The 57,671-nt window shown below is 67.7% G+C and carries 47 protein-coding genes, 1 tRNA gene and 3 pseudogenes (1 of these 51 running past the window's edge); 28 read left to right on the plus strand and 23 right to left on the minus strand.

Going from position 1 to position 57,671, the window contains the following annotated elements:
* The first annotated feature begins 196 nt into the window (after positions 1-196).
* Entirely contained in the window at positions 197-1,795 is a 1,599-nt protein-coding gene (locus FSZ13_RS10215; protein WP_145479403.1) for a hypothetical protein, read from the plus strand.
* Positions 1,796-1,858: 63 nt separating this feature from the next.
* Here FSZ13_RS10215 and FSZ13_RS10220 read toward each other — a convergent pair whose 3' ends face one another.
* Positions 1,859-2,569: a glutathione S-transferase gene (locus FSZ13_RS10220; RefSeq protein WP_145479404.1), complete on the minus strand. Its 711-nt coding sequence runs from the start codon at positions 2,567-2,569 to the stop codon at positions 1,859-1,861.
* A gap of 187 nt (positions 2,570-2,756) precedes the next feature.
* Between FSZ13_RS10220 and clpB the strand changes: the two genes are divergently transcribed.
* Positions 2,757-5,342 carry an ATP-dependent chaperone ClpB gene (clpB, locus tag FSZ13_RS10225; RefSeq protein WP_145479405.1) on the plus strand — a complete coding sequence of 862 codons (2,586 nt, stop codon included), beginning with the start codon at positions 2,757-2,759 and terminating at the stop codon, positions 5,340-5,342.
* 67 nt (positions 5,343-5,409) lie between these two features.
* Here clpB and FSZ13_RS10230 read toward each other — a convergent pair whose 3' ends face one another.
* The 4 genes from FSZ13_RS10230 to FSZ13_RS10245 form a co-directional block, all read right to left on the minus strand.
* Positions 5,410-7,893, minus strand: a complete 2,484-nt coding sequence (locus FSZ13_RS10230) for a M13 family metallopeptidase (protein WP_145479406.1) — start codon at positions 7,891-7,893, stop codon at positions 5,410-5,412.
* Positions 7,894-8,006: 113 nt separating this feature from the next.
* The gene (locus tag FSZ13_RS10235; protein ID WP_186308889.1) at positions 8,007-9,785 is read right to left on the minus strand and encodes a M28 family peptidase; all 1,779 of its coding nucleotides are present in this window, start codon (positions 9,783-9,785) and stop codon (positions 8,007-8,009) included.
* A 295-nt stretch (positions 9,786-10,080) separates the two neighbouring features.
* Complete coding sequence (ybaL, locus tag FSZ13_RS10240; protein WP_145479408.1) at positions 10,081-11,781, minus strand: YbaL family putative K(+) efflux transporter; 1,701 nt, start codon at positions 11,779-11,781, stop codon at positions 10,081-10,083.
* A gap of 109 nt (positions 11,782-11,890) precedes the next feature.
* The gene (locus FSZ13_RS10245; RefSeq protein ID WP_145479409.1) at positions 11,891-14,284 is read right to left on the minus strand and encodes a TonB-dependent receptor plug domain-containing protein; all 2,394 of its coding nucleotides are present in this window, start codon (positions 14,282-14,284) and stop codon (positions 11,891-11,893) included.
* 342 nt (positions 14,285-14,626) lie between these two features.
* Here FSZ13_RS10245 and FSZ13_RS10250 point away from each other — a divergent pair, with 342 nt between their 5' ends.
* Positions 14,627-16,480, plus strand: coding sequence for an ABC-F family ATP-binding cassette domain-containing protein (locus tag FSZ13_RS10250; protein ID WP_145479410.1), 1,854 nt, complete (start codon positions 14,627-14,629; stop codon positions 16,478-16,480).
* Positions 16,481-16,570: 90 nt separating this feature from the next.
* Here FSZ13_RS10250 and FSZ13_RS10255 read toward each other — a convergent pair whose 3' ends face one another.
* A complete protein-coding gene (locus FSZ13_RS10255; protein WP_145479411.1) occupies positions 16,571-17,440 on the minus strand; it encodes a LysR family transcriptional regulator in 870 nt (289 codons plus the stop codon).
* Between the two features lie 317 nt (positions 17,441-17,757).
* On the opposite strand from FSZ13_RS10255, the gene blaL2 reads away from it, so the two are divergent.
* Positions 17,758-18,657 carry a L2 family extended-spectrum class A beta-lactamase gene (blaL2, locus tag FSZ13_RS10260; RefSeq protein ID WP_145479412.1) on the plus strand — a complete coding sequence of 300 codons (900 nt, stop codon included), beginning with the start codon at positions 17,758-17,760 and terminating at the stop codon, positions 18,655-18,657.
* Positions 18,658-18,757: 100 nt separating this feature from the next.
* On the opposite strand, the gene ggpS is transcribed toward blaL2, so the two are convergent.
* Positions 18,758-21,004: a glucosylglycerol-phosphate synthase gene (gene ggpS / locus FSZ13_RS10265; RefSeq protein WP_145479534.1), complete on the minus strand. Its 2,247-nt coding sequence runs from the start codon at positions 21,002-21,004 to the stop codon at positions 18,758-18,760.
* Positions 21,005-21,066: 62 nt separating this feature from the next.
* Positions 21,067-22,338, minus strand: coding sequence for an MFS transporter (locus tag FSZ13_RS10270; protein ID WP_145479413.1), 1,272 nt, complete (start codon positions 22,336-22,338; stop codon positions 21,067-21,069).
* Between the two features lie 128 nt (positions 22,339-22,466).
* Here FSZ13_RS10270 and FSZ13_RS10275 point away from each other — a divergent pair, with 128 nt between their 5' ends.
* Positions 22,467-23,105, plus strand: coding sequence for a hypothetical protein (locus FSZ13_RS10275; protein ID WP_145479414.1), 639 nt, complete (start codon positions 22,467-22,469; stop codon positions 23,103-23,105).
* Positions 23,106-23,181: 76 nt separating this feature from the next.
* Here FSZ13_RS10275 and FSZ13_RS10280 read toward each other — a convergent pair whose 3' ends face one another.
* Positions 23,182-23,913 carry a DUF3011 domain-containing protein gene (locus tag FSZ13_RS10280; protein WP_145479415.1) on the minus strand — a complete coding sequence of 244 codons (732 nt, stop codon included), beginning with the start codon at positions 23,911-23,913 and terminating at the stop codon, positions 23,182-23,184.
* Between the two features lie 158 nt (positions 23,914-24,071).
* Here FSZ13_RS10280 and aspS point away from each other — a divergent pair, with 158 nt between their 5' ends.
* The 19 genes from aspS to FSZ13_RS10375 all read left to right on the plus strand — a co-directional run bounded on the left by aspS (position 24,072) and on the right by FSZ13_RS10375 (position 39,890).
* Positions 24,072-25,835, plus strand: coding sequence for an aspartate--tRNA ligase (gene aspS / locus FSZ13_RS10285; protein ID WP_145479416.1), 1,764 nt, complete (start codon positions 24,072-24,074; stop codon positions 25,833-25,835).
* An 82-nt stretch (positions 25,836-25,917) separates the two neighbouring features.
* On the plus strand, positions 25,918-26,247 hold the full coding sequence (locus FSZ13_RS10290; protein ID WP_145479417.1) for a DNA primase: 330 nt from the start codon (positions 25,918-25,920) through the stop codon (positions 26,245-26,247).
* Positions 26,248-26,267: 20 nt separating this feature from the next.
* Positions 26,268-26,789, plus strand: a complete 522-nt coding sequence (locus FSZ13_RS10295; RefSeq protein WP_145479418.1) for a GNAT family N-acetyltransferase — start codon at positions 26,268-26,270, stop codon at positions 26,787-26,789.
* A gap of 118 nt (positions 26,790-26,907) precedes the next feature.
* Positions 26,908-27,540 carry an esterase/lipase family protein gene (locus tag FSZ13_RS10300; protein WP_145479419.1) on the plus strand — a complete coding sequence of 211 codons (633 nt, stop codon included), beginning with the start codon at positions 26,908-26,910 and terminating at the stop codon, positions 27,538-27,540.
* 55 nt (positions 27,541-27,595) lie between these two features.
* A complete protein-coding gene (locus FSZ13_RS10305; protein WP_145479420.1) occupies positions 27,596-28,327 on the plus strand; it encodes a YebC/PmpR family DNA-binding transcriptional regulator in 732 nt (243 codons plus the stop codon).
* Positions 28,328-28,341: 14 nt separating this feature from the next.
* The gene (gene ruvC, locus FSZ13_RS10310) at positions 28,342-28,863 is read left to right on the plus strand and encodes a crossover junction endodeoxyribonuclease RuvC (RefSeq protein ID WP_145479421.1); all 522 of its coding nucleotides are present in this window, start codon (positions 28,342-28,344) and stop codon (positions 28,861-28,863) included.
* Between the two features lie 10 nt (positions 28,864-28,873).
* Positions 28,874-29,464, plus strand: coding sequence for a Holliday junction branch migration protein RuvA (gene ruvA, locus FSZ13_RS10315; RefSeq protein ID WP_145479422.1), 591 nt, complete (start codon positions 28,874-28,876; stop codon positions 29,462-29,464).
* Between the two features lie 47 nt (positions 29,465-29,511).
* Positions 29,512-31,434, plus strand: a complete 1,923-nt coding sequence (locus tag FSZ13_RS10320; RefSeq protein ID WP_428999981.1) for a potassium transporter Kup — start codon at positions 29,512-29,514, stop codon at positions 31,432-31,434.
* A 99-nt stretch (positions 31,435-31,533) separates the two neighbouring features.
* Positions 31,534-32,574, plus strand: coding sequence for a Holliday junction branch migration DNA helicase RuvB (gene ruvB, locus FSZ13_RS10325; RefSeq protein ID WP_145479423.1), 1,041 nt, complete (start codon positions 31,534-31,536; stop codon positions 32,572-32,574).
* A complete protein-coding gene (ybgC, locus tag FSZ13_RS10330) occupies positions 32,564-32,995 on the plus strand; it encodes a tol-pal system-associated acyl-CoA thioesterase (protein WP_145479424.1) in 432 nt (143 codons plus the stop codon). The genes ruvB and ybgC overlap by 11 nt, the downstream gene beginning before the upstream one ends.
* 10 nt (positions 32,996-33,005) lie before the next feature.
* Entirely contained in the window at positions 33,006-33,785 is a 780-nt protein-coding gene (gene tolQ, locus FSZ13_RS10335; RefSeq protein ID WP_145479425.1) for a protein TolQ, read from the plus strand.
* Between the two features lie 23 nt (positions 33,786-33,808).
* Positions 33,809-34,237 (plus strand): protein TolR, encoded by a 429-nt coding sequence (gene tolR, locus FSZ13_RS10340; protein WP_145479426.1) that lies wholly within the window; start codon positions 33,809-33,811, stop codon positions 34,235-34,237.
* A complete protein-coding gene (gene tolA / locus FSZ13_RS10345; protein ID WP_145479427.1) occupies positions 34,227-35,288 on the plus strand; it encodes a cell envelope integrity protein TolA in 1,062 nt (353 codons plus the stop codon). The genes tolR and tolA overlap by 11 nt, the downstream gene beginning before the upstream one ends.
* A 142-nt stretch (positions 35,289-35,430) precedes the next feature.
* Positions 35,431-36,753, plus strand: a complete 1,323-nt coding sequence (tolB, locus tag FSZ13_RS10350) for a Tol-Pal system beta propeller repeat protein TolB (protein ID WP_145479428.1) — start codon at positions 35,431-35,433, stop codon at positions 36,751-36,753.
* Positions 36,754-36,817: 64 nt separating this feature from the next.
* Positions 36,818-37,333, plus strand: coding sequence for a peptidoglycan-associated lipoprotein Pal (gene pal / locus FSZ13_RS10355; protein WP_145479429.1), 516 nt, complete (start codon positions 36,818-36,820; stop codon positions 37,331-37,333).
* A gap of 9 nt (positions 37,334-37,342) precedes the next feature.
* Complete coding sequence (ybgF, locus tag FSZ13_RS10360) at positions 37,343-38,155, plus strand: tol-pal system protein YbgF (RefSeq protein ID WP_428999988.1); 813 nt, start codon at positions 37,343-37,345, stop codon at positions 38,153-38,155.
* 146 nt (positions 38,156-38,301) lie between these two features.
* Positions 38,302-39,000: a 7-carboxy-7-deazaguanine synthase QueE gene (queE, locus tag FSZ13_RS10365; RefSeq protein WP_145479431.1), complete on the plus strand. Its 699-nt coding sequence runs from the start codon at positions 38,302-38,304 to the stop codon at positions 38,998-39,000.
* 75 nt (positions 39,001-39,075) lie between these two features.
* Positions 39,076-39,741: a 7-cyano-7-deazaguanine synthase QueC gene (gene queC, locus FSZ13_RS10370; RefSeq protein ID WP_145479432.1), complete on the plus strand. Its 666-nt coding sequence runs from the start codon at positions 39,076-39,078 to the stop codon at positions 39,739-39,741.
* A gap of 73 nt (positions 39,742-39,814) precedes the next feature.
* Positions 39,815-39,890 (plus strand) — tRNA-Lys (locus FSZ13_RS10375).
* A gap of 138 nt (positions 39,891-40,028) precedes the next feature.
* Here the strand turns inward: FSZ13_RS10375 and FSZ13_RS10380 are convergent.
* The 6 genes and pseudogenes from FSZ13_RS10380 to FSZ13_RS18815 all read right to left on the minus strand — a co-directional run.
* A complete protein-coding gene (locus FSZ13_RS10380) occupies positions 40,029-40,955 on the minus strand; it encodes a 2OG-Fe(II) oxygenase (RefSeq protein WP_145479433.1) in 927 nt (308 codons plus the stop codon).
* Positions 40,956-41,163: 208 nt separating this feature from the next.
* Positions 41,164-41,376, minus strand: a pseudogene (locus tag FSZ13_RS18860) (integrase); the annotation flags it as partial.
* Positions 41,377-42,174: 798 nt separating this feature from the next.
* A complete protein-coding gene (locus FSZ13_RS18385) occupies positions 42,175-42,342 on the minus strand; it encodes a hypothetical protein (protein WP_186308890.1) in 168 nt (55 codons plus the stop codon).
* Entirely contained in the window at positions 42,339-42,500 is a 162-nt protein-coding gene (locus tag FSZ13_RS18620) for a GpE family phage tail protein (protein ID WP_260844154.1), read from the minus strand. The genes FSZ13_RS18385 and FSZ13_RS18620 overlap by 4 nt, the downstream gene beginning before the upstream one ends.
* Positions 42,485-42,779, minus strand: a pseudogene (locus tag FSZ13_RS18625) (phage tail assembly protein). The gene FSZ13_RS18620 and the pseudogene FSZ13_RS18625 overlap by 16 nt, the downstream one beginning before the upstream one ends.
* 92 nt (positions 42,780-42,871) lie before the next feature.
* Positions 42,872-43,308: pseudogene (locus FSZ13_RS18815) on the minus strand (phage major tail tube protein); the annotation flags it as partial.
* A gap of 206 nt (positions 43,309-43,514) precedes the next feature.
* Between FSZ13_RS18815 and FSZ13_RS10400 the strand changes: the two are divergent.
* Positions 43,515-44,417: an NAD-dependent epimerase/dehydratase family protein gene (locus FSZ13_RS10400; protein ID WP_260844143.1), complete on the plus strand. Its 903-nt coding sequence runs from the start codon at positions 43,515-43,517 to the stop codon at positions 44,415-44,417.
* Positions 44,418-44,492: 75 nt separating this feature from the next.
* On the plus strand, positions 44,493-45,161 hold the full coding sequence (locus tag FSZ13_RS10405; protein ID WP_145479436.1) for an MliC family protein: 669 nt from the start codon (positions 44,493-44,495) through the stop codon (positions 45,159-45,161).
* Between the two features lie 38 nt (positions 45,162-45,199).
* Here the strand turns inward: FSZ13_RS10405 and FSZ13_RS10410 are convergent, their stop codons facing one another.
* Positions 45,200-45,862: a DUF3011 domain-containing protein gene (locus FSZ13_RS10410; protein ID WP_145479437.1), complete on the minus strand. Its 663-nt coding sequence runs from the start codon at positions 45,860-45,862 to the stop codon at positions 45,200-45,202.
* A 469-nt stretch (positions 45,863-46,331) separates the two neighbouring features.
* On the minus strand, positions 46,332-46,733 hold the full coding sequence (locus FSZ13_RS10420) for a response regulator (protein ID WP_145479438.1): 402 nt from the start codon (positions 46,731-46,733) through the stop codon (positions 46,332-46,334).
* A gap of 157 nt (positions 46,734-46,890) precedes the next feature.
* Here FSZ13_RS10420 and FSZ13_RS10425 point away from each other — a divergent pair, with 157 nt between their 5' ends.
* Positions 46,891-47,205: a zf-TFIIB domain-containing protein gene (locus FSZ13_RS10425; RefSeq protein ID WP_145479439.1), complete on the plus strand. Its 315-nt coding sequence runs from the start codon at positions 46,891-46,893 to the stop codon at positions 47,203-47,205.
* Between the two features lie 43 nt (positions 47,206-47,248).
* Here the strand turns inward: FSZ13_RS10425 and FSZ13_RS10430 are convergent, their stop codons facing one another.
* From FSZ13_RS10430 to FSZ13_RS10450, 5 genes are all read right to left on the minus strand, one after another.
* Positions 47,249-48,226, minus strand: a complete 978-nt coding sequence (locus FSZ13_RS10430) for a copper resistance protein B (RefSeq protein WP_145479440.1) — start codon at positions 48,224-48,226, stop codon at positions 47,249-47,251.
* Complete coding sequence (locus tag FSZ13_RS10435) at positions 48,223-49,998, minus strand: copper resistance system multicopper oxidase (RefSeq protein ID WP_145479441.1); 1,776 nt, start codon at positions 49,996-49,998, stop codon at positions 48,223-48,225. Before FSZ13_RS10435 ends, FSZ13_RS10430 begins: the two co-directional genes overlap by 4 nt.
* 115 nt (positions 49,999-50,113) lie before the next feature.
* Positions 50,114-50,506, minus strand: a complete 393-nt coding sequence (locus FSZ13_RS10440) for a CopL family metal-binding regulatory protein (RefSeq protein WP_145479442.1) — start codon at positions 50,504-50,506, stop codon at positions 50,114-50,116.
* Positions 50,507-50,598: 92 nt separating this feature from the next.
* Positions 50,599-52,401, minus strand: a complete 1,803-nt coding sequence (gene recQ / locus FSZ13_RS10445; protein WP_145479443.1) for a DNA helicase RecQ — start codon at positions 52,399-52,401, stop codon at positions 50,599-50,601.
* A gap of 79 nt (positions 52,402-52,480) precedes the next feature.
* Complete coding sequence (locus FSZ13_RS10450) at positions 52,481-53,056, minus strand: Dps family protein (protein ID WP_145479444.1); 576 nt, start codon at positions 53,054-53,056, stop codon at positions 52,481-52,483.
* 89 nt (positions 53,057-53,145) lie between these two features.
* Here FSZ13_RS10450 and hrpA point away from each other — a divergent pair, with 89 nt between their 5' ends.
* On the plus strand, positions 53,146-57,255 hold the full coding sequence (gene hrpA / locus FSZ13_RS10455; protein ID WP_145479445.1) for an ATP-dependent RNA helicase HrpA: 4,110 nt from the start codon (positions 53,146-53,148) through the stop codon (positions 57,253-57,255).
* Between the two features lie 42 nt (positions 57,256-57,297).
* Here the strand turns inward: hrpA and FSZ13_RS10460 are convergent, their stop codons facing one another.
* Positions 57,298-57,671, minus strand: the 3' portion of a protein-coding gene (locus FSZ13_RS10460; protein WP_145479446.1) for a hypothetical protein. The gene runs 151 nt beyond the window's last position; the window shows 374 of its 525 coding nt (coding positions 152-525); its start codon lies beyond the right edge, outside the window; its stop codon occupies positions 57,298-57,300.

The following is a 57,671-nucleotide window of genomic DNA, read 5'->3' on the forward strand; positions in this document are numbered from 1 at the left end:
ACGGCCACACGCCGGCCGCCCCGCCGGTAGGTACCGACCGTTGGTCGGTACGGCCACACGCCGGTCGCCCTGCCGGTAGGTACCGACCGTTGGTCGGTACGGACGCGGGGGCGCGCCCCGGTGTTCCACCCATGCGGCTGTCACCGGGACGCTTGAACGCCTACCATCGGGTACCCCCACACCCGTGCCCCGCCGCATGCCTGCCTCCCCTCCCGCTTCCCCACGCCCGCGCTGGTTCGTCGCTGGCGATCTCAACGGCTTCTTCGGCCTGGTGGTCGACAACCTGTCGATCCTCGGCTTCATCGCCATGGCGCTGGTCGGCATCTTCCAGTTCCCGGCGGAGGTGGTGTTCGGGCGCATGTTCCCGGGCACCGCGTTCGGTGTGCTGGTGGGCAACGTGCTCTACACCTGGATGGCACGGCGGCTGGCCGCGCGCACCGGCCGCGATGACGTGACCGCGATGCCGCTCGGCCTGGATGCACCGACCAGCATTGGCATGGCGCTGCTGGTGCTTGGTCCGGCGTTCGTCGCCTTCAAGGGGCAGGGCTTGGCGCCGCACGATGCGGCGATCGCCACCTGGCAGCTGGGCATGGCCTCACTGGTGATCATGGGCCTGCTCAAGACCGTGCTGTCCTTCTTCGGCGAGGCGGTGACCCGCGCGCTGCCACGCGCCTCGCTGCTGGGTTCCATCGCAGGCATCGCGATCGTGCTGATGGGCTTCCTGCCGCTGCTGGAAACGCTGCGCTCACCGGTGGTCGGCCTGGTCACGCTGGGGCTGCTGCTGTACGTACTGGTGGCCAAGCGCAAGCTGCCGATCCGCGCGCCGGGCGTGCTGGTGGCCTTCGTATTCGGCACGGTCCTCTACTACGGGCTGGGCCTGGCCGGGTTGGGCGCACCGGGGTTCAAGGTGCCCGAGTGGACCCCCCTGCAGGTGGTGCTGCCGTGGCCGACGCTGGGCTTCATTGACGGCCTGCCCACCGCGATGACCTACCTGCCGCTGCTGCTGCCGTTCGGCCTGTTGATGGTGGTGGGCGGCATCAACGTGTCCGAAAGCGCGCGCGCGGCCGGCGACGACTACCGCACCCGCGACATCCTGCTGGTGGAAGCGGTGGCCACGCTGGTGGCCGGGCTGTGCGGCGGCGTGGCCCAGACCACGCCGTACATCGGCCAGCCCGCGTACAAGCACATGGGTGCGCGCAGCGGCTACACCCTGCTGACCGGCCTGTTCGTCGGCATCGGCGGCATGCTGGGGGTGATCTCCGGGCTGGTGCAGTGGCTGCCGCTGGCGGTGCTGGCGCCGATCATCGTGTACGTGGCGATCGACATCACCACCCAGGCCTTCCAGGCCACGCCGCGCGAACATGCCGGGGCGATGGTGCTGGGCTTCCTACCCTCGGTGGCCTACCTGCTGGCGATCAAGGCACCGGGCTGGATCGCGCCGGAGCAGCTGGTGGCGATGACCACCACGCTGGATGGACACGGGCTGCCGGAGCTGGCGGTGATCTTCACCCTGGGCAATGGTTTCATCATCACCTCGATGCTGTGGATCGCGGCGGTGGTGGCGATGATCGACGGCAGGCTGCTGCGCTCCAGCGGGATCCTGCTGGTGGCCGCGGCGCTGACCCTGTTCGGGCTGATCCACTCGGTCGATCCGCGCGGTGGGATCTACCTGCCGTGGACGCTGGACGGCCTGCCGGAGCAGATCATGTGGCAGTTCGCGGGCGCGTATGTGGCGTTGGCGGTGCTGTTGGGCCTGTTGTCGCTGCAGAAAGGCAATCACGACCAACGGTCGTGATCTACCAGCGCCCTCGGCACGCCATGCCCCCGGTAGGTCACGACCGTTGGTCGTGACCCGGCATCAATCCTCGCCATCCAACTCCGGGTAATGCCGGAAAATGCCGTTGGTGTTGAACGCCAACCGGCGCTCCGACGCCAGGTATGCGGCGATGTTCGGTCGCCGCTCCACCCGGTCCTTCAGTGCATGCAGCAGCGGCAGCGACGGCCGCAATGCCTGCATCCGCTGCGGGAACATGTAGTCCAGCCCGCTCAGCAGCTGGAACAGCGACAGGTCCACGTACGAGTGTTCGCGCAGCGGATGCAGGCCACCGTTGGCCTCCAGCACGCTTTCAAACCAGCCCAGGAACTTGGGCAACCGCTCGCGCCGCATCGACGCCGCCCGCGCCTTCGCTTCCCGCTTCTGGTCCTCGTAATACTCCGAGGCCGCAATCGGGTGGTGGGTGTCGTGGACCTCCGCCACCAGGTCGGCGATGGTCAGCTGCAGCTGCAGCGCCTGCGCGCGCCGCGACGCGGCCTCGGGCACCAGTCCCAGCTCCGGCCCCAGGTGGTCCAGGATCGCGCCGACCTGCGCGATCACCTGCCGGCCGCTGACCAGGAACGGCGGGGCGAACGGCTGCAGCCCGTCGGCCTTGCCGTCCAGGAACGGCTGCATCACCGCGTCGCCGTGCACGCGCGCCATGTCGGTGTAGGCCGCGCCGGCGTCTTCCAGTGCCAGCCGGACGAACTCGCCACGGCCCTGGATGCCGGTCCAGTAATACAACTCGTAATGCATGCGCTGGCTCCATAGGAAGGATCCCCCAGCCTCCCCGGCACGGTGCCAAGCAGGCGTGACGGCGGCGTGGCCATGGCGTCGTCCGCCGCCTGAATAGGTTCCCGGCGCCCCTTGAAACACACCTGCCTAACCGCATCTGTCTGATAGTGCTGGCGGGGCCAGCGGATATCTGATCGAGGACACCTTCATGCGAATGGACAAGCTCACCTCGCGTTTCCAGCAGGCGCTGGCCGACGCACAGTCGTTGGCCGTGGGCCGCGACCACAACATCATCGAACCAGTGCACGTGCTCACGGCGCTGCTGGAACAGCAGGGCGGCAGCACGCGCCCGCTGCTGGCCCAAGCCGGGGTCAACGTGCCGGTGCTGCGCGAGCGCCTGACCGAGGCGCTGGACGCGCTGCCGAAAGTCTCCGGGCAGGAAGGCAACCTGTCGATCGGCAATGACCTGAACCGGCTGCTCAACAAGACCGACAAACTCGCCCAGGAGCACGGCGATGCGTTCATCGCCAGTGAGTGGTTCGTGCTGGCCGCGCTCGATGATGGCGGTACGCTGGGCATGGCGCTACGTGCCGCGGGTGCCGACAAGACCCGTATCGACGCGGCCATCGACAAGATTCGTGGCGGCGAAAGCGTGCAGTCGGAAAATGCCGAGGAACAGCGCCAGGCGCTGGAGAAGTACACCATCGACCTGACCGCGCGCGCCGAGAGCGGCAAGCTGGACCCGGTGATCGGACGCGACGAGGAAATCCGTCGCACCATCCAGGTCCTGCAGCGTCGCACCAAGAACAACCCGGTGCTGATCGGCGAACCCGGCGTGGGCAAGACCGCGATCGTGGAAGGGCTGGCCCAGCGCATCATCAATGACGAAGTGCCCGAAGGCCTGCGCGGCAAGCGCGTGCTGTCGCTGGACATGGGCGCGCTGATCGCCGGTGCCAAGTTCCGCGGCGAATTCGAAGAACGCCTGAAGGCCGTGCTCAACGACCTGGCCAAGAGCGAAGGCCAGATCATCCTGTTCATCGACGAGCTGCACACCATGGTCGGCGCGGGCAAGGCCGACGGTGCGATGGATGCGGGCAACATGCTCAAGCCGGCGCTCGCGCGCGGCGAACTGCACTGCGTAGGCGCCACCACCCTCGACGAGTACCGCAAGTACATCGAGAAGGACGCCGCGCTGGAGCGCCGCTTCCAGAAGGTGTTCGTGGGCGAGCCCAGCGTCGAAGACACCATCGCCATCCTGCGCGGGCTGAAGGAAAAGTACGCGGTGCACCACGGCGTGGAGATCACCGACCCGGCGATCGTCGCCGCGGCAACGCTCTCGCACCGCTATATTGCCGACCGCCAGCTGCCCGACAAGGCCATCGACCTGATGGACGAAGCGGCCTCGCGCATCCGCATGGAGATCGACTCCAAGCCGGAGGAACTGGACCGCCTGGAACGGCGCCTGATCCAGCTGAAAATCCAGCGCGAGATGCTAAAGAAAGAAAAGGACGATGCCTCGCGTCAGCGCCTGGCCGACCTGGAAACCGACATCGATGCGCTGGAGCGCGAGTTCTCCGACCTGGACGAGATCTGGAAGTCGGAGAAGGCCGCGCTGCAGGGCACGACCAAGATCAAGGAGCAGATCGAGCAGGTTAAACTGGAACTGGAAGCGGCGCAGCGGCGCCAGGATTTCGGCCGCATGAGCGAACTGCAGTACGGCCAGCTGCCACAGCTTGAAAAGCAGCTGCACGCCGCGCAGGAAGCGGAGAACACCGAGTTCAAGCTGGTCCAGGACCGGGTCACCGCCGAAGAAATCGCCGAGGTCGTGTCGCGCTGGACCGGGATTCCGGTCAACCGCATGCTCGAAGGCGAGCGCGACAAGCTGCTGCGCATGGAAGACGTGCTGCACGAACGCGTGGTGGGCCAGGAGGAGGCGATCAAGGTCGTCTCCGACGCGGTGCGCCGCTCGCGCGCGGGCCTGTCCGACCCAAACCGGCCCAGCGGCTCGTTCCTGTTCCTGGGTCCGACCGGCGTCGGCAAGACGGAGCTGTGCAAGTCGCTGGCCGAGTTCCTGTTCGACAGCAGCGACGCGATGATCCGCATCGACATGAGTGAATTCATGGAGAAGCACAGCGTGGCGCGCTTGATCGGTGCGCCTCCGGGTTACGTGGGCTACGAAGAGGGCGGCTACCTGACCGAAGCCGTCCGCCGCCGTCCGTATTCGCTGATCCTGCTCGACGAAGTCGAAAAGGCGCACACCGATGTGTTCAACATCCTGCTGCAGGTGCTGGACGACGGCCGCCTGACTGATGGCCAGGGCCGCACGGTGGACTTCCGCAATACCGTCATCGTGATGACCTCCAACCTGGGCTCGCACCAGATCCAGGACATGTCCAGCGACGACAGCCCGGAGGCCTACACGCAGATGAAGGCCGCGGTGATGGGCGTGGTGCAGGCGCACTTCCGGCCGGAGTTCATCAACCGTCTCGACGACATCGTGGTGTTCCATCCGCTGGACAAGGCGCAGATCAAGCAGATCGCGCGGATCCAGATGCAGGGACTGGAAAAGCGCCTGGCCGAACGCGGCCTGCGGATCGAGGTCAGCGATGCGGCGTTCGCGCTGCTGGGCAACGTGGGCTTCGATCCGATCTACGGCGCCCGGCCGCTCAAGCGCGCGATCCAGGCACAGCTGGAGAACCCGCTGGCGCAGAAGATCCTGTCCGGGGACTTCGTTGGCGGCGATGTGATCCAGGTGGACGCGGCCGACGGCAAGCTGGTCTTCGCCAAGGGCTGAGCCTGCGCCCGTGCGGTTGAAGAAGGCCCCGGCAATGCCGGGGCTTTCTGCTGTCTGCGGCACGCGGCTACAGGTAGACCACCCGTTCGGCATCGGTGCGGGTCATCGGGCTTCCCGGTGTGCAGTTGAACGCCTCCGCATAGGCTTGCAGGTTGGCCGGGCCCACGGTGGCGCGCGGCGCGCCGAAGGCGTGGACGTCGGTTTCCGCGTCCTGCCGCAGCCGCTGCGCGGTATGCAGGCGGCGGTGGGTAACGGCCCCGCCAAAGAAGAAGTCCCGCACGATGCCCTGCCTGTCGGGCACCGGGTCGGTCTGGTTGTCCGTGACATGCAGCAGCGCGTCCAGGGCAATGGACAGTCCACCCAGATCGGCCATGTTCTCGCTGGCCGTCAGCTGTCCGTTGAGCGCCACGCCGTCTACCTGCTGCTGGTCGAACTGCGCGGCCAGGCGCGCCGACAGCGCGGCGTAGCGCTGGTGGTCTGCGTCGCTCCACCACCCCTGCAGGCCGCCGTCGAGGCCGAACTGGCTGGATTCGGCGGAGAACGCATGCGACAGCTCATGCCCGATCACCACCCCGATCGAACCGTAGTTGAGCCCGGGACCGGCGTCGATGTCGAAGTAGGGCGGCTGCAGCAGCGCCGCCGAGAAGGCGATGGAGGGATCGTCCTCCAGCATGTCGTAGTACGCGTCGACGGTCTGCGCGGTCATCCGCCAGGTCGAAGGGTCCACCGGCGCGCCCAGTCGCGCCAGTTCCCTGCGCTGTACGAACGCGGTTGCCCGGCGCAGGTTGCGAAGGTAGCCGCAGGATTCAGTGTGCAGCCCGGACCAGTCGGGCCAGCGCTCGGGGTGGCCGATGCGGGTACGGAACCGGTCCGCCTTGCGCAGGGCCGTTGCGCGGGTATCGGGATCCATCCACGGCACGACCTGCAGGCGGCGTTTCAACGCCGCAGTGATCTGCTCGACCAGCGCATTGACGGCCTCGCGCGTTTCAGCGGGAAATGCCACCGGCACATACAGCTCGCTGATCGCTTCGCCCGCCACCCGCTCGATCGAGGCCAGCACCTGCTTCCAGCGCGGGGGCATCGCATCCTGGCCCTGCAGCGTGCGCGCGTGGAAGGCGTGGTGGGCGCGCACGAAGTCGTCGCCGAGGAACGGGCTGGCCGAATCCAGCGTATGGAAGCGCAGGTAGGCGCGCCAAGTGGCCGGATCCTCCGTCGTCAGCGCCGCAGCGACCTCCTGGTGGAATCCGGGCGTGGGCAGCGAGAACCGGTCGGGAGGGGCCACCTCCAGCGCCTGGAACAACGCGCTCCAGCGGAACCCGGGCGTCAGCGCGTCGGCCTCTGCCAGGCTGACCGGATGGTAGTAATGGGTGAGGTTGGCGTTCAACTCCTCCCACGGCGCCGACGCGTTGGCGAACCGGCGTTCCAGTGCCAGTACCGCATCGGCCTGGCGTTCGGCGTCGGCCGGTGCGTCGCCGGCCAGGCGCAGCACATGGGCGACATGCGCGCGGTAACCCAGGGCGGCTTCGACGTGATCGTCGGTGAGGTAGTAGCTGCGGTCCGGCATCCCGAGGCCGCCCTGGAAGGCGTAGGCGATCTGCGTATCGCGCGCGTCCATGTCGCGGTCCACGCCAAAGCCGAACACCGGGTTGATCCCGGCGGCGGTGAGTGCATGCAGATGGGCCTCGATCTGTGCAGGGGTATGCAACGCGTCGATCGCGGCGAGTTCATCGCGCAACGGGGAGATGCCTTCGGCGTTGATCCGGTGCTGGTTCATGCCGGTCGTCCAGAGATCGGCGACGATTCGTTCGGCAGGCGTCGGCAGCTCCAGCCGTGCTGCCTGCTCGGCCAGCCGCCGCTGCAGGGCCAGGGAACGGTCCTGCAACATGGCCGGTACGTCCCAGCGCGACTGGTCCGGCGGCCGTGTCGCGGTGCGGTGCCAACGTGCGTTTACATGGTCGTACAGGGAGTCGCACGGCAAGTGGGCCGGATCGAGGTCGGCGGGGGTGAACCGCATCGGTTGGGGCAGACCGTCGGCGGTGTCGGTGGCTTGGGTCAAGGCGACCGCAGCCGGGGCGTCGTCGCGGTTCTTCTCGCACCCGGCGCGTCCCGCAGACAGGCCGGCGCGCCAGCCCAGCCAGCCGCCCACCGCAGCGCTTCCAAGCGCTGTCAGCGCCGCGCCGGCAAGCAGCTGCGGGCATCGGCGCGGCAGCACCAGGCAGCCGGCGGCGGCATTGCCGAGGTGCTCGAGCGGTTCGTTGACCGGCACGGCCAGATAGCTGGAGTCCGGCGCAGCGGCGGCGGCGCCGGGCAGCCATCCCGAAGCCTGCGGGGGCGCTTCGCGCTGGCCGGTGGCGGACGCGTCGGGCACCGTGGCCAGCAGCAGCGCGATCGTAAACAGGCCAGCGCCGTTGCGGACGTTCAGCAGTGGCGGTGGAGGAACACCGAAACGCGCGTGCCGACGGTGGTCCTGCATCGGCTGGCGCCCACCCAGCCTGCGCGCGAATTCGCCTTGGCTGCGGCGATGTTGGACGGCGGCGGAATCGACAGGCATGGCGTGGTTTCCATCGGCAGGGGTGCGGGACCTCGCCCAGTGCGTGCAACCGGGGTTCGGCAAGGCGGGAGGCAAAGCCAGCCGACCGGTGCGTACCGGTCGGGGCGGGGGGGTCACGCAGCAGGCCGTTGCAGCCAGCCGTCGATCGCTGCCTCCAGCACGGCCAGCGCGGCCATCGCGCGCTGTGGCTGGACCTGATGCATCTGGTCCTGGCCGTTGTGGATACGCGCCATGCTGGGTGAGACAGGAAGTGCAAGATACGTGCGCCTGGCCTGTTCGACCTCGTCGAGCGCGTTATCCATCTCCTGCGCCTGCTGAGCTTCCAGCGTGCCCTCCAGGTAGTCCTCGAAGCGCGACCAGTCCACACCATCGCTGGCCATCCACAGCTGCGCCCGGGCCTGCTGCATGTCGCGCTCGAGCGGCAGGTCGGTGGCGTCGGCCAGGTTCATGCCGAGCGCCGGCACGCCTTCGCGCTGGAAGGCGATGTGGTCTGATTGCATCACCCAGTCCGGACTGGCATGCACGCGCAGCCCGACGTCGGCGGCGGCACGTTCGAGCAGCTGGCGCAGATGGGTTTCTGCAGGGGCAACCGTAGCGGCGGACGGTTGCAGTGCGCGCGAATCGCCGTCCATGTACAGGTGATGGCGATCGCTTCCGGACAAGGTCATGCCATCGCCACGGCCGATCATGTCCAGGTTGAGCGCCACATCAGGGCAGTCTGCGCGCTGCACGCAGTTCGCCGCATACGACTTGGCGCCCAGCATGCCGCGTTCCTCCAGATCGGTAACCAGCAGCTGCACCCGTACGCCCGGCGGCAGCGTCACCGCGCCCAGCCTGCGGGCCAGCGCCAGCAGCGCGGCCAGCCCGGTGCCGTTGTCGCTGGCGCCGCTGGAGCCTTCGCGCGCCCCGGTCATGTCGCCATGCGCCAGCACCATCAGCGTATGCGCCGGTGCGCCGCCACCGCTGAACTCCAGCATCAAATTGCAGCCGGCATAGTCGGTTCCGAAGCCGAAGCTGTCGTGGGTGGTGCCGTTGAAAGGCAGTTGCTGCAGGGCGTGGCCGTCGCGCTGCAGCAGCTCACGCAGTGTCGCGAAGCGGGCGCGATTGGCCGCCGCCTCGCGGCCGGCGGCGGTGGTCTCTCCGGCTTGGCCTTCCAGGGTGGCCTGCGCGATCTGTTCCAGGTCCAGCTGGAACGCGGCCTGCGCCGGCGTCACTACGCTGCCCAGCAGGGCAGCGGCCCAGTCCATCCAGTCCAGGGCCGGCGCCAATGCGGCGGCGTCGGCGCCACTGGGCCAGCCGCCGTGGGTGTGGCTGCCACGGTGCTGGGCGACCCCCAGCGTGGTCATGATGCGGTGGCGGACATCGACCGGCAGCGTCTCCAGCAGGTCGTGGATGGCCGGCGCGGTGCAGGCGGCGGTGTCGGTGCCGCAGTCGCGCACGATCTGCAGCAACTGCATGCGCTGCTCGTCCGGTAGCAACGCGTACAGCGACTCGGGCAGGGATGCTGCGCGTGACGCTTCCGGGACGGACGCCGGCGCAGTGAAACGTCCAAACGCGTAACCCATCGCGCCGCCCCCGAGCGTGCTGGCTGCCAGCGCACCGGCGGCCAGCAGGCTGGCGGTCAGCGTCTGCGGGCAGTGCCGGGGAGAAGCCAGGCAGCCGAGGGTAGCGCCATTGGCGATATGTTCGAGTGCGACGACCGGCGCCGTCGGTGTGCCGCCAAGCATCGGGATGGACTGGTGGTCGATGCTGCCCTGCGCGGCGGCGCCCGGCAGGGGCGCCGGGTTGTCCGAGGACAGCCGTGCACTGCGCGCAGGCACCTGGCCGATGGTCATCGCCGAGGACAGGGCCAGCGCGGCGAGCACCCAGTGCTGGCGGTTGCCGATGGTCAACGGTTCAAGGCCACGCCGAAGCGCTGGTGGTGGCTGCACGCCACGAGACCGCACGGCATCTGCGACCCTCCTGTCGAAATCCCCTTGGATGCGGCGGGCAGACGGAATGTCGAGCGGCATAACAACCTCCTCAGTGCGGGAGGCGCCGTGACCACCGTGTTGCACGGTGCGGGCGCCGGTGCAGGGCACGGTGCACCGGTGCAGGGGCGTTGCCCATGGGAGTAGTTGCGTTTATCGGAGCCAGGTCTGCTTTCGCTACGCGCTGCTCACTGCAGACCTGATCGCCGTCACATCCTTACACGACGGGAATGGCGTTCTTTCCCAGCGTGCGGTACGGCGGGGTGGCCATCACCATCTCCGCCAGCGAGTAGGCCAGTTCGCGCTCGGCCATCACCGTGCCGTCGGCGCCGTGCTCCAGCAGGTGCTTGACCTCAGCGTCGCTGTGCGCGCGCGCCAGCAGGGTCAGGCCCGGGTTGAGCGCGCGCAGCTTGGCCAGCGTTTCGCCCGCTTCCAGCGGCTGCGGAATCGCCAGCACCGCGATCTTGGCGCGTTCGGGATGCGCTTCGGCAAGTACGCGGTCGGCGGCGGCACTGCCGCGGATGGCAGGCAGCCCGGCGGCGTGCGCTTCGGCCACGTGTTCCTTGTTGTCGTCGATGACCAGCACGGGCACGCCGCGATCACGCAGCACCTGGGCCAGTGCGCTGCCCACGCGTCCGTACCCGATCACGATGGCGTGGTCGTGCAGGTCCAGCGAGGGGCCGGGCGGCAGCTCGGTTTCCACCGCGGCGGCGGGGGTTTCCTGGTTTTTCAGCAGCCAGCGGTCGAGCAGGCCGAACACCAGCGGGTTGAGCATGATCGAGATCAGCGCACCGGCCAGCACCAGTGCCTGGCCCGTCGGCGGCAGGATCTTCAGGCTGACGCCGAGGCCGGCGATGATGAAGGCGAATTCGCCGATCTGCGCCAGGCTGGCCGAAATGGTCAGCGCGGTGCCGTTGGGATGTCCAAACGCGCGCACGATGAAGAAGGCGGCCGCGGACTTCCCGAACATGATGATCGCCGCGGTGGCCAGCACCTGCCAGGGATGCTCGATCAGGATGGCCGGGTTGAACAGCATGCCCACGGAAACGAAGAACAGCACCGCGAACGCGTCGCGCAGCGGCAGCGAATCGTTGGCGGCCTTGTGGCTGAGCTCGGATTCGTTGAGCAGCATGCCGGCGAAGAACGCGCCTAGCGCGAACGACACCCCGAACAGCATGGCCGAACCGAAGGCCACGCCCAGCGCGATGGCCAACACCGACAGCGTGAACAGTTCGCGCGAACCGGTGGCCGCGATGCGTTCGAGGATCCAGGGAATCACCCGCCGCCCGACCACCAGCATCACCGCCACGAACAGGCCCAGCTGCACGAAGGTCCAGCCGATGCTGGCCAGCACGCTGCCCACGGTATGGGTTTCCTTGGCGGCATCGGGGCCGAACACGCCGGCCAGCACCGGCATCATCACCAGCGCCAGGACGCAGGCCAGGTCTTCGACGATCAGCCAGCCGACCGCGATCTTGCCGCGCTGGGTCTCCAGCAACCGGCGTTCTTCCATCGCGCGCAGCAGCACCACGGTACTCGCGGTGGCCAATGAAAAGCCGAACACCACGCCCTGGATGACCGGCCAGCCCATCAGCCAGGCCAGGCCCCACCCGAGCAGGGTGGCGACCAGGATCTGCCCGATGGCACCGGGAATGGCGATCGCCTTGACCGCCATCAGGTCCTTCAGCGAGAAGTGCAGGCCGACCCCGAACATCAGCAGCATCACGCCGATTTCGGCCAGCTGGTTGGCCAGCGCCTGGTCGGCGACGAAGCCGGGCGTGAACGGTCCTACGCAGATGCCTGCAACCAGATAGCCGACCAGCGGAGACAAACGCAGCTTGTTGGCCAGGGCTCCCAGGATGAAGGCGAGCCCGAGGCCAACGGCCACGATGTTGATCAGGTCGGTGTCATGGTGCATCGGGGCTCGCAGAACAGGGGGATGCCCCGATTTTCACCGATGCGGCCAGATCCGGCAAACCGACACTGCAGGGAATCGATTCACGCGCGGGAATCGATGCCCCCGGCAATCACCACTTGTACGTGACGCGGCCGTACACGTAAGCGCCGTTGAAGCCGTACGGCGAGTAGTTGCTGTACGGCAGCATGCCCCAGGTGGAGTTCTGCAGGTCCACGGTGCGGTCCGGGTACTCGTCCAGCAGGTTGTCCGCGCCCAGGGTGAGGGTCCAGTTCTCGCTCGGCTTGTAGGCCACCGAGGCATCCAGCACCCACGAGGCGTCGTAGGTCTGGTCGCGGGTCGGGGTGGCTGAATTGCGCACCGTGAACGAGCCATAGCGGGTCGCGGCCAGGCTCAGGTCCCAGCGGTCCGAGCGCCAGGTGCCGCTGAGGATGGTCTTGTCGCGCGGGTAGCTGTCTTCGATGCGGCCCACTTCATCGCGGCCGATCAGCGACTGGGTCAGGCCCAGCGAACCGAACACGGCCGGCGAGGCGATGAACTTCTTCACCTCGGTGTCGTTGTAGCTGTACGCCGCGGTCAGTTCCAGCGAGCTGGCGCTGAACGGGATGGTGTAGCTGGAGACCGCGTCCACGCCACGGGTGCGGGTATCCACGCCGTTGGTGAAGTAGGAGAACGCGGTGACCTGCGGCAGGCCGAGGTCGGCCAGCAGCGCATTGGTCGCGGCATTGGTGGTGATGTTGGTGGACAGGATGATGCGGTCGTCGATGTCGATCTGGTACGCGTCCACGGTCAGGTACAGGCGGTCGATCGGCTGCACCACCAGGCCCACGCTGTAGGAAGTGGAGCTTTCGGCCTTCAGCGGGCTGGCCCCCAGCGCCTGCGCGGCGGTGCTGGTGGTGGGGAAGGTGCCGCGTTCGACGAACACGCCGTTGACGATGGTGCTGGTCACGGCCTGGTAGCTCTGCTGGGCCAGCGACGGCGCACGGAAACCGGAGGAGGCGGTGGCCCGCAGCGCGACCTTGTCAGTGAAAGCGTAGCGTGCCGACAGCTTGCCGGAGAACTTGTCGCCGAAGTCCGAGTAATCCTCGTAGCGGCCGGTGACGCCGGCCGAGAACTTGTCGGTCAGGTCCGCTTCCAGGCCGGCATACACGGCGTAGTTGTCGCGGTCGGCGTTGACCGCGTTGAGCGGGGTGAAGCCGCCGAAGCCCTGCGCGCCGGTGCCGAAGTAGGAATTCGGCTCGCCTGCGCTCTGCTCCCACTTCTCGCGGCGGTATTCACCACCGAACGACAGCGTGACCGGGTAGGCCAGGCCCCAGTCCAGCTGCTTGGTGATGTCCACGTTGCCGATGTCCTGGGTGTATTCCAGCGCGCCGGCGTAGAACGAGCGCGGGCTGTCCACGCCCAGGGCGTAGTTGATCGAGTTGCGGGTGTGGAAGTCGATCTTGTTGGTGCCGTGGTTGTAGCTCACGTCCCAGGTCCAGCCGCTTTCGGTATCGCCCTTCACCCCGGCCACCAGTGAGCGGTCCTTGGAGTACTGGTTGATTTCCGGCACGAAGCCGTCCGGGTAGGTCTGCGCCAGCAGCGCACCCTGGTTGCTGTTGTTGCGCGAGCGGTAGAACGCGAACGAGGTGATGTCGCGGTTGCTGGCCAGCGCGGTGGCATAGGCCGAGACGTGGTCGCTGAACTGGAAGCTGGCGTTGGCCGAGGCGGCGCTGGCGTCCACCTGCGGGTCGCCGACCACGAAGGTGGTCTGGCCGACGTTGGGGAAGTTGCCGGTGTTCGGCGCGGTGCCCTGGTAGGGGCCGGCGCGGTTGCTTTCGTCCTGCTGGGTGATCTGGCCGGCCACATGCAGGCTGCCGCGGCCGTCGGCGAAGCCGATGCCGGTGTCACCGGAGAGCTGGTACTTGTTGCCGTCGCCGGCCGAGTACTGGCCGGCGTCCAGCGCCAGGCTGCCCCCGGAGGCCGAACCCTTCAGCACGATGTTGATCACCCCGGCGATGGCGTCGGAGCCGTACTGCGCCGAGGCGCCGTCGCGCAGCACTTCCACGCGCTCGATCGAAGCGATCGGAATGGCGTTGATGTCCACCGCCGAGGAACCGCGCCCGATGCTGCCGTTGACGTTGATCTGCGCCGAGGTGTGGCGGCGCTTGCCGTTGACCAGCACCAGCACCTGGTCCGGGGACAGGCCGCGCAGCTGGGCCGGGCGGATGCCGCTGGTGCCGTCGGTCAGGGCCGGGCGCGGGAAGTTCAGCGAGGGCAGGGCGCGGGCCAGCGCGGTGGCCAGCTCGGTGGTGCCGGTGGACTGCAGCGCTTCGGGGGTGATGATGTCGATCGGCGACTGCGATTCGGCCACGGTGCGGTCGGCGACGCGGGTGCCGGTGACGATCACCGTGTCCAGGGTGTTGGCGCTGCTGCGCGCGACCGGTTCCTGCGCGGCGACGGTAAAGGCGGAGGTACCGAGGACGACGGCAACGGCGGCGGCAAGCGTGCGGGTCTTGCGGTTCATCAGGATGGAGCTCCGGTGGGGACGGGGCGGCACCGGGCGACATCACGACGTTGGCAAGGCCGGTCTGCGAGGGCGGTTGTTGCGGTGCGCACTGAACGGATTAACGGTAATTTTACCGGGTGTCAAATCAACGAATCCGATGAAACTGTTGCAGAAGCAACAACTTACGTCGATCTGGCGGTTCCGGCGGACAGGATCCCGGGAGGGCGCGGGCAGGGATCGTGGGAGAGAGACGAGGCCCGCCGCGCATCCCGGGGCGCGTCAAGTATTCGTTAACGCTAGAATTACGTCGCAGGAAAGGTGCTCACCAGCACATTCCATTCCGTTATATGGACCCCCCAGATGATCTCCCTTCGTAACTTCGCCTTGCGCCGCGGCGAGCGGCTGCTGTTGTCCAATGTCGACCTGACCCTGCACGCGGGTTACCGCGTGGGCGTCGTGGGCCGCAACGGGGCCGGCAAGTCCAGCCTGTTCGCAGCCGTGCAGGGCGAGCTGGAGGCGGACAAGGGCGACGTCGACCTGCCCGGCAAGATCCGCATCGCCAGCGTGGCCCAGGAAACCCCGGCGCTGCCCGACCCGGCGCTGCAGTTCGTGCTGGAAGGCGACACCGAGGTCGCCGCGGTGCTGCGCGAGGAAGCCGAGGCGACCGCGCGCGAGGACTGGGAAGCGGTGGCCAATGCCCACCAGAAGATGGCCGAGATGGGCGCCTACGACGCCGAAAGCCGCGCCGGCAAGCTGCTGCATGGCCTGGGGTTCCCGTCCGATACCCATGCGCGCCCGGTGTCGACCTTCTCCGGTGGCTGGCGTGCACGCCTGAACCTGGCGCGCGCGCTGATGATGCCCAGCGACCTGCTGCTGCTCGACGAACCGACCAACCACCTCGACCTGGACGCGGTGTTCTGGCTGGAACAGTGGCTGCTGAAGTATCCCGGCACCCTGCTGCTGATCTCGCACGATCGCGAGTTCCTGGACAACGTCGCCACCCACACGCTGCACCTGCACGGCGGCGGCGCCAAGCTCTACCCCGGTGGCTACACCGACTTCGAACGCCAGCGCGCCGAGCAGCTGCGCCAGCAGCAGATCGCGCACGAGAAGGAACAGGCCGAGCGCGCCCACCTGCAGAGCTTCATCGACCGCTTCAAGGCGCTGGCCAGCAAGGCTACCCAGGCGCAGAGCCGCATGAAGCGCCTGGCCAAGCTGACCGGTACCGAAGCGGTGCGCGCCGAGCGCGAGTTCCGCATCGAGTTCGCGCCGCCGAGCAAGCTGCCGTTCTCGCTTATCCGGCTCAACGACGTCGAAGCCGGCTACAGCCCGGACGCGGTGATCCTGCACAACGTCGGCTTCGGCCTGGAGGCGGGCCAGCGCATCGGCCTGCTCGGGCCGAACGGCGCGGGCAAGACCACGCTGGTGCGTACGCTGGTGGGCGAGCTGGACCCGGTGGCCGGCGAGCGTTCCGCGCACCCGGACCTGCGCATCGGCTACTTCGCCCAGCACACGGTGGAGTCGCTGCACGAAGGCCAGTCGCCGATGGATCATTTCCGCGACATCTCGCCGGATGGCAGCAACCAGGCCTTCCGCGATTTCCTCGGCAAGTGGAATTTCGCCGGCGACCGCGCCTTCGAGCCGGTGGACGGGTTCTCCGGCGGCGAGCGTGCGCGCCTGGCGCTGGCGATGATCGCCTGGCAGCAGCCCAACGTGCTGCTGCTCGACGAACCCACCAACCACCTCGACCTGGAAATGCGCGAAGCGCTGGCCGAAGCGTTGGCCACCTTTGAAGGCGCGATCGTGATGGTCTCGCATGACCGCCACCTGATCGGCCTGGTCTGCGACACCTTCTGGCGCGTGGCGGACGGCGTGGTCGAGCCGTTCGACGGCGACCTGGACGAGTACGCAGCGTGGCTGCGTTCGCGCCCCGCAGCGCAGGGCACCAAGCAGAAGATGGCGGCCGCCGCACCGGAACCGCCGCCGCCGATCCCGCCGATGCCGGCGAAGAAGGTGGTCAACCCGGTGAAGCTGGCCAGCGCCGAAGCCAAGGTCAACGAGCTGGAAGCCCGCCTGGCCGAGTTGGACCGCCAGCTGGCGGACCCGGTCAACTACGCCGACGCCACCCGCCTGGCCGTGCTTGGCCGCGACCGCGAAACCACCGCGCAGCAGCTGGAAAAAGCCGAAGCCGCGTGGATGGAATTGATGGCCTGAAGCGTAGGCACCACGGCACTGCCGTGGTGCCGGTGCGCCGCGCGGCACCTCATGTAACGGAGTCCGCCGGTGCGTCTCCTGCACCGGGCGTCATGTCGCGCCCTGCGTCTCCAGCCAAACCCTGAAACGCTTCCCCGCCTCGCTCTCCGCCCGCGAGCGCAACCGCGTCAGCCAATAGCTTCCCAGCTCCAGCGTCTGCGCGAACGGCTGCACCAGCCGCCCCTGCGCCAGGTCCTGCTCGAACATCCGCAGCGGCAGCAGCGCCACGCCGGCACCGGCCGCCGCCGCGCTGGCCAGGGTCAGCGAGGAATCGAACACCGGTCCGCGCGCTTCCAGTTCCGCCGCGCCGGCGGCCTGCAGCCACCGCGGCCACTCATCGCTGCGATACGACCGCAGCAGCGCCACGTTGGCCAGGTCGCGCGGATGACGCAGGCCCCGGGCCAGTGCCGGTGCGCACACCGGCGCGAACGGAGCCGCCAGCACCGGCGTGCTCACCTGGCCCTGCCAGTCGCCGTCGCCGAAGCGGATGGCCAGGTCCAGGCCTTCGCCGGCCAGGTCGATGCGGTTGTTGTGGGTCTGCACGCGCAGTTCGATGTCCGGATGGCGCGCATTGAAGTCGGCCAGCCGCGGCAGCAGCCAGCCGGTGGCGAAGGTGCCGACCACGCCGAGTCCCAGCACCTCGCGGAAGTGCCCGCCGACGAACCGGTCCAGGCTGACCGCGATGCGGTCGAAGGCGTCGTTGAGTACCGGGTACAGCCGCGCGCCTTCGTCGGTGAGCGCCACCCCTCGCGGCAGCCGATGGAACAGCACCGCGCCCAGCCGCTCTTCCAGCCCGCGGATCTGGTGGCTCAGCGCGGCCTGGCTCACGCACAGCTCCAGCGCGGCCCGGGTGAAGTTCTGGTGGCGGGCCGCCGCCTCGAAGGCGCGCAACGCATTGAGGGGAAGCTGGGGCCGGAGCATGGGCGAGCCGTGAGGAATCCTGATGGGTAATGGTAACGCCGGCCGGGCCACCAACGGTCGGCGCTACCAAGGCCGGCCCGCCGTGCGAGGGTAGCGTCGACCGTTGGTCGACCCAGGCGGTGCCCGAAGCATCGCGGCGCGTGACCTTCCGTAATCGATGCAGCACCGCTTGGGCCGACCAACGGTCGGCGCTACCAACGGCGGCTCGCCATGCGCGGAAATGCCATTAATTCTTCTCATGCCTCCTGCTGAGAATGCTCGCTGGTGGCACTTGGCCCGGGATGCTTTCATGGCCCCTTCCCACTCCGGAGATGCCCATGCTTGCCCGTCGCCACTTCCTGCAGATGACCGGTGCCGCCGCCGCGTCCGCCCTGGCCGCAGCGGTCCTGGCCAAGGCGCCCCCGACCGCGCTGGCCGGAGCAAAGGCCCAGGCCGATGACTTCGCGGCACTGGAAAAGGCAAGTGGCGGCCGACTCGGGGTGACCCTGCTCAACACCGCCACTGGTGCCCGCGTCGGCCATCGCCAGGACGAACGTTTCCCGATGTGCAGCACCTTCAAGTTCGTGCTGGCGGCGACCGTGCTGCACCTGGCCGACCAGGGCACGCTCGCGCTGGACCGGCGCCTGCCGGTGCGGCAACAGGACATGCTGTCGCACGCGCCGGTCACCAAGCGCCATGTCGGCAAGGATCTGACCGTGCGCGACCTCTGCCGCGCCACCATGGTGACCAGTGACAACCCGGCCGCGAACCTGCTGCTCGGCGTGGTCGGCGGCCCGGCCGGGGTGACCGCCTTCCTGCGCGCGCACGGCGATGCGGTGACCCGCAACGACCGGCTCGAGCCGGACATGAACCGGTTTGCGCCCGGCGATCCGCGCGACACCACCAGCCCGGCGGCGATGGCGGCCAGCCTGCAGCGGCTCGTGCTGGGCGAGGTGTTGAAGCCGGCGTCGCGGCTGCAGCTGGCCGACTGGCTGATCGACAACGAAACCGGAGACACGCGGCTGCGTGCCGGGCTGTCGCCGGCGTGGCGGGTAGGCGACAAGACCGGCAGCAATGGCGAAGACACCACCAACGACATCGCCATCCTGTGGCCGCTGGCCGGTGGTGCGCCCTGGGTGCTGACCAGCTACCTGCAGGGCGCCACGGTGGACGACGCCGGCCGCAACGACGTGCTGCGGCAGGTGGCGGTGATTGCGGAGAAGTTGACGAAGGCATGACGTAGAGCCACGCCCTGCGTGGCTGCTCTTCGTCGGGACCGCGAAGCCACGCAGGGCGTGGCTCTACGGGCGGGGCCGGTACCCCTGCCGAACATCGTGTTTACGCGGGGTTGCCGCTTTCCCGCACCGCCTCCAGGAACTCGCGCCCCCAGCGGTCCACGTCGTAATACTCCACGCTGCCGAACAACTGGCGCATGCGCCCGCCCGCTTCTTCCTCGGGCATCGACAGCGCCTGCAGCAGCCCGGCGGTCAGATCGGCAGGGTCGTGCGGGTTGGTCAGCACCGCGCCCTTCAGCTCGGCTGCCGCACCGGCGAACTCGCTCAGCACCAGCACGCCATTGCTGCCTTCGATGCCATGCGTGGCCACGAACTCCTTGGCCACCAGGTTCAGCCCATCGCGCAGCGGGGTGATCCACATCACCTGCGCCGCCGCGTAATGCGCCACCACTTCCTCGAACGGCAAGGCCTGCGCGAAGAAGCGCACCGGGGTCCAGTCCAGCCGCGAGAAGCGACCGTTGATGCGACCCACCGCCTGTTCAATCTGGTTCTGCAGCGTGCGGTACACGGTCATCTCGCGCGCCGCCGGCACGCACACCATCAGCAGCGTGACCTTGCCCTGGCGGTCCGGGTGCTGCTCGAGCAGGCGCTCGAAGGCCTCCAGCTTGGCCAGCGTGCCCTTGGTGTAGTCCAGCCGCTCCACCGACAGCACCAGCTTGCGCGCCCCGATTTCGCGGCGCAGCTTGAAGATGTCATTGCGCACATCCGCGCGCGCCAGCACCGCGTGGATGCGGCGCAGGTCGGTGCCGACCGGATGCGCGCCCAGGGCCACGTCGCGGTCGCCCACGCGCAAGCGGGTGGTCATGGTGTCCAGCCCCACCGCGCAGCCGTAGGTGAGGAAGCGCGGCGCGCAGCTTTCCCAGGCCAGGCGTTCGGCAGGCATCGCACCGCGGACCACGTCGACGAAATTCTCCACCTGGCGCGGGATGTGGAAGCCGATGTAATCGCAGCTGAGCAGGCTGCCGATGATCTCGCGGCGCCACGGCACCACGTTGAACACATCGGCCGACGGGAAATAGGTGTGGTGGAAGAAGGCGATCTTCAGGTCTGGGCGCAGTTCGCGCAGCGTGCCCGGCACCATCCACAGGTTGTAGTCGTGGATCCATACCGTGGCGCCGTGCGCGGCCTCGGCGGCGGTAGCTTCGGCGAACTTGCGGTTGACCTTCAGGAACACCTGCCAGTCATCCTCGCGGAACCGCGCGCGTTCCCAGAACACGTGCAGCATCGGCCAGAACGCCTCCTTGGAGAAGCGCTTGTAGAAGATGTCCACTTCCTGCCGGCTCAACGGCACCCGCGCGGCGGTCAGGGTGGGGTAGCGCCCGGCGTCTACCGGCAGGTGGGTCTGGAACGGGCCGCGCTTGGGCTCATCGATCCCCCACGCCACCCATGAGCCCTTCTGGCCGCCTTCGAAGAAACTCAGCAGCGAGGGGATGATGCCGTTCGGCGAGCGCGGCGGGCGCTGCACCAGCACGCCGTCTTCCATGACCTCGTCGAAGGGCAGGCGGTGGTAGACCATGACCAGCTCGGCGCCGTCCGCGCGCGCCTGCGCCGGCGGCTGCAGCCAGGCATCATCGGCGGCGAGCAGGCCGAAATGTTCGATCGCTTCGAGGATGCCTCCGCAGCCCGGCGCCTGCGCATGGAAGGTGCGCTCCAGGCCGGCGGTGGCCTCGGTCAACGCCGGTTCGGAGTCGCCCACGCACACGCCGCGGAAGCCGGCGGTGTACATCGACAGGTCGTTGAGCGTGTCGCCGGCGACCAGGATGCGGTCGCGCGGCAGCGCCAGCAGGCGGGCCAGCGCCGCCAGGGTGCGGCCCTTGTCGGTATCCGGCGGCAGGATGTCCAGGTAGCGGTCGGCCGAATACAGCACGTCGCAGCCCAGCGCCTGCGCGGCGGCCTGGATCTGGCCGCGCAGCGGCGCCAGCGTTTCCGGATCGCAGAAATAGGAGCAGCGGCGCTCCTGCGGCACGTCCTGGCGCTGCAGCGCAGTGAACGGCCGCATCGCAGCGGCCACGACGTGTTCGCCGGGCCAGTGCGCGTCGATCATTGATTGCAGGGGTTGCAGCGGCTGCAGCGTGTGGCCATCGACCACGGTGGCGCCGACGTCGCAGACCACGTAATCCGGGCGCGGAATGGCCGGATCGGACAGCAGTGGCATCACTGCTTCGAGTCCACGGCCGGTGATGAAGATCAGGCGGATACCGGGGTGCTGGTCGACCAGGCGGTACAGGCGGTGGCGCGCGGCGGCATCGCCGGCGAGGAACGTGCCATCCAGATCGGTGGCGAGAATCAGTTGCTGGGCCGGAGAAGCCGCCGGCGTGCGGGATGAGGTGGACGGGGTGGGTGTCGAAACAGTCAATGCACTTCCTTATCGGAGTCGATGGGTGGGGGATGGGGGGTGTCGGGTGGCGGCACGGCGTCGGTTTCCGGCATCAACTCCAGCGCCGCCGGCGTGGTGCGCAGCATCAGCCGGAACAGCACCGGGTGGGTGCGCAGCCGCGAGAAGCTCAGCAGGCGCGCGGTGGTGAACAGCGCCAGCATGCCGAGCACGGCGGCGAAGTACAGCGGCAGTGCAGGTGCGCCGAACTGCTGCATGGCGGCACCGGCCAAGGCCGGGCCGATCGCCGCACCCACCCCATGCACCAGCAGCAGGCTGGAGCAACCGGAAAGCAGGTGTTCGCGCGGCAGGTAATCGAGCATGTGCGCGACCGCGAACGGATACAGCGAAAAGGCCAGGCCGCCGTATACGAAGAACAGGCCAAACAGCAGCCAGGTCTGCACCTGCACCATCGGCATGGCGGCGATCACCGCGATGCCGCCGGCAGCCAGGCACAGCGCTACCAGTCCGACGCGGCGGTCGTGGCCGTCGCTGATATGCCCCAGCGGCCACTGCAGCAGGGCGCCACCGGCGATGGCGGTCAGCATGAAGCGGGCCACGCCGTCGCTGTCCAGGCCGATCTCGCCGGCGTACACCGGCAGCAGGCCCCAGAACGCGCCCATCGCAAGTCCCGACAGGCCAGCGGCCACCGTCGCAACCGGGGCCATGGCATACAGCCGGCTCAGTTTCAGGCGAGGAACCGAAGGCACTTCCGGCGGAGTCAGCCGGGTCGCGGTGATCGGCAGCACGGCCGCGCACACCAGCATCGCGATCAGCATGAACATCGACATGGCCGGCGCATTGCTCACCATCAGCAGGATCTGGCCCAGGGCCAGCGCGGACAGGTTCACCACCATGTACAGCGAGAACGCGCGGCTGCGCTGGCGCGGGTCCGGCTCGGCGTTGAGCCAGCTTTCGATCACCGTGTACAGCCCCACCAGCGCGATGCCGGTGATGATGCGTAGCACGCCCCACAACCACGCGTTGAGCCACAACGGATGCAGCAGCACCGCGATGGCGGCGAGGGCGGAAAAGAAGGCGAACGCACGGATATGCCCGATGCGGCGGATCAGCGACGGTGCGAAGAAGGTGCCCATGAAGAAGCCGGCGAAATAACCGGACATCACCAGGCCCAACGTACCGGCACCGAAGCCGGCCTCACCACCGCTCACCGCCAGCAAGGTGCCCAGAAGCCCGCTGCCGGTCAACAGCAGCGCTACGCCTGTGAGCAGGGCGGTCAGCCGCAACACGCGTGCGACCTTCGTGGGGAAGGCGAACCGGTCACGCTTGTTACCCTAACACAGTCGCAATAAACCCTTTGTTGCCGGAAATCGTCGGTGAATTTGCGCTCTGCGCGCATGCGGGCTAGGGTGGCTGCATGAGTCTGCACCGATATCTTCCGCTGGCGGCCGCCGTGCTGCTGGCCGCTTGCAGTGGCGAGCGCGACCAAGCCGCCCACGACGTTGCGATGGCCCCGGCCGACGCGTTCCTGGCCGCAGTGGCCGCACATTGCGGCAAGGCCTACGAGGGCCGCGTGGTGGTCAACCAGCCGCGCAGTACCACGCCCGATCCGTTCGACGGCAAGCGGCTGGTGATGCATGTGCGCGGGTGCGACGACGCCGCGCACGAGCTGCGCATTCCGTTCCATGTCGGCGACGATCATTCGCGGACCTGGGTGCTGAGCCGCACCGACACCGGCCTGCGCCTGAAGCACGACCACCGCCATGCCGACGGCAGCCCCGACGCGGTCACGATGTACGGCGGCGACAGCGCGCCGCCGGGCACCGCCCAGCGCCAGGCGTTCCCGGTCGACGCCGAGTCGGTGGCGATGTTCCGCAAGGCGGGCATGGCGGCATCGGTCACCAACACGTGGGCGATGGAGGTGGAGCCGGACGAGCAGTTCGTCTACGAACTCACCCGCCCGGGGGGGCGCACGTTCCGGGTGGTATTCGACCTGGCCCACCCGGTGCCATTGCCGCCCGCACCGTGGGGCGCCGAGGCACCCCCGGCGCCGTAGAGCCACGCCATGCGTGGCTGCTCTGCGGCCTCCGTTCGCGACCGCGAAGCCACGCAGGGCGTGGCTCTACGGGCCTTCAGCGCGTACCGAACCGCGCCCGGCAGCCGTTGCTGACCCACAGCGCGTTGCCACGGTAGCCCCAGGTACGGCCTTCCACGCAGGCACTGCCGGACAGCTGCTGGACCAGCGCAGGCCGCCCTTGGCGGGAGTCCCAGGCGCAGCTCTGCTGGCGGTTGTCGTTGCTGCTGCAGGTCACGGTGTAATTGTTGCCCGGGCCGCCCGGATTCCAGCCGCCCCCACGGCCTTCGACGAATTCGGCGCGGCAACCGCCGCTGACCCAGACCTGCCGGTTGCGCGAGCCCCAGTTGCGGCCCTCCTCGCAGCGGGTATCGGAGAGCTGCCGGGACAGGCGCGCGCTGCGCCAGCCGGTGTCGCAGACCCGTTGACGGCTGTCGCGGCTTTCGCAGCGGACCACCCCGTTGCCACTGCCAGGGTTCCAGCCGCCGCCACCGCCGGGATTCCAGCCCCCACCGGAACCGCTGAGCGAAGTGGCGATGTCCTGCTTGATCCGGGAAAAGCCCCAGGACGACCGGTTCACCTGGTCCAAATAGAAGCGCATCTGGTCGTCGGGGATGCGGCGTCCCCCGGACTGTTCAGCATATTCCTGGGAAATCACCCGCTGCTGGTCGGAAATGGACAGCGTGCGGAGGTTCTCGGGGGCGTAGGCGCGGGCACTGATCTGGGCGTGCAGGGTCGGAGCACTGCAGGCCAGGACGGCCGTGAGGCAGGCAACAGCGAGGCGGTTCATGGCAAATCCCCTTGCGCATGGTGGTCCGGGCACTATCTGCCCGGCCGGATCAAGCCCATGTGACCATCCGGGATTTGCCCCAACGGGTCGCCGGCCGCAGAATAACGGGCTGACCGGTGCCGCCTGGCGCCGGCAATCTCCTGCGGAGCTTTACCCCCATGCGTACCCACTTCTGCGGCCTGGTCGACGAGACCCTGATTGGCCAGACTGTCACCCTCGCCGGCTGGACCGACGTTGCCCGCAACCTGGGCGGCGTGTGCTTCATCGATCTTCGCGATCATGAAGGCATCGTGCAGGTGACGGTGGAGCCGACCGCAGGCGACGAGAATTCCGCGGAAGTGTTCAAGGTCGCCGCCAGCCTGGGCTACGAGGACGTGCTGCAGGTGGAAGGCGTGGTGCGTCGGCGCCATGCGGTGAACGACAAGATCCGCACCGGCCAGGTCGAGATCGTCGCCACCCGCATCACCGTGCTCAACAAGGCCGAGCCGCTGCCGTTCCACGCCCACGAGAACCCGGGCGAGGAAACCCGCCTGAAGTACCGCTACCTGGACCTGCGCCGCCCGGACATGCAGCGCATGCAGCGCACCCGCATCAAGCTGGTGCAGGCACTGCGCCGCCACCTCGATGCCGACGGCTTCCAGGACATCGAAACCCCGATCCTGACCAAGGCCACCCCGGAAGGCGCACGCGACTTCCTGGTGCCGGCGCGCATGCACCCGGGTGAGTTCTACGCGCTGCCGCAGTCGCCGCAGCTGTTCAAGCAGATCCTGATGGTGGCCGGCTTCGACCGCTACTATCAGATCGCGCGCTGCTTCCGCGACGAGGCCCTGCGCGCCGACCGCCAGCTGGAATTCACCCAGCTGGACATGGAGTTCGCCTTCGTGCGCGAGCGCGACGTGCAGGATTACGTGGAAGGCATGATCCGCGCCATCTTCAAGGAAGTGGTCGACGTGGAGCTGGCCGCCAGCTTCCCGCGCATGACCTGGGCCGAAGCCATGCGCCGTTATGGCTCGGACAAGCCGGACCTGCGCATCGCGCTGGAGCTGGTGGACGTGGCCGAACTGGTCAAGGCCAGCGAGTTCCCGGTGTTCACCGCCGCCGCCAACGATGCCGACGGCCGCGTCGCCGCGCTGCGCATTCCGGGCGGCGCCAGCCTGTCGCGCAAGCAGATAGACGAATATGCCGCGCATGCCGCCAAGTACGGCGCCAAGGGCCTGGCCTACATCAAGATCGGTGACAACGGAGAAGTCAGCTCGCCGATCGCCAAGTTCTTCAGCGAAGAAGCCTTTGCCGCGCTGGTGGTGCACGTGGGCGCCGGCAATGGCGACATCGTGTTCTTCGGCGCCGGCGGCTACAACAAGGTGTCCGACTTCATGGGCGCGCTGCGCCTGAAGGCCGGCAAGGACTTCAACCTGGTCGCCGACGGCTGGGCCCCGCTGTGGGTCACCGACTTCCCGATGTTCGAGTACGACGACGAAGCCCAGCGCTACGTCGCCCTGCATCACCCCTTCACCGCCCCGGCGGTGGACGACATCGCCGACCTGCGCGCCAATGCGAAGACCGCCGTCTCGCGCGGCTACGACATGGTGCTCAACGGCAACGAGATCGGTGGCGGTTCGATCCGTATCCATCGTTCGGACATGCAGAGCACGGTGTTCGAGCTGCTGGGCATCGGCGCCGAGGAGGCCGAAGCCAAGTTCGGCTTCCTGCTTGACGCGCTGCGTTTCGGCGCGCCGCCGCACGGCGGCATCGCGTTCGGCATCGACCGCATCGCCGCGCTGATGGCCGGCACCGAATCGATCCGCGACGTGATTCCGTTCCCGAAGACCACCGGCGCGCAGTGCCTGATGACCGGCGCCCCGTCGCCGATCCCGGACGAGCAGCTGGCCGAAGTGCACATCCAGGTCCGCCCCAGGAAATAACGCCATGTTCCGCCCTGCGGAAACATGCTCCCACCGTAGAGCCGGGCTCTGCCCGGCTGGCACCCACCAGGAGATCCAGGTAATGACCGAGTTCGCGTTCGTATTGGAATGGGAAAAGCTGGGCAATGAAGGCACCGACGCCAATCTGGTGACCGAGCGCGCGCGCGTGTTCGGCGGCTGGCTGGTGCGCGTGGGCACCAGCCCGGCCGCGATGGCGCTGACCTTCGTCGCCGATGGCGAAGGCCGCTGGGACGGTGAGGACTTCGGCGTCGAGGATTACGAGGACGACGAAGAAGACGAGGAAGAAGAAGAGTACGAAGAGGGCGAGGAAGACGAGGAGGACGAGGAGTACGAGGAAGAGGACGAGGAAGACGGCGAAGAGGAAGACGCCGCCAAGGGACCGCAGGCCTGACGCCTGCCCCGGACCCGTCCATGTACACCATCCGCCGCGCCGGCCCCGAAGACGCACCGACCCTGTCGGTGCTGGCCACCCGTACCTTCGTGGAAACCTTCGGCCACCTCTACCCGCCGCAGGACCTGCAGGCCTTCCTCGACGAGGCCTACGCGGTCGAGCGCCAGAAGGTGATCCTGTCCCACCCCGACTACGCGGTCTGGCTGCTGGAGCGCGACGGCGTGGCCGTCGGCCATGCCGCGGCCGGGCCCTGCGGCCTGCCGCATGAGCAGGTGGAGGCCGGCGATGGCGAGCTCAAGCGCCTGTACCTGGTCCGGGACGAGCAGAGCTGCGGCTGGGGCAGCCGGCTGCTGGAAACCGCGCTGGCCTGGCTGGAGCGCGACGGCCCGCGCACCCTGTGGCTCGGGGTGTGGTCGGAAAACTTCGGCGCCCAGCGCTTCTACGCCCGCTACGGATTTGAAAAGGTGGGCACCTACGAATTCCCGGTAGGCCAGGTGCGCGACCTGGAGTACATCCTGCGGCGTCCGCCGCAGGCAAGCTGAACGGCCTGCGCGGTCGTTTATTCGGCGGCCCCGGCTTCACCCGCCGTTCCCCGGTCCATTTGTCTAATAGAACCGTGTTTCCCCGTTGGAACGGTTCCGCACCGGCTACGCTGCGCCCATGAATCCCCCCGTTTTACTGCTGCACGGCATCTGGAATGCCCGCGCCTGGGTTGGCCCGTTGGCCTGGCGCCTGCGCGCGCGCGGCTTCAGCGTCGACACCTTCGGCTACGCCAGCGTGTTCGGTGGGCCCGACGTGGCCGTGCCGCAACTGATGCAACGGCTCAAGGACACCGGCCCGGTGGCCCTGGTCGGGCACAGCCTGGGCGGGCTGGTCGCGCTGGAGGCGTTGCGCCGCCAGCCGGACCTGCCGGTGTCGCGGGTGGTCTGCCTGGGCTCGCCGCTGCGCGGCAGTGGCACCGCCCGCACCCTGGCCGAGCACGGCTGGTCGGCAGCGCTGGGGCGCAGCAGCGAGCTGCTGCTGGGCGGCCTGCCGAACTGGGAGGGCAGGGCGCAGGTCGGGCTGATCGCCGGCTCGGTGCCGCATGGCCTGGGCAGCCTGCTGGGGGCGATCGGCGATGCCTCCGATGGCACGGTGGCGCTGGACGAAACCCGCCTGCCGGGCCTGGCCGACCATTGCGTGGTGGCCGCCAGCCACAGCGGGCTGGTGTTCTCCCCCGACGCCGCCCGCCAGACCGCAGCCTTCCTGCGCGATGGCTGCTTTCGCCCGGACCGGGCCGCGCACGCCGCCTGAGCGGGCGATCAGGTAGAATCCGCGCCCTGTTCCTGACGCACGCACGGAAACACCCATGGGTAGAGGCCCTTCCATCGAAAACCGCAAAAACGCGTCTGACGCGAAGCGCGGCAAGATTTTCACCAAGATCATCCGTGAGATCGGCGTTGCCGCGCGCGGCGGTGGAGGCGACCCCAACAACAACCCGCGCCTGCGCGTGGCCATGGACAAGGGCCTGGCCTCGAACATGTCCAAGGACGTGATCGAACGGGCCATCAAGAAGGCCGCCGGCGAGCTGGAAGGCGTGGAGTACGAAGAGGTGCGCTACGAGGGCTATGCCCCCGGCGGCGTTGCCGTGATCGTGGACTGCCTGACCGACAACCGCGTGCGCACCGTGGCCGATGTCCGCCATGCGTTCAGCAAGTGCGGCGGCAACATGGGCACCGAAGGCTCGGTGTCGTTCATGTTCAAGCGCGTGGGCGTGCTGCACTTCGCCGGCGGCGCCAACGAAGACGCGGTGACCGAGGCGGCCATCGAGGCGGGCGCTGACGATGTGGTGGTCTACCCGGAGGACGGCGCCATCGACGTGCTGACCGCCGCGGACATGTACCACGCGGTCAAGGAGGCGATGGACGCCGCCGGACTGAAGCCGGACCACGCCGAGCTCACCTTCCGCGCCGACAACGACATCAAGGTCGAAGGCGACACCGCACTCCAGGTCAAGAAGATGCTGGACATGCTGGAAGACCTGGACGACGTGCAGGACGTGTTCTCCAACGCCGACCTCGGCGCGGATGCCTACGCCTGACGGCGTAACCCGACATGATCCGCATCCTCGGCATCGACCCCGGTTCGCAACGGACCGGGGTCGGCATCATTGACGTCGACCCGTCCGGCAAGGTGCTGCACGTGCACCACCTGCCGCTGGTGCTGCTGGGGGCGGACGACTTCCCGCAGCGGATGAAGCTGCTGGTGCTGGGGCTGAACGCGCTGATGGAAGAATACCGCCCGCAGGAAGTGGCCATCGAGAAGGTGTTCATGGCGCGCAACCCGGATTCGGCGCTGAAGCTGGGCCAGGCGCGCGGCGCGGCGATCTCGGCGGTGGTCATGCGTGACCTGCCGGTGCACGAGTACGCGGCCAGCGAGATCAAGCTGGCCGTGGTCGGGCGGGGCGGGGCGGAAAAGCAACAGGTCCAACACATGGTCGGGCTTATGCTCAACCTGAAAGCCAAGCTGCAGGCGGACGCCGCCGACGCGTTGGCGGTGGCCATCACCCATGCCCACGTACGGGCGACGGCGCAGCGCCTGGGCGTCAATGCACGCCAGGCGTGGAGCCGGAAATGAGGACATCTGCATGATTGGTCGTCTGCGTGGGATCGTGGCGTACAAGGCGCCGCCGTGGCTGCTGATCGACGTCAACGGGGTCGGCTATGAGCTGGAGGCGCCGATGAGCACCTTCTACGACCTGCCCGACCTGGGCCGCGAGGTGATCCTGTTCACCCACTATGCGCAGAAGGAAGACAGCGTGTCGCTGTACGGCTTCCTGCGCGAGGGCGAGCGCCGGCTGTTCCGCGACGTGCAGAAGGTCAGCGGGATCGGCGCGAAGATCGCGCTGGCGGTGCTGTCCGGGGTAAGCGTGGACGAGTTCGCGCGCATGGTGCAGGCCGGCGACATCACCGCACTCACCCGCATCCCGGGCATCGGCAAGAAGACCGCCGAACGCATGGTGCTGGAGCTGCGCGACCGCGCGGCCAACTTTGGCGGCGGCGGTGCACCGATCGCAGGTGCCGCGCCGGCCACCGACCCGGTGTCCGAAGCCACCGTGGCGCTGCAGCAGCTGGGCTACAAACCGGCCGAAGCGGCGCGCATGGCGCGCGATGCCAACAGCGAGGGCGACGATGTCGCCACCGTGATCCGCAAGGCCCTGCAGGCCGCGCTGCGCTGAGCGCGCTGGCCTGATCTTCCACCGACCGACATCCCCTCCGGAGTCCCATGTCCAGCTCTTCCACCCAGCACGAGAACGGCCACGCCGGGCACGGCCATGCGGCGCCGGGCGCCAGCGGCCTGGCCCTGATGGTCGGTGCGATCGGCGTGGTGTTCGGCGACATCGGCACCAGCCCGCTGTACACCCTGAAGGAAGCCTTCTCCGAACACTACGGGCTGGTGGGTAACCATGACACCGTGCTCGGCGTGCTGTCGCTGGCGTTCTGGGCGCTGATGCTGGTGGTGACGCTGAAGTACGTCACCATCATCATGCGCGCCGACAACGATGGCGAAGGCGGCATCATGGCGCTGATGGCGCTGACCCAGCGCACCATGCGCAACGGCTCGCGCTCGGCCTACGTGGTCGGCATCCTGGGCATCTTCGGAGCCTCGCTGTTCTTCGGCGACGGCGTGATCACGCCGGCCATCTCCGTGCTCGGCGCGGTGGAGGGCCTGGAAGTGGCCGCGCCCGGGCTGCACGCGTTCATCGTGCCGATCACCGTGGTGGTGCTGCTGCTGGTGTTCGCCGCGCAGCGCTTCGGCACCGAGAAGATCGGCAAGGCGTTCGGGCCGATCACCTCGGTGTGGTTCGTGTCGCTGGCCGCGATCGGCATCTGGAACATCGTCGATGCGCCGGAAGTGCTGAAGGCATTCAACCCGATCTGGGGCGTGCGCTTCTTCATGGACCATGGCTGGCACGGCATCTTCATCCTGGGCGCGGTGGTCCTGGCGGTCACCGGTGGCGAAGCGCTGTACGCGGACATGGGCCACTTCGGGGCCAAGCCGATCCGCCATGCCTGGTACTTCTTCGTGCTGCCGTGCCTGGTGCTGAACTACCTGGGGCAGGGCGCGCTGGTGCTCAACGACCCCGGCGCGGTGAAGAACCCGTTCTTCGAGGCGGTGCCGGACTGGGCGCTGTACCCGATGATCGTCCTGGCCACCATGGCTGCGGTGATCGCCTCGCAGTCGGTGATCACCGGTGCGTTCTCGGTCTCGCGCCAGGCCATGCAGCTGGGTTACATCCCGCGCATGCGCATCACCCACACCTCGCACGACACCATCGGCCAGATCTACATCCCCGGCATCAACTGGGGCATCGCGGTGATGGTGATCGGGCTGGTGCTGGCCTTCCGCAGCTCGTCCAACCTGGCGGTGGCCTACGGCATCTCGGTGTCGGCGACCATGCTGATCGATACCCTGCTGCTGGCCCTGGTGGCGCGCGCGCTGTGGCCGACCTCGCGTTACTGGATCATCCCGCTGTGCGTGGTGTTCTTCATCATCGACCTGGGCTTCGTGATCGCCAACGGCGCCAAGCTGCTGCAGGGCGCCTGGTTCCCGGTGGTGCTGGGCATCGTGCTGTTCACCATGATGCGTACCTGGCGGCGGGGTCGCGAGCTGCTGCGCGATGAGATCCGCAAGGATGGCATCCGCCTGGACACCTTCCTGCCCGGCCTGATGCTGGCCCCGCCGGTGCGCGTGCCGGGCACCGCAGTGTTTCTCACCGCCGATCCCTCGGTGGCTCCGCACGCGCTGATGCACAACCTCAAGCACAACAAGGTGCTGCACGAGCGCAACGTGTTCCTGCACGTGGAGACCCTGCCCATTCCGTACGCGATGGAAGGGCAGCGGCTAAAGATCGAGTCGGTGGGCGACGAGTTCTACCGGGTGTTCGTGCGCTTCGGCTTCATGGAGACCCCGGACGTACCGCTGGCGCTGATGCGCTCGTGCGACCACGGCGGGATCTACTTCGATCCGATGGACACCACCTTCTTCGCCAGCCGCGAAACCATTGTCGCCACCGCCAACCGCGGCATGCCGATCTGGCGCGACAAGCTGTTCGCGCTGATGCACCGGAACGCGGCCCCGGCGACGGGGTTCTTCCGGATCCCCGGAAATCGCCTCGTCGAGCTCGGTGCCCAGGTCGAGATCTGACCGGACGGCCGACCAACGGTCGGCCGCTACCCTCCATTTTCTTGATCCCGGGTAGGTGACGACCGTTGGTCGTCACGCTTTTTGCCGCATAATCGCGGGATGACCGACGACCGCATCATTGGTGCCGGTGCCACCCGCGAGGATGACACCACCGACGCCAGCATCCGCCCCAAGCGCATGGCCGATTACCTCGGCCAGGCGCCCGTGCGCGAGCAGCTGTCGATCTACATCGAAGCGGCCAAGGCCCGTGGCGATGCGCTGGACCATGTGCTGATCTTCGGGCCGCCGGGCCTGGGCAAGACCACCCTGAGCCACGTGATCGCCAACGAACTGGGCGTGGCGCTGCGGGTGACCTCCGGGCCGGTGATCGAAAAGGCCGGCGACCTGGCCGCGCTGCTGACCAACCTGCAGCCGCACGACGTGCTGTTCGTGGACGAGATCCACCGCCTGTCGCCGGTGGTGGAGGAAGTGCTGTACCCGGCGATGGAAGACTTCCAGATCGACATCATGATCGGCGAGGGCCCCGCGGCCCGCTCGATCAAGATCGACCTGCCGCCGTTCACCCTCATCGGCGCCACCACCCGCGCAGGCCTGCTGACCGCGCCGCTGCGCGACCGCTTCGGCATCGTGCACCGGCTGGAGTTCTACACCCCGGAAGAGTTGACGAAGATCGTCCGGCGTTCGGCCGCCATTCTCGGCATCGACTGCACCGCCGAAGGCGCGGCGGAGATCGCGCGGCGTTCGCGCGGCACCCCGCGTATCGCCAACCGGCTGCTGCGCCGCGTTCGCGACTATGCCCAGGTCAAGGCCGCCGGCCATATCGACCAGGACGTGGCCCAGGCCGCCATGCAGATGCTGAAAGTGGACCCGGAAGGCTTCGACGACCTCGACCGGCGCATGCTGCGTACCCTGATCGACTACTTCGACGGCGGCCCGGTGGGCGTGGAATCGATGGCCGCGGCGCTGTCCGAAGAGCGCGGCACGCTGGAAGACGTGGTCGAACCGTACCTGATCCAGCAGGGCTTCCTGGTGCGCACTGCGCGCGGCCGCATGGCCACGCACAAGGCTTACCGCCACCTCGGCCTGAAACCCAAGAACCCGCCCGCCGACCTGTTCGCGGAGGTGCCGGATGTCGGTTGACGCCCGGTTCAGTTGGCCGACACGCATATATTGGGAAGATACCGACGCTGGCGGGGTGGTCTACCACGCCCGCTACGTGGCCTTCATGGAACGGGCGCGCACCGAATGGATGCGGGCCCTGGGTTACGGCCAGGAACGCACCCGCACCGAGCATGGCCTGGTGTTCGCGGTCCGGTCGATGACCCTGGACTTCCTCAAGCCGGCGCGGCTGGACGACGCGCTGGACGTGACGGCCACGCTGGTGCAGTGCAAGCGCGCCAGCATGGTGTTCGACCAGGCAGTGCGTCGCGGCGATGAAACGCTGCTGACCGCGCAGGTCAGGATCGCGGCATTGGACGCTGCCACATTCAAACCGCGCGGCATGGACGATGTCCTCCATGCCGCGTTGAAACCCTACGTAATTCAAACAGCCGCATATTGAGGAACAACGGATGATCGGAATGCTCCTGGCCCTGCAGGCCACGGTGGTCGAAGCGCTGCCGCAGGAAGTCACCAGCGCCGCGTCGCAGACCGTCGCGCAAGCCGCGCACGGCGGTGGCATCAACTACCTGGACCTGATGATCAAGGCCAGCCTGCCGGTGAAGATCATCGTGCTGCTGCTGCTGGCCGGGTCGTTCATCAGCTGGGTGATCATCTTCCGCAAGGCGCGCGTGTTCAACGCCGCCAACCGCGAGGCCGACGAGTTCGAAAGCCGCTTCTGGTCCGGTGCCGACCTGGGCAAGCTCTACAGCGCCGCCACCGACCGCAACCGCAAGGTGGGTGGGCTGGAAGCGATCTTCGAAGCCGGCTTCCGCGAGTTCACCCGCCTGCGCGACAAGCGCCGCCTGGACGGCCGTGCCCAGCTGGAAGGCGCCCAGCGCGCCATGCGCACCACCTTCACCCGTGAAGTGGACCAGATGGAACGCAGCCTGGAGCTGCTGGCCAACATCGGTTCGACCGCACCGTACGTGGGCCTGGTCGGTACCGTGTTCGGCATCATGGTGACCATGCACGACATGATCAACAGCGGCGAGCAGGCCGGCATCGCCTCGGTCGCGCCGGGTATCTCCGAAGCGCTGTTCGCCACCGCCATCGGCCTGTTCGTGGCGATCCCCGCGGTGTGGGCCTACAACCGCTTCACCACCCGCGTCGAGCGCCTGTCGGTCCGCTATGAAACCTTCGCCGAAGAGTTCAGCTCGATCCTGCAGCGCCAGTCCGCGGGCGACGAGTAAGCGCCCAGCACAAGGATCACGCCATGACCGCTGCCATCGGCCGCCGCAAGCGCCGCAAGCTCAAATCCGAAATCAACGTCGTGCCGTACATCGACGTCATGCTGGTGCTGTTGATCATCTTCATGGTCACCGCGCCGCTGCTCACCCTGAGCTTTGAAGTGGACCTGCCCAGTTCGCAGGCCAAGGCGCTGGAAAGCAAGCAGGACCCGGTGATCGTCTCGGTACGCCTGGACGGCCAGCTCAGCCTGAAACTGCCCGAAGCCAAGGAGCCGGCGCCGATGGATCCGGCCCAGCTGCAGGCCCAGCTCGGCGCGCTCGCCGCGCAGGACAAGAACCTGCGCGTGATCGTGGCCGCCGACAAGGCCGTGGCCTACGAAAAAGTGGTCGCGGCCATGGACGTGATCAAGCGCGCCAACGTGGAAAAGGTGGGTCTGGCGACCGATGCACGCTGAAGCCCTGCCACCGCAGCGCCAGCCGGACGGCGAGTGGGGCCTGCCGATCGCCCTGGCGATCCTGGTCCACGTGCTGCTCGCGCTGGTGTTCATCGCCGCCTGGCTGTGGTCGCCACAGCGCAGCACCGAAGCCGCCGCGGGCGACCCCGCCATTGAAGCCAGCCTGCAGCTGAGCGCCTCCGAGGCCGCCGCCGCGCGCCAGGCGCTGCGCGCCTCGGAAAAACTGCCCGACCTGCCGGAGCCGGTGGCCGAGCCGGTTCCGATCGAGGAAGACACCGTCCCGCCGCCGCAGCCGCTGCCCGAGCCGCGCCCGCAGGACGCGCCGACCCCGCAGCAGCAGAACGCCCAGGAGCGCATCGCGCAGCCGGACACGGTCGACCAGGAGGCGGTCAACGCGCTCTCGATCTCGGCGGAGAAGGCCAAGCAGGAACAGGAAGCCAAGCGCCGCCAGGAGCAGATCGACCTGACCGAGCGCAAGCGCGTGGAAGAGGCCGAGCAGAAGCTGCGCCTGGCCAAGCAGCAGGAAGCGGCCGAGCAGAAGAAGAAGCTGGCCGAGCAGGAACAGAAGGCCAACGACGTAAAAGCCGAGGCCGAGCGCCAGAAGAAGATCGCCGAGATCCGCAGCCGCCGCGAGGCAGCCGAGAAGGAAGCCAAGCTGGCCGAGCAGAAGCTGCGCCAGGTCACGGCCGCGCGGGCCGCGGCGGGGCAGGCCAGCGCCGGTTCCAGCGGTGCATCGCAGCCGGCCGCCGGTGGCGGCGGGACCAGCGACGACCTGTCCGCCAAGTACGCCGCCGCCATCCAGCAAAAGGTGCTGGCGCAGTGGCAGCGCCCGGACTCGGTGCCGCTGGGGCAGAAATGCCAGATCGTGATCACCCAGATCCCGGGCGGCCAGGTGCTGCAGGCCAAGGTCAGCCCGAGCTGTCCGTTCGACGAGGCCGGCAAGCGCTCGATCGAAGCGGCCGTGCTGAACGCCCAGCCGCTGCCCTACCGTGGCTTCGAGAGCGTGTTCGCGCGCACGGTCAACTTCAACTTCACCGCCCAGGATCGTTGATCCCGGGCGGTCGGTTTCGTTAATGGCCCGTGATTTCCCGCCGGGCACCACTCGGATTTCACACCCGGTTGGTTCATGATTGCGAAACTGTTCACCGCACTGCTGTTATCCCTCGTTCTGGTTTTCCCCCTATAGAGCGCCCATGAAGAAGATGCCTCGCTGGTTTGCCGTGTTCGCGGCTTTGTTGTTCCTGCCTTTCGCCGCCGCTGCGCAGCAGAGGGGCCTGGATATCGACATCATCGGCGGCAACGCCTCCGCGCTGCCCATCACCGTGGTGCCGATGCCCTACCAGGGTTCGGGCGCCGCCCCGCAGACCGACGTGGCGCAGGTGGTTCGCGCCGACCTGGAGCGCTCGGGCCAGTTCCGCACCCTTCCCGAAGCCCAGATCGTCGAAAAGCCGACCCGTGGCAGCGAGATCCAGTTCGCCACCTGGCGCGCGCTGAAGCAGAACTACATCGTCGTCGGCCGGGTCATGGACGCCGGTGCCGGCGCCTACCGCGTCGAGTACGAGCTGTATGACGTGCCCAAGGGCGAGCGCCTGCTGGGCCTGGCGATGACCGCCCGTGGCAATGCCATGCGCGACGTCGCCCACCAGATGGCCGACGCCATCTACGAAAAGATCACCGGTGTGCGCGGCGCCTTCTGGACCCGCATCGCCTATGTCACCGCCAGCGGCAAGGGCGATGCCATGCGCTACGCGCTGATGGTGGCCGACTCGGACGGCTACAACCCGCAGACCATCGTGCGCTCGGCCGAACCGCTGCTGTCGCCGTCGTGGAGCCCGGATGGCAACCGCCTGGCCTACGTGAGCTTCGAGCGTGGCAACTCGGCGATCTACATCCAGAACATCGCCACCGGCGCCCGTGAGCTGGTGACCAGCTTCCGCGGCATCAACAGCGCCCCGTCGTTCTCGCCGGATGGCCGCCGCCTGGCCCTGTCGCTGTCGCGCAGCGGCAATCCGGAAATCTATGTCATGGACCTGGGCAGCAAGCAGCTCACCCAGCTCACCAACCATTTCGCCATCGACACCGAGCCGACCTGGAGTGCTGACGGTTCCAGCGTCTACTTCACCTCCGACCGTGGCGGCCGCCCGCAGATCTACCAGGTCTCCGCCGGCGGTGGCAGCGCCTCCCGCGTGACCTTCCAGGGCAACTACAACGCCACCCCGAGCATCTCCTACGACGGCAAGAAGCTGATCGTGGCACAGGGCAGCGGCAACACCTACAAGATCGCGATGATGGACAGCAGCCTGGGCTCGCCGCGCTGGAGCACGCTGTCGCCGGGCTCGCTGGATGAGTCGCCGACCTTCGCCCCCAACGCAAGCATGGTGCTGTACGCCGCCCGCGAAGGTGGTCGTGGGGTTCTGTATGCGGTATCGGCCGACGCGCGCGTCCGCCAGCGCCTGGTGCTGGCCGACGGTGATGTTCGCGAACCTTCGTGGTCGCCATACCGTACAAAGCGCTAACAGAGTGTTAAGATCCCCACCGTATTCATCCCACATCCGGCTTTAGGAGCCTCAAAGGTATTTCATGAACAAGACCTCCCGCGTTTTGCTTGTCTCCCTGTTGTCCGTGGCCGTCCTGGCCGGTTGCTCCAAGAAGGTCAAGGAAGTTCCGGAAGCTCCGGTTGACACCGGCAGCACCACCCAGCCGACCGGCCCGTCGACCTCCGGCCTGTACGGCCCGGGCGACCTGGACACCGATGCCTGCCTGCGTCAGCGCGTTGTGTACTTCGACCTGGACCAGGAAGACATCAAGTCCGAGTTCCAGGCGATCATGGCGTGCCACGCCAAGTACCTGCGTGACCGTCCGTCGGCCCGCATCACCCTGCAGGGTCACACCGACGAGCGCGGTTCGCGTGCGTACAACCAGGCCCTGGGCGAGCGTCGTGGCAATGCCGTGAGCTCGGCCCTGCAGGCCAACGGTGGTTCGGCTTCGCAGCTGACCGTCGTGTCCTACGGCGAAGAGCGTCCGGTCTGCACCGAGTCGGGCGAAGCCTGCTGGTCGCAGAACCGTCGCGCCGAAATCGTCTACACCGCGCAGTAATCCATGCGCATCGGCATCAAAACCCTGATGCTGGTCGTTGCGGCAGCCCTCGTGGCTGCCGCACCGGCGCAGGCCCAGCGGCAGAGCCTGGCCGACCGTGTTGGCGCACTCGAGCAGCAGGCCTACAACAACAGCTCCAACCAGGACCTGTTGAACCAGGTCAACCAGCTGCGTCAGCAGATGCAGCAGCTGCAGAGCACGCTTGAGCAGCTCCAGCACGAAAACGCCCAGTTGAAGCAGACCTCGCAGGACCAGTACCTGGACCTGGACGGACGTCTGAACCGCATTGAAGGGGGCAGCGCCCCGATCCTTCCGGCCGCTCCGGCCGCGAATGCTCCCGCCGCCGCACCCAAGCCCGCCCTACCGGCAGCGGCCGCCACCGAGCGGCCGCCTTCCGTGCATGGCGACCCGGGCAGCCTGGCCGCCAGTGGCGACGAGCGCACCGCCTACAACGTCGCCTTCGATTCGCTCAAGGCCGGCAAGTACGACGACTCGGCGCAGCTGTTCCTGAGCTTCCTCGAGCTGTACCCGAACGGCGTCTACACCCCCAATGCCCTGTACTGGCTGGGTGAGAGCTACTACGCCACCCGCAATTACCCGCTCGCCGAGGCGCAGTTCCGCGACCTCCTGGCGCGCTATCCGACCCATGACAAGGCCTCCGGTGGCCTGCTCAAGGTCGGCCTTTCGCAGTATGGCGAAGGGAAAATCGACGAAGCCCAGGCCACCCTGGAGCAGGTCGTCAGCACCTATCCCGGCTCGGACGCAGCGCGCACCGCGCAGGACCGTCTGCAGGCCATCCGCCTCGGCCAGCAGATCCGCTGAGGCCCCCACCGGCCAAGGCCGGTATACTCCCCGGTTGGCGCCGACGCGATCGGCCCACCGTGCCGGCCGCACCGACACCTTATCCGCGTAGAGCCAGGCCCTGCCTGGCTGCTCTCGTTTCCGAATTCCGCACCACCACAGCGCCCATGACCACCCCCCTGTCCGCCGCCGTCACTACCCCCAGCGAGATCGTGCAATCCCCCCTGCCACGGCTGAAGATCACCGAGATCTTCACCTCCCTGCAGGGCGAAGCCGATACCGCCGGCTGGCCGACCGTGTTCGTGCGCCTGACCGGCTGCCCGCTGCGCTGCACCTACTGCGACACCGCGTACGCCTTCCACGGTGGCACCTGGTGGGACATCGACGCCATCGTGGCCGAAGTGCTGGCCCAGGGCGTGCACCACGTCTGCGTGACCGGCGGTGAGCCGCTGGCGCAGAAGCGCTGCCTGGTGCTGCTGGAGAAGCTGTGCGAGGCCGGCCTGGACGTTTCGCTGGAGACCTCCGGCGCGCTGGACGTGAGCGCGGTGGACCCGCGGGTGTCGCGCGTGGTCGATCTCAAGACCCCCGGCTCCGGCGAAATGGCGCGCAACCGCCTGGACAACCTGCCGCTGCTGACCCGCCGCGACCAGATCAAGTTCGTGCTGTGCAGCCGTGAGGATTACGAGTGGGCCCGCGCCATGGTCCGCGAGCATCGCCTCAACGAGCGCTCCATGGTGCTGTTCTCGCCCAGCAAGGGCCAGGTCAGCCCGCGCGAGCTGGCCGACTGGATCGTCGAAGACCGCCTGCCGGTGCGCTTCCAGATGCAGCTCCACAAGATCCTATGGGACGACGAGCCCGGGCGATGAGCCTGTTCGACCTCCCTTGATGTACCGGCGCGGGACAGCGTGCTGGCTTTCCCGCAACCCACCGGAAACACCCTCATGAAGAATGCAGTTGTCCTCCTGTCCGGCGGCATGGATTCCGCCGCTGTCGTCGCCATCGCCCGCGAGCAGGGCTTCGCCGTGCACGCCCTGAGCGTACGCTATGGCCAGCGCCATACCTCGGAACTGGACGCCGCCGCCGCCGTGGCCCAGGCCCTGGGCGTGGTCGCGCACAAGACCGTCAACGTCGACCTGCGCAGCATCGGCGGCTCGGCCCTGACCGACGACATCGACGTGCCCGAAGCGGGCGGCGAGGGCATTCCGGTCACCTACGTGCCCGCGCGCAACACCATCATGCTGTCGGTGGCGTTGGGCTGGGCCGAAGTGCTGGGCGCCAATGACATCTTCTGCGGCGTCAACGCGGTGGACTATTCCGGCTACCCCGACTGCCGCCCCGAGTTCATCAGCGCCTTCCAGACCCTGGCCAACCTCGCCACCAAGGCGGGCGTGGAAGGGGCGGGCATCCAGGTGCACGCGCCGCTGCAGTTCCTGAGCAAGGCCGACATCGTGCGTGAAGGCGTGCGCCTGGGCGTGGACTTCGGCCTGACCGTGTCCTGCTACAACGCCGACGCCACCGGCGCGGCCTGCGGCCACTGCGACGCCTGCCGCCTGCGCGCCCAGGGCTTCGCCGACGCCGGCGTGGCCGACCCGACCCGCTACGCCTGATCGCGACGGGGTACGCCTGCGCCGCAAGATGGGTTAGAATGCGCACCCCCGGCGTGAAGTCGGGGCATGCAATGGGCCGTTAGCTCAGTCGGTAGAGCAGAAGACTTTTAATCTTTTGGTCGATGGTTCGAATCCATCACGGCCCACCAATTGCATCAACGACTTAGGCGCCCGAGGGGCGCCTTTTTTGTGGTCGTGGAAAAATTGGCGGAAATATTGCGATGTTTCACGCCTGCGAGCGGCCTGGCCAGGTGGCTGACCGAAGTGCATCAACACCTCCCAGTGGCTCACCGGCGGAAGCGAACGAATGCACGCTTGGCCAGGTACAACACGTTCCCGATCAGCCCGGCATCCTGGGCCTTGCGCAGCGCGGTGTTCTCCGCGTACAGCGAGGTGATGTGGTTGTCGCGCTGCTGGAGCAGATCGCGGATGTGAGCTACGTCCGCACAGTCCAGCCGATGTCCATCCATTATGCGGTCGGGTAGCTGGCGTTTGACGTACAGCGTCGTGTGGCGGTCGGCAGGCTCTGACGGCGGCCGTTGTCGGCTGTAGAAATAGAGCGCAATCGAGCGCCGGGTCAGTCCGATCTCGGTCGGTGGCAGCTGGATGGCGTTGAAGCCGTGCCACGAGCGCTCAGATGTCTCGAACAGGACGCCCCGATTGAACGTGGGGGTGATGGAAACGTCAGGACATGCTGACGCATGAGGGTCCCGGAAAAGTTCGAAGCAACCGCCCCACTGGGGCTCCCACGAGGGATTGAGGTAGATCAGCAGGTTCAGCCGGCGGTGCCAGCGCTCGCTGGGGTGGTAGTTGAAGTCGACATGGGGATCCAGGCTCACACCGTTGTGGCTCTCATGGGTGCCGCCTCCCAGGTACCAGGGATCGTAGAGCAAGCCGGAAATGCCCGTGACCTGCGACAGCCATTGCAGAAACTCAGGCGACTTGATGGCGGCATCGAGCTGCTCGTACGCGGGACCCAGGCCTTTCACCCTTTCCATCGTGGACTTGCCGCCGGGCTGGCCGTCGTCGCCCATTCGATTGCCTTGCTCGAACGCCGGGAATTCTGCTTGAAGGCGCGCTATGAATGCTGGCGCAAAAAACTGTTCGATCACCAGGTTGGGGAAAGGTTTGGCGGATCGAAAGCGCGTCGATAGCGTTCGTACATCCCGAAGAAGATTCGGATTCAGGATGGAACCAAGGTCGTGATTCTGCATATGTCCCAGGTGCGGCAACGCACACCTGCCTCCACGAGTTGCGTTGGTCGCAATGGTACGGACCACTTAACTGCGTATCCCCAAACCCAAGCGGACCGACGGTGGTCGGTCCGCAAATGGTCGGGAAAATGGCGTTGGCAGCCCCTTACAGTGCAGAACGTGCAACGTACGTGCAGGTTGCCTCGGCTGTCGTAGTCGGCTGGCACCATCAGAGATCCTTGCGTGGCGGTTTCACGAGCGGTACTTCGTGGTCGTACCGCTGACGCATGGCTTCGGTCCGGTGACCGCCGGCGGCCTTGTTCTCGCTGTCGGTGATGCCCCGATGCTTCAGGCCGTGCAGCGAAAACCGCTCGCTCTCATCGATGACGCCAGCGCTGATCGCCTCGGTTATTAGCCGCTGCCAGGCGGTATCGATCGAAGCAGTACTTCACGCGGATTGTTTGCCTGTCCGTCTGCAGCCACCATCTTTGCGATCTCTGTCGGTGGATAGGCCTTTGATGTCCTTCCCCATCTGCCCGAATGCCTCCCGGAGAATCGAAGTGCACAACTGTTTTGATGTCGGCCATCGCTGACTCGAATGCCATCGTGTCCTTCACCGGGCGAAGCTTTGGCTCAGTTTGCGGGACCGCGGCGCAACGGGCTCCACCTCACGGGTCAGGCCGTGCACGCCCCGCTGTGCCATCGGGTGAGCAGCTGCGGTCTCCTGGATCGCCTTCTGGTGCTGGCGGTACGCGCCTGATATCTCGTTGCGCAGCGTTGAGGCGGCGGAAAGCATCCTGCTGTTGTCGCAGGCTACCGGCCGATGCCTTGCTGCCATTGAGAACCTTGCGAAAGGGCGCGCCGGCCGAGTACTTGAGGGTGCACGTTGGCCCTGCTCATGGCGCAGCGCCGTCAAGGACAATTAGACGTCGGGCTTCCCGGAAACGCCATTGAACACCGTCGCCACGAGCTGGCACAGGATGCACAGTGCCCACACTATCCCCAAGAGTATTGGAGTAAGGATCAGCAGTGAAATGATGATGAAGATCACCATGCCCATATGTTGGCTTCTCCCGTTGTCCTACCGTTCCCGGTCCGCACGGGATTTTGGGTATCCCATGATTCTGTTCAAGATGCCGCCGGCGAGAAGGCCTACTGTAACGATGAGCCCTAAGCCGACAGCTAGCATCATCACGCCAACGACAGCCAACAAGATTGACATGATGATGTCCAGGCGCGTCTAGCCCCCAGTCTTGCGAGAAAGCAGCCGACGCAGCTTCCCCGCCTCGTCCGCAAGAATGTTCAGCACCATAAAGAGAAAGCCGGTGCGCCACATCACGACCAGGAGGAAGGCGAGGACGACGTACAGAGCCAGCATGCCGATCAGCAGGGCGGAGAAATTGTTCATGGGAAGAATTTATCACCGCTGCTCAGTTCCACTTCGTCCCCCCGCGCACGCTCTCGCCACTCAATCAGTTCAATCAGGGACATCTGCGACAGCTCACTCAGGCTGAAAGCGAAGACTGTCGCAATGTCGGCTATGAACTCCTCTACGCAGACAGGGATTCCCGCTGCGACTTCGACAAGAAAAACCCGCCCACCTCGGTGGCGATGGTGACCAGGTCGGCAGGGTCCAGCTCCCACGTCAGCGGCCGTCAACGCTGGGCTGCTGACGCGCGGCACCAGCAGCGCCAGCGCGCTCACGTCCATCTGCAGCAGGTCGGCCAGCTTGATGCCGTGCAATTCGCCGGCGTTCGGTCGGCGCAGGTGCAGGGTCGTGATGACCTGGTCGCCGCGTGAAATCGGCGCGTCCAGGACGATGTTGGAAAGTGGGGTATTCGTCACCTTCCCGGATGTCGTATCCAGCTCAGCGGACGTGTCGGTCGATTGGTTAGTCAGGTTCACGGGTGTTCTTTGGTAATTGACGAGGGGCCAGCTCAATAGCCGATGGCGCGGCGCTGCCCAGCGAGCATATTCACTCCGTTGACTTTGAACACCATGCCGACCATGTCGATCTCGATCTCGGCACGACCGTTGACACTCAGCTTGTAGTAACTGGCGGCAGCCTTCACGGCGAACTCGGTGTCGTCGCCGACCTTGCCGGTACCGGGTCGATCTCGCTATGGCGGCCACGGATCACGACTTCGACGGCATCGGTCTCGCCGCTGTCCTCGCGCTGGCAGGCGTCGGCGAAGCGCAGCTGCACGCCGTTGTGGGCCACCGCGTCGTACTGGCGCAGCACTTCGCGCATCAGGCCGCCACACTTCCACTCGGCCTCGATCTTCTCTTGGCCCATGACGATGCTGATGGGGCCCGCCATGCCGGCGGCACGGTACTCCTCCATCTTGCGGGTCAGGGTGGGCAGCTTGAACTCTGGCGAATAGCGACATTGCGCAAGGTCATCCCGGACCGCCTGGCCTGCGCGATGCTTCACTCCAAATGGCCGCCCGGTGTCATCGCGCGTGAAGAGGGTAAATGCGATTTCTGCGGCGGTTGGGAGGACTGATTCCGTCGTGAGGCAGCCACGCAGGGCGTGGCTCTACTACACTTCGTGCATCCCGGTAGCTCCCGGGCGCTGACATGTGCTCTCCAGTGAAGATTCTCCTGACAGGAAGTTCTGGCCGGGTGGGTCGCGCCATCTTTGGCGCGTTGGCCTCCCGCCACGATGTGGTGGGCATCGACCGCAGTCCGTTTGCGACCACGCGTCACGTGGCAGATTTCACCGACACCCGCATTCTGTCCAAAGCGCTGCAGGGCGTGGATGCGGTCATCCACGCCGCCGCGCTGCATGCGCCGCACGTCGGGCTGTTCAGCGACAGCGAGTTCCAACGAATCAATGTGGAAGGCACCCGCACGTTGGCGATGCTGGCCCGCGATGCGGGGGTGGGGCGGCTGGTCTTTACCAGCACCACCGCGCTGTACGGGCACGCGATCGTGCCCGGGCGGTGTACCTGGGTGGACGAGGACACGCCGCCGCTGCCGAAGACCGTTTACCACCGCTCCAAGCTCGCCGCCGAGCAGTGGCTGGAAGAGGCTGCGGGACCGGACCTGCAGGTGCGGGTGATCCGGATGTCGCGCTGCTTCCCGGAAACACCCGACCGCATGCTGCTGTACCGTCTGCACCGGGGCATCGACGTGCGCGATGTCGCCGACGCGCACGTCGCGGCGCTGGGCAACGGCGGCCCCGCGTTTCAGCGCTACCTTGCCAGTGGCTGGACGCCGTTCCAGCGCGAAGACTGCGACGCTCTGGTCAGCCGGCCGCGTGACGTGCTGGCCCTGCGCTGCCCTCAGTGGCTGGCCGAATACGACCGGCGCGGCTGGTCGCTGCCGGTAGTGGATCGGATCCATGATCCACGCGCGGCCAGCGTCGGGCTGCAGTGGCGCAGTTGGCGTGGACCCGAATCGATCCTGGCGCAGCTGGAGGCCGGCAGCATCGAAGTCCTGCCGGAGTCCGCACGCACGGACGACTGCACGATTGAATAGGGACGCGCGTACACGCGGCCTGGGCGTCGCATGGCGCAGACTGGCCGCGTTTGCTTTCACTGCAGTGGAGTTGCCATGAACCGTTTTGTGCTGATCGGCCTGGGCGCACTTGCGCTGGCCGCCTGCAAGCCCGCCCCGAGCGATCCGGCGACGCGTGCCGCTCCGGCTACGCCGACCAATGAATCGCCGGCGCCGGTTACGTCGCCCGCGGCGCCTGCCACCGGCGCGAAGGAGGGGCCGTCGTTCGACTGTGCCAAGGCCGCCAACGACGCCGAGAAGACGGTCTGCGGCGACGGCCGCCTATCCGCGCTGGATCGCGAACTTGCCGCCCTGTACCGCGCGGCGCAGACCGGGCCGGGCGAGCTGGATGTCGCAGCCGAACAGCGCGGTTGGATCAAGGGCCGCGACGCCTGCTGGCAGGCGGTGGATGCCAATCGCTGCCTGCTGGAGTCCTACCAGACCCGCATCGTCGAGCTGCGCCTGGCGTCGCCGTCGGCACCCGCCGCGAAGGCGGTGCAGTATGCCTGCGACGACGCCAGCAAGCCGCTTTCCGTGGTGTTCTACAACGCGTTGGACCCGCAGGTGGCGGTCATCCGCTTGGGGCGCGACCAGGCCATCGCCTTTGCCGCACCCTCGGCCAGCGGCGCCCGGTATACGCGCGAAGGGGTGGAGTTCTGGGAACACCAGGGCGAAGCCACGCTGGACTTCTATGGCACGCGCCTGAGCTGCAGGATCGGCGGATGAACAACCGGCGCCGGCCCGGGGGCCGGCGCCGGTGGTGGTCAGCGTACGCGGCGGTAGCGGACCTCGTTCTGGCGGTCGCCTACTTCGGTGGTGACGAAGCCATCGCGGCTCTGGTTGATGTCGAACACGCTGTTGCCCACGTTGAGCTGGCCGCCGTTGACCCAGCCGGACAGATTCTGCCCGCGCGCCTGCGCCGACATGCGGCCGTCGGCGTCGATGCGCATGCGGATGTCGGTGTTGTACATCGGGTTGTAACCTTCGAACTCGCCGATCATCCAGTTGGGCACGTACGAGGTATGGCGCGCGCCCTGGTAGTTGTCATCGTCGTAGCGCTCATCCTGTTTGTTGGCGTTGTGCACCAGCGCGCCCAGGATGGCAGCCCCGACCAGCACGCCGGCCGCCACCTTGGCGTCGTGGTTGTCGTCATCGCGGTCATGATGGCGGTCGTCGCCGCGCACGCGGAACGAGGCGCGGCAGCCGTCGTCGACCCACACGTTGCGGCGGTCGTAGTCCCAGCTGCGGCCTTGGCGGCAATCGGCGCCGGACAGCTTGCGGTCCAGGGTGACGTAGCCGGCGTAGGGGAGGGCACAGGACTGGTAACGGTTGTCCCGGCTTTCGCAGGTGACGAAGTCATCGGCGCGGGCGTCGGCCAGCGAGGCCAGCAGCAACAACGGGGTGCCCAGCAGTATTCGGGTCTGCATGTTTCGGCTTCCAGTCAGGGAGTGGGGCCACGGCGCGACCCCGTCCGGCGAACGATGCGCAGACTTGGATGAAATCCGCATGAAAGGGTAGGCTTTCTCCGCGCCAGGCGGGCGCATATGCGGAATGGCCTTCATGCGTATACGACAGGGACTACTGGGGCTGTTGCTGCTGGCGAGCGTATGCGCCGGCCAGGCTGAAGCAGGGAATACACCGTGCTCGGGAAAGAAGGGAGGCGTCTCCCACTGTGCCGGTGGATCTTTTGTCTGCAACGACGGCTCTATCAGTGCGTCGAAGAAGGTATGCACGGTCGGCGGCGGCGCGCGGGTGGCGCCGGCAACAGCGGTGCCGGTGAGCTCCGGAAATTGCCCTTGCAGCAGCGGTAATCTGTGCACGGGGCCACGCGGGGGTCGCTACTGCCTCACACCTGCGGGCAACAAGAGCTACAAGCCGCGTAACTGATGCCTGGCCTCATGCTGCGCGGTCGACGTCGTGGTCGCCGAAGCAGGCGCGGATGGCGTCCAGCAGTTCGCTCATCGAATAGGGCTTGGGCAGGAAGTGGATGCCCGGGGCCAGCTGCGGGGTGACCCGGTCCGGCTGCAGGCCGGAGGTGACCAGCACGGGCAGGCTGGGGAACTGCTGGCGAATGCGCTGGGCGGCGTCGATGCCGCTCAGCCCGCCCAGGCAGACGTCGGTGAAGACCAGGTCGAAGCGCTCGCCGGCCTGCAGGAGGCCAAGCGCGGCTTCGGCCGAGCTGACGGCGGCAACTTCGCAGGCCTGGCTTTCCAGGGTGAGGCGGCTCAGCTCACGGGTGTCTTCGGTATCTTCGATCAACAGCACGCGCGGTTCGACGTGGCGCTTGGACAACAGCATGACGCGGGTTTCCCTGGAAATTGGAGCGGGGCGGCGCGGAGTATGGGCAGCGCCGGGTGAGGAGATCGTGCAAGCAGCGCCCTGAACGCCGGGTTTGTTGCCAAACGGTCAGGAAGGTCACGGTACAGTCGGGGTTTGTCCACTGGGAGACAGTTCCATGCAATGCCCCGTATGCACGACCCAGGCCCTGGTGATGTCCGAACGCCAGGGGATCGAGATCGATTACTGCCCGCAATGCCGGGGCGTGTGGCTGGACCGCGGCGAGCTGGACAAGATCATCGAGCGCTCGGCCGGTGCTGCCGCGCCCGCGCCGGTCCAGGCCGCCGCGCCGCAGCCGCAGCCGCAGCAGCAGGTGTACCAGCAGGTACAGCATCGCGATACGCGCCACCTGGGCCAACAGCACTACGGCGACCAGCAGGGTTACCGGAAGAAGAAGAAGGAAAGCTTCCTGTCCGACCTGTTCGATTTCTGACCGTCGCGGGAATCCCCGGGCGCATGGCGCCCGGGAGTGCCGGTCAGAACCAGACGCGGACGCCGGCCACCCAGCGTGTGTCCCGGGTGTGTTCGCCTGCCGCCTGGTGGTAATCGGCGGTGTCGCCGAACAGGCGCTCGTGGCTGATGCCGATGTACGGCGCGAAGCGACGGCTGAACTCGTAGCGCAGGCGCAGCCCAGCTTCGACCTTGTTCAGGCCGGCACCCATGCCGTGTTCGGGTTCGTCCTTGGCGGCCAGCGTGGCTTCCACCAGCGGCTGCAGGATCAGGCGGTTGGTGAGCAGTAGTTCGTACTCGACCTCCAGCGTGGCCGCCAGTTGTCCACCGTCGCCGACATACGCGGTCGCCGAGGTTTCAAACTTGTAGGGGGCCAGACCCTGGATGCCGAACGCGGCCCAGGTGCGTGAGTCCGCCGGGCGGAAGTCCTGCTTCACGCCCACCAGCACGTCCCACCACGGCGACACGCTGCGTCCGTACAGCACTTCCAGGTCGGACGCTTCGGTGCGCCCGCCACTGCGTTCGCCTTCGCTGCGCAGCCACAGGCGGTTGATGTTGCCGCCAACCCACCCACTGGCTTCCCAGGCCTGGCCGCTGCCGTGCTGGCCATCCCAATGTTCCAGCCGGTTGATCAGCAGCAGGCTGTGCACGTTGGGCGCGTGCTCCATCGCATCATGGTTGATGGGCGGGAAGGCGGCCGCACGGTCGGCGTCGGTGACCTCGGGAATGGGTTCGCGCGGCGCGCTCGGCGCGCTCGGCGCGGTGCCATGTTCCATGGCGGCGTGATCCATTGTCGAGTGGTCCATGTGCGCGTGGTCGACGTCGCCGTGATCCATGGTCGAATGGTCCATTGTCGAATGGTCCATTTTCGAGTGGTCCATCTTCGAATGGTCCACCGCAGTCGGTGCAGCAGCGGGTGTTTCATCGGCATGTGCGTGCGCATGCGACTGCGCCCACGCCGGTCCCGCGATGGCGGTGAGCAGCGCAACAGTGAGCAGCTTCATTCTTCAATCCTCACTTCGCGCATCATCCCCGCTTCCATGTGGTACAGAAGGTGGCAGTGGTAGGCCCAGCGCCCCAGCGCATCGGCGCGCACGCGGTAGCTGCGGCGGGTACCGGGTGGCATGTCGATGGTGTGCTTGCGCAGCTGGAACTCGCCGCCGGCATTTTCCAGGTCGCTCCACACGCCGTGCAGGTGGATCGGGTGCTGCATCATGGTGTCGTTGACCAGCACGATGCGCATGCGCTCGCCGTAGTTCAGGCGCAGCGGTTCGGCGCTGGCGAACGGAACGCCATCGAACGACCAGCTGAACTTTTCCATGTGTCCGGTCAGGTGCAATTCGACCTCCCGCGACGGCTCGCGGCCATCCGGATCCTCGAACAGGCTGCGCATCGCGCCGTAGGTGAGCACCTGGCGGCCGTTGTCGCGCAGTCCGATGCCGGGGTCGTCGAGCTTGGGCTCGGTGGCCGCGCTCTGCATGTCGACCAGCGGGTTGCCGTTCTCGCTCGCGGCGTGGCGTGGCGCCTTGCTGTTGCTGCCATGGCCGGCGTGGCCCATGTTGGCGCCGCAACCTCCTTCCATGCCCTTCATGTCGTGGCCCATGCCACCCATGTCATGCCCCATGTCGCTCATGGTCAGCAGCGGGCGTGGGTCGCGCGCGGGGATCGGCGCCTGCAGCCCGTGGCGCACGGCCAAGGTGCCGGCGGCGTAGCCGGTTCGGCCCATGTCCTGGCAGAAGATCGTGTACGCGTCCTGCCCACTGGGTTCGACGATCACATCGAACGTTTCGGCCGGGGCAATGCGGAATTCGTCGATGCTCACCGGGTGGATGTACTGCCCGTCGGCGGCCACCACGGTCATCTTCAGGCCGGGGATGCGCACGTCGAAGTAGGTCATGGAACCGCCGTTGATGAAGCGCAGCAGCACGCGTTCGCCACTGCGGAACAGGCCGGTCCAGTTGCCCGCCGGTGCGGTGCCGTTGAGCAGGTAGGTGTAGGTGTGGGCGTTGATGTCGGAGATGTCGGTCGGGGTCATCCGCATCCGCCCCCACATGCCACGGTCGGCGGTGGCCGCGCTCCAGCCTTCGCGCCGCACGTCGCGCAGGAAGTCGGGCAGGGTGCGCTTGTAGTAGTTGTCGTGCTCGGCGAGCTTCTTCATGCGCCGGAACAGCGCGCCCGGGTCCATGTCGGTCCAGTCCGAGAGCAGGATCACGTGCTCGCGGTCGAACCGGTACGGGGCCGGCTGCAGCGGATCGACGATCAGTGCCCCGTACAGGCCGGCCTGTTCCTGGAACATCGAATGGCTGTGGTACCAGTAGGTGCCCGATTGCCTGAGGGTGAAGCGGTAGTCGTACGCCTCGCCCGGGGCGATGCCGTTGAAGCTCAGGCCGGGCACGCCGTCCATGTTGGCCGGCAGCAGGATGCCGTGCCAGTGAATCGAGGTGGGATGGCCCTGCAGGGCGTTGGCCACGCGCACGCTGACGGTGTCGCCTTCGCGCCAGCGCAGGATCGGCGCCGGCAGGCTGCCATTGACGGTGATCGCCGGCCGGGTGCGACCGGTGAAGTTGGCCAGCGACTCGCCGATGCTCAGCTGGAACTGCTGGCCGCTGAGGACCTGCGGGGCGGTGGCCACGCGGGGGCCGGCATCGGCCAGGGCGCGCGCGGGCACGGCGCCGGCCACGCCGGCAACCACGCCGCCGGCGGCCAGGCCCTGCACGAACAGGCGCCGCGATGGCACGGGCGGAGCGCCCGCGCCGGGGGAAGAGGGGTGTGACATTGCAACTCCGAATCGAATCCGAGGGCACGCGCAGGTGCCGGCAGGACGCGCGTGCGGCAGCACGGCGTCGCGTCGAGCGGGCGTTCGTGGCGAGCGCCGGCCCGGTCAGCTCCGGTCAGGCGATGGGAGGGCGGGTGATGCGGTCCAGCGGCAGGCTGCGCAGGACGTCCTGGGTGGCCGGCAGCGGCGCCGGCGACAGCGGTGGCGGTGTGGGGATCCAGGCGATCTGGGCGGTCAGGCCCGGCTGCTGGGCGCAGTTGCGCAGGCAGTCCTTGATCCTGCAGTGCTCGCTGTCGTCGGGTGCCTGGGCAGGCGGCGGCGTGTCAGTCCGCTCGCCGTGCAGGGCGGCGTGTCCTTCGCCATGGCAGGGCGGCGCTAGGGCGTCCTCGGTCGGGGCGGCCGGCATTGCCATGGCCAGCACCATCGGACCGGCCATGGCCGCGTTCAGCCCGTTGAGCAACAGGCTGAGCATCAACACCACGCGCAGGAGCAGGCCACCGGCAGACATGGGCGCCACCTTAGCGCCAAAGCGCGGCAGGCGCACCCATCGCTGAACAGCGGGTTCAACTCTGGACGTGGGTCCGGTCGAGCGCATGCGGCTCAGCCTTCCTCGCGCACGATCTCGACCAGGCGCTCGCCGTAGCGGGTCAGCTTGGTGCCGCCGATGCCGCCGACCCGGCCCAGCGCGTCGATGCTGGTGGGGCGCTGCTCGGCGATGTTGCGCAGGGTGCTGTCGTGGAAGATCACGAAGGCCGGCACGTTCTGCTCGCGCGCCAGCTCGGCGCGCAGCCCGCGCAGCGCGTTGAACAGCGCCAGATCCTGCGGCAGCACCGACAGGCCAGTGCGCTGCCCGCTGCGGTCGCGTTCGCGGGTCTTGGCGCTTTCGCGGCGCATCATCACCTTGCGCTGGCCCTTGAGCACCTGCCGGCTGCCGTCGGTGAGGCGCAGGCCGCCGTAGGCGTCGCTGTCCACTTCCAGCAGGCCGGCCGCGACCAGCTGGCGGAACACGCTGCGCCAGGTGCGGGCATCCAGGTCCTTGCCGATCCCGTAGGTGCTCAGTTCGGTGTGGCCGAACTGGCGGATCTTGTCGTTTTCGCCGCCACGCAGGATGTCGATCAGGTGGCCCACGCCGAAGCGCTGGCCGCTGCGGTACACGCAGCTCAGTGCCTTCTGCGCGGCCACGCTGGCATCCCAGGCATCCGGCGGCTGCAGGCAGTTGTCGCAGTTGCCGCAGGGCTGCGGATAGGTTTCGCCGAACCCGGCCAGCAGCACCTGGCGCCGGCACTGCATGGATTCGCAGTAGCCCAGCAGGTGGTCCAGCTTGGAGCGCTCCAGCGCCTTGCGTTCCTCGCCGGCTTCGGACTGCTCGATCATCTGCTTGAGCAGCACCACGTCGCCCAGGCCGTAGCACAGCCAGGCCTCGGCCGGCTCGCCGTCGCGGCCGGCACGCCCGGTTTCCTGGTAATAGCCTTCCATCGACTTGGGCAGGTCGGTGTGCGCCACGAAGCGTACGTCGGGCTTGTCGATGCCCATGCCGAAGGCGATGGTGGCGCACATCACGATGCCGTCCTCGCGCAGGAAGCGGCGCTGGTTGGCCGCGCGCACCTCGGCCGGCAGGCCGGCGTGGTAGGGCAGGGCGTTCATGCCCTCCTTGCACAGGAATTCGGCGGTTTCCTCGACCTTGCGCCGCGACATGCAGTAGACGATGCCCGCCTCGTCGCGGTGCCCGCGCAGGAAATCCAGCAGCTGGCGCTTGGCGTTGTCCTTCTGGACCACGGTGTAGCGGATGTTGGGGCGGTCGAAGGAGCTGACGAAGTGCTGGGCGTTGGTCAGGTCCAGGCGCTCGGCGATCTCGCGCTGGGTGGGCGGGTCGGCGGTGGCGGTCAGGGCGATGCGCGGCACGTCGGGCCAGCGCTCGTGCAGCACGGTAAGCTGGCGGTACTCGGGCCGGAAGTCGTGGCCCCACTGCGAGACGCAATGGGCCTCGTCGATGGCGAACAGGGCAATCCGGCTGCGTGCCAGCAGCGACAGGAAGCGCCCGGTCAGCAGCCGCTCGGGCGCGACGTACAGCAGTTCCAGTTCGCCGGCGAGCAGTTCGCGCTCCACCCGGGCGGCGGTTTCGCCGTCCAGGGTCGAATTCAGGAATTCGGCGCGCACGCCGAGCTGGCGCAGCGCTTCCACCTGGTCCTGCATCAGCGCGATCAGCGGCGAAATGACGATGCCGGTGCCTTCGCGCAGCAGGGAGGGCACCTGGTAGCACAGCGACTTGCCGCCGCCGGTGGGCATCAGGACAAGCGCGTCGTTACCGGCCGCGACATGCTCGACGATCGCCTGCTGCGGACCGCGGAAATCGTCGTAGCCAAAAATGCGGTGCAGCAGTTCGTGCGCGGGGCGGGAAGACATCGCCGTAGTTTACCGGTTCCGGGGGGCGTTCCCCGTCCGGAATTCCCCCGATGGAGCATCGGGGGAACGGGCCCGGGCGTTACTGGAGGAGCGAGCGGAGCATCCAGGCGTACTTCTCGTGGGTCTGCAGGCGCTGGGTCATCAGGTCCTCGGTGGGGGCGTCGTCGGCGTCGTCGGCCACGTCCAGCACCTTGCGGGCGGTGCGGCAGACCGCTTCGTTGGCGACCACCAACTGGCGTACCATTTCACGCCAGTCCGCGCTGTCGGTCAGGCCCGGTTCCTCGGCGATCGAGGTCAGGGCGGCGAACTCGCGGTAGGAGCCCGGGGCATTGAAGCCCAGTGCACGGATGCGTTCTGCAACCTCGTCCAGGGCTGCCCACTGCTCGGTGTACTGGGTTTCGAACATCAGGTGCAGCGAGTTGAACATCGAGCCGGTGACGTTCCAATGGAAATTGTGGGTCTTCAGGTACAGCGTGAACGCGTCAGCCTGGTAGGCCGCCAGTCCATCGGCAATCTTCTTGCGATCGCCCACCTTGATCCCGATATCGATGTTGGGGGCCGACGGTGCCGCCGGTGCCGCCGGCGCCGCCGGGATGCCGGCCGCCAGCTTCTGCCGGCTGGCCTTCGGTTTCGTGGGGGATTTGGTCTTCGCCATGGGGGAGTTCCTCTTCGTGGAGTGGATGGCCTTCACAATAGATCAGACTAACCTTCAGTTGTACTCATACGTACCAAACGATTCGATTGATGACCGCTATCAAACAACCTGCCGCTTCGTCCCTGTCTTCGCAGCAGGCCGCCATCGATGGGGCCATGAGCCGGGACCGCGGGCGTCTGCTCGGGCTGTTGTCGCGCTGCCGGGCCAAACCGGCCGACGCGGGCGTCGCCGCCGCCTTCGAGCAGGCGCTGCAGGCATCGGTGCAGCGGCGCCAGGCGCGGGCACGCAACCTGCCGTCGGTCACTCTGGACGACAGCCTGCCGATTGCGCGTGAAGCCGAGCGCATCACCGCGCTGATCCGCGACCACCAGGTGGTGGTGATTGCCGGCGAAACCGGGTCGGGCAAGACCACGCAGCTGCCCAAGCTGTGCCTGGCCGCCGGGCGCGGCGTGGCCGGCATGATCGGCTGCACCCAGCCGCGACGGATTGCCGCACGCGCGGTGGCCACCCGCGTCGCGCAGGAACTGCATTCGGAGCTGGGCACCACGGTGGGCTACCAGGTGCGCTTCACCGACCGCGTCGGCGATGACACGCGCATCAAGTTCATGACCGACGGCATCCTGCTGGCCGAGATCAGCAGCGACCGATGGCTGTCGCAGTACGACACGATCATCGTCGACGAGGCGCACGAGCGCAGCCTCAACATCGATTTCCTGCTCGGCTACCTCAAGCAGCTGCTGCGCAGGCGCCCGGACCTGAAGCTGATCGTCACCTCGGCGACCATCGACACCTCGCGTTTCGCCCAGCACTTCGACGATGCGCCGGTGATCAGCGTGGAAGGCCGCACCTTCCCGGTGGAAGTGCGCTACCGGCCGCTGGAAGGCGAGGGTGGCGGCGACGCGGACGGTGGCCGCGATGGTGAACGCACGGTCAACGACGCGGTGGTGGCGGCGGTGGATGAAATCACCCGCGCCGACCCGCGCGGCGACATCCTGTTGTTCTTCCCCGGCGAGCGTGAGATCCGCGATGCGCACCAGGCGCTGGAACGGCGCAAGTACCGCGAAACCGACGTGCTGCCGCTGTACGCGCGGCTGTCGGTGAAAGACCAGGACATGGTGTTCAGTCCCGGCAGCAGGCGGCGCATCGTGCTGGCCACCAACGTGGCCGAAACCTCGCTCACGGTGCCGCGCATCCGCTACGTGATCGACCCCGGCCTGGCCCGGGTCAAGCGCTACAGTCCGCGCCAGAAGCTCGACCGCCTGCATATCGAGGCGATTTCGCAGGCCAGCGCCAACCAGCGCAAGGGTCGCTGCGGCCGCGTGTCGGAAGGCATCTGCTATCGCCTGTATTCGGAAGCGGACTTCCAGTCGCGCGCCGAGTTCACGGACCCGGAAATCCGCCGCTCCAGCCTGTCCGGCGTGATCCTGCGCATGCTGCAGCTCGGGTTGGGCCGGATCGAGGATTTTCCGTTCTTGGAGGCGCCGGACGAGCGCGCCATCGCCGATGGCTGGCAGCAGCTGGGCGAACTGGGCGCGGTGGACGACGAGCGCCGGCTGACCGCGATCGGGCGGCAGATGGCGCGCCTGCCGGTGGACGTCAAGCTGGCGCGCATGCTGGTCGCCGCCCAGGCACAGGGCTGCCTGCGGCCGATGCTGGTGATCGCCTCGTTCCTGGGGATCCAGGATCCGCGCGAGCGGCCACCGGAGGCGCGCGCGGCGGCCGACAACGCGCACGCGCTGTTCGCCGATGGCCGCTCGGAGTTCGTGGGCGTGCTGCGCCTGTGGGACGGCTACCGCCAGGCCCACGAAGACCTGACCCAGTCCAAGCTGCGCGGCTGGTGCGAACGCCATTTCCTCGGTTTCCTGCGCATGCGCGAGTGGCGCGAGCTGCACCGCCAGCTGCGCGTGCTGTGCGAGGAGCTGGGCTGGAACGAGGAGCCCGTGGACAGCGCGATGGCGCCGCTGTTGGCGGGCTCGTCGGCGCCTGCACCGGTACGCGATGACGCCGCCAAGGCCAAGGTCACCCGTGGCCAGCAGCACCGCGCCGCGCGTCTGGCCCGCGAGGGCAAGGTCGAAACACCCGCTGCGGCCGCGACGACGGCTGCCCCTGCACCGGCTGCCGCTGCCGCCGACGCGCGTGCCGGCTTCAGCGACCGCGTCCGCGCCCATGCCTACCAGACCCTGCACCGCGCGCTGATCGCCGGCCTGCCCACCCAGATCGGACACCGCAGCGACAAGGGCGATTTCCTCGCCCCGCGCCAGCGCCGCTTCCTGCCGTTCCCCGGTTCGGTGATGGCCAAGCGCCCGCCGCCGTGGCTGCTGGCCGCTACCCTGCTGGATACGCAGAAGGTGTGGGGCATGACCAACGCGGCGATCGAGCCGGACTGGGTGATCGCCGAACTGCCGCACCTGCTGCTGCGCAAGCACTTCGACCCGCACTGGTCGCGTGCGCAGGGCCAGGTGCTGGCCTCCGAGCAGATCAGCCTGTTCGGGCTGGTGCTGGCGCCGAAGAAGCCGGTGCACTACGGTCGCATCGCGCCGGGCGAGGCGCACGACATCTTCGTGCGCCAGGCGCTGGTGAGCGGTGAGATCAACACCCGTGCCAGCGTCATCGCCGACAACCTGAAGGTCCTGGAACAGGCCCGCGAAGAGGAAGCCAAGCTGCGCCGCGCCGGTATCGTGGCCGATGAGGACTGGCAGGCGCGCTGGTACCTGGACCGCATTCCGGCGGAGATCCATTCGGCCGCGGGCCTGGACAGCTGGTGGAAGGGCCTGGCTCCCGAAAAACGCCGCGCCGTGGCCTGGTCGCTGGCCGACCTGCTGCCCGGCGAGGGCAGCGACGCCGAACGCTATCCCAAGTACCTGCCGCTGGGCGATGCGCGGCTTGCGCTGCATTACCGCTTCGAGCCCGGCAGCGAGGACGACGGGGTGAGCCTGGACGTGCCGCTGCACCTGCTCAATGCATTGGACCCGGCGCGCTTGTCGTGGCTGGCGCCCGGCTTCGTCGCCGACAAGGCTTCGGCGCTGATCCGCAGCCTGCCCAAGGCCATGCGCCGCAACTACGTGCCGGCGCCGGACTTCGGACGCGCCTTTGCCGAAGCCTTCCCGGCTCCCAGCGCCGACGACCTGCGCGGCGAACTGGCGCGTTTCCTGTCCAAGGCCACCGGCGCCCAGATGAGCGCGCTGGATTTCGACGAAACCGCGCTGGACGCGCACCTGCGCATGAACCTGCGCCTGCACGATGCACAGGGCAAGCTGCTGGCCGCCTCGCGCGACCTGGACGCGCTGCGTGCCCGTTTCGGCGAACAGGCGGGTGATGCCTTCGCCGAACGTGCCGGGCGCTCGCTCGCCGCCGAAGGCCTGCGTGAGTTCCCCTCCAGCGCCATTCCGCTGCAGGTTCCCGGCGAAGCCGGTGTGCCGGCGTATCCGGCGCTGGTCGATGCGGGCGACACGGCGTCGCTGCGGATCTTCGCCGACCGCAACGAAGCGCTGGAGCAGCACCCGCGCGGCGTGCGCCGACTGCTGGAGATCGCGCTGGCCGACAAGGCCAAGCAGGCGCGCAAACAGCTGCCGGTGCCGCCCAAGACGGGGTTGCTGTACGCGGCGATCGAATCGCAGGAACGCCTGCGTGGCGACCTGGTCGATGCGGCGATGAATGCCGTGCTGGCCGACGGCCTGGGCGAGATCCGCGACCCTGCAGCGTTCGCCAAGCGGCGCGATGCCGCCGGGCGCGACCTGTTCGGGGAAGCGATGGCACGGCTGAAGCTGGCCGAGAACATCCTGGCCCATGTGGCCGAGCTGAAACCGGCGCTGGAGGCGCCGTTGATGGGCTGGGCACGCGGCAACCTGGATGACCTGGAGCAGCAGCTCGCGGCCCTGGTCCACCCCGGTTTCCTGCGCGAAACGCCCGCCGATGCGCTGGCGCAGTACCCGCGCTACCTGCGCGCGATGATCCTGCGCAGCGAGCGCGCCAAGCGCGATCCACCGCGCGACCAGGCCCGCATGCTGGAGCTGCGTCCGTTCCTGGAGGCGTTGGAAGAGGCGCAGGCGCGGGGCCTGCGCGGACGCCCGCAGTGGCAGGCGCTGCGCTGGGACCTGGAAGAGCTGCGGGTGTCGCTGTTCGCGCAGGAACTGGGTGCGAAAACCGGCATTTCGGCCAAGAAGCTGGCCCAGCGCGTGGCGGCATTGCGCCAGGCCTGAGCCGGACGCGCCCCCTGCCGGGTCGGCACGGGGCGCCGCGGCTTACTTGATGCGCTGGACCTTGGTGCGGGTATTGCTGCCCTTGACCTGCAGGTACCACGAGCCCATCAGCCCGGGCGTGACCGTCACCTCCGGATTGGTGCGGCGCACCCCCGACAGCGTGGCGTCGTCGGTCTGCTCCCACTCCTGCTGGTTGGCCAGGAGGTAGCGGCGCCCCTTGCCGAAGCCGCGGAATTCGCCCTGCAGCGTGCTGACGATCGGTTCCTTGCTGCCGAAATCGAAGAACCCGCGGGTCTTCTTGATCACTTCCTGGCGGCCTTCTTCGCGCGCTTCCTCGCGTGCCTGTTCACGCACGTCGGCGGTGACCGCCGCGACCTTGCCCTGCAGCCAGCCGTTGAGTGCGGCCAGTTCGGCCG

Source organism: Stenotrophomonas rhizophila (assembly GCF_007667275.1).
Classification (GTDB): Bacteria; Pseudomonadota; Gammaproteobacteria; order Xanthomonadales; family Xanthomonadaceae; genus Stenotrophomonas; species Stenotrophomonas maltophilia_AE.

Bases quoted from the DNA above. Each gene is read 5' to 3' on its own strand.
- FSZ13_RS10215 (WP_145479403.1), top strand. From the start codon at position 197: ATGCCTGCCTCCCCTCCCGCTTCCCCACGCCCGCGCTGGTTCGTCGCT.
- FSZ13_RS10220 (WP_145479404.1), bottom strand. From the start codon at position 2,569: ATGCATTACGAGTTGTATTACTGGACCGGCATCCAGGGCCGTGGCGAG.
- clpB (WP_145479405.1), top strand. From the start codon at position 2,757: ATGCGAATGGACAAGCTCACCTCGCGTTTCCAGCAGGCGCTGGCCGAC.
- FSZ13_RS10230 (WP_145479406.1), bottom strand. From the start codon at position 7,893: ATGCCTGTCGATTCCGCCGCCGTCCAACATCGCCGCAGCCAAGGCGAA.
- ybaL (WP_145479408.1), bottom strand. From the start codon at position 11,781: ATGCACCATGACACCGACCTGATCAACATCGTGGCCGTTGGCCTCGGG.
- FSZ13_RS10245 (WP_145479409.1), bottom strand. From the start codon at position 14,284: ATGAACCGCAAGACCCGCACGCTTGCCGCCGCCGTTGCCGTCGTCCTC.
- FSZ13_RS10250 (WP_145479410.1), top strand. From the start codon at position 14,627: ATGATCTCCCTTCGTAACTTCGCCTTGCGCCGCGGCGAGCGGCTGCTG.
- FSZ13_RS10255 (WP_145479411.1), bottom strand. From the start codon at position 17,440: ATGCTCCGGCCCCAGCTTCCCCTCAATGCGTTGCGCGCCTTCGAGGCG.
- blaL2 (WP_145479412.1), top strand. From the start codon at position 17,758: ATGCTTGCCCGTCGCCACTTCCTGCAGATGACCGGTGCCGCCGCCGCG.
- FSZ13_RS10275 (WP_145479414.1), top strand. From the start codon at position 22,467: ATGAGTCTGCACCGATATCTTCCGCTGGCGGCCGCCGTGCTGCTGGCC.
- FSZ13_RS10280 (WP_145479415.1), bottom strand. From the start codon at position 23,913: ATGAACCGCCTCGCTGTTGCCTGCCTCACGGCCGTCCTGGCCTGCAGT.
- aspS (WP_145479416.1), top strand. From the start codon at position 24,072: ATGCGTACCCACTTCTGCGGCCTGGTCGACGAGACCCTGATTGGCCAG.
- FSZ13_RS10290 (WP_145479417.1), top strand. From the start codon at position 25,918: ATGACCGAGTTCGCGTTCGTATTGGAATGGGAAAAGCTGGGCAATGAA.
- FSZ13_RS10295 (WP_145479418.1), top strand. From the start codon at position 26,268: ATGTACACCATCCGCCGCGCCGGCCCCGAAGACGCACCGACCCTGTCG.
- FSZ13_RS10300 (WP_145479419.1), top strand. From the start codon at position 26,908: ATGAATCCCCCCGTTTTACTGCTGCACGGCATCTGGAATGCCCGCGCC.
- FSZ13_RS10305 (WP_145479420.1), top strand. From the start codon at position 27,596: ATGGGTAGAGGCCCTTCCATCGAAAACCGCAAAAACGCGTCTGACGCG.
- ruvC (WP_145479421.1), top strand. From the start codon at position 28,342: ATGATCCGCATCCTCGGCATCGACCCCGGTTCGCAACGGACCGGGGTC.
- ruvA (WP_145479422.1), top strand. From the start codon at position 28,874: ATGATTGGTCGTCTGCGTGGGATCGTGGCGTACAAGGCGCCGCCGTGG.
- FSZ13_RS10320 (WP_428999981.1), top strand. From the start codon at position 29,512: ATGTCCAGCTCTTCCACCCAGCACGAGAACGGCCACGCCGGGCACGGC.
- ruvB (WP_145479423.1), top strand. From the start codon at position 31,534: ATGACCGACGACCGCATCATTGGTGCCGGTGCCACCCGCGAGGATGAC.
- ybgC (WP_145479424.1), top strand. From the start codon at position 32,564: ATGTCGGTTGACGCCCGGTTCAGTTGGCCGACACGCATATATTGGGAA.
- tolQ (WP_145479425.1), top strand. From the start codon at position 33,006: ATGATCGGAATGCTCCTGGCCCTGCAGGCCACGGTGGTCGAAGCGCTG.
- tolR (WP_145479426.1), top strand. From the start codon at position 33,809: ATGACCGCTGCCATCGGCCGCCGCAAGCGCCGCAAGCTCAAATCCGAA.
- tolA (WP_145479427.1), top strand. From the start codon at position 34,227: ATGCACGCTGAAGCCCTGCCACCGCAGCGCCAGCCGGACGGCGAGTGG.
- tolB (WP_145479428.1), top strand. From the start codon at position 35,431: ATGAAGAAGATGCCTCGCTGGTTTGCCGTGTTCGCGGCTTTGTTGTTC.
- pal (WP_145479429.1), top strand. From the start codon at position 36,818: ATGAACAAGACCTCCCGCGTTTTGCTTGTCTCCCTGTTGTCCGTGGCC.
- queE (WP_145479431.1), top strand. From the start codon at position 38,302: ATGACCACCCCCCTGTCCGCCGCCGTCACTACCCCCAGCGAGATCGTG.
- queC (WP_145479432.1), top strand. From the start codon at position 39,076: ATGAAGAATGCAGTTGTCCTCCTGTCCGGCGGCATGGATTCCGCCGCT.
- FSZ13_RS10380 (WP_145479433.1), bottom strand. From the start codon at position 40,955: ATGCAGAATCACGACCTTGGTTCCATCCTGAATCCGAATCTTCTTCGG.
- FSZ13_RS18385 (WP_186308890.1), bottom strand. From the start codon at position 42,342: ATGAACAATTTCTCCGCCCTGCTGATCGGCATGCTGGCTCTGTACGTC.
- FSZ13_RS10400 (WP_260844143.1), top strand. From the start codon at position 43,515: ATGTGCTCTCCAGTGAAGATTCTCCTGACAGGAAGTTCTGGCCGGGTG.
- FSZ13_RS10405 (WP_145479436.1), top strand. From the start codon at position 44,493: ATGAACCGTTTTGTGCTGATCGGCCTGGGCGCACTTGCGCTGGCCGCC.
- FSZ13_RS10410 (WP_145479437.1), bottom strand. From the start codon at position 45,862: ATGCAGACCCGAATACTGCTGGGCACCCCGTTGTTGCTGCTGGCCTCG.
- FSZ13_RS10420 (WP_145479438.1), bottom strand. From the start codon at position 46,733: ATGCTGTTGTCCAAGCGCCACGTCGAACCGCGCGTGCTGTTGATCGAA.
- FSZ13_RS10425 (WP_145479439.1), top strand. From the start codon at position 46,891: ATGCAATGCCCCGTATGCACGACCCAGGCCCTGGTGATGTCCGAACGC.
- FSZ13_RS10430 (WP_145479440.1), bottom strand. From the start codon at position 48,226: ATGAAGCTGCTCACTGTTGCGCTGCTCACCGCCATCGCGGGACCGGCG.
- FSZ13_RS10435 (WP_145479441.1), bottom strand. From the start codon at position 49,998: ATGTCACACCCCTCTTCCCCCGGCGCGGGCGCTCCGCCCGTGCCATCG.
- FSZ13_RS10440 (WP_145479442.1), bottom strand. From the start codon at position 50,506: ATGTCTGCCGGTGGCCTGCTCCTGCGCGTGGTGTTGATGCTCAGCCTG.
- recQ (WP_145479443.1), bottom strand. From the start codon at position 52,401: ATGTCTTCCCGCCCCGCGCACGAACTGCTGCACCGCATTTTTGGCTAC.
- FSZ13_RS10450 (WP_145479444.1), bottom strand. From the start codon at position 53,056: ATGGCGAAGACCAAATCCCCCACGAAACCGAAGGCCAGCCGGCAGAAG.
- hrpA (WP_145479445.1), top strand. From the start codon at position 53,146: ATGACCGCTATCAAACAACCTGCCGCTTCGTCCCTGTCTTCGCAGCAG.